The organism is Brachybacterium sp. (assembly GCF_052095815.1).
Taxonomy (GTDB): domain Bacteria; phylum Actinomycetota; class Actinomycetes; order Actinomycetales; family Dermabacteraceae; genus Brachybacterium.
The window spans coordinates 1-51,151 of record NZ_JBQDLF010000031.1 but is presented as its reverse complement, the minus strand read 5'-3'; the positions used below and the strand labels follow the sequence as shown (position 1 = coordinate 51,151).

Annotated in this window: 45 protein-coding genes; 25 read left to right on the top strand and 20 right to left on the bottom strand. The window is 69.8% G+C overall.

Features of this window, described 5'->3' with window-relative positions:
* Positions 1-364: carbohydrate ABC transporter permease (locus ACTH43_RS12600; RefSeq protein ID WP_441445244.1), on the bottom strand; the 364-nt coding region annotated here is incomplete at its 3' end.
* 71 nt (positions 365-435) lie between these two features.
* Positions 436-1,719 carry an ABC transporter substrate-binding protein gene (locus tag ACTH43_RS12595; RefSeq protein WP_441445243.1) on the bottom strand — a complete coding sequence of 428 codons (1,284 nt, stop codon included), beginning with the start codon at positions 1,717-1,719 and terminating at the stop codon, positions 436-438.
* A 199-nt stretch (positions 1,720-1,918) separates the two neighbouring features.
* On the opposite strand from ACTH43_RS12595, the gene ACTH43_RS12590 reads away from it, so the two are divergent.
* Entirely contained in the window at positions 1,919-2,956 is a 1,038-nt protein-coding gene (locus ACTH43_RS12590; RefSeq protein ID WP_441445242.1) for a LacI family DNA-binding transcriptional regulator, read from the top strand.
* 6 nt (positions 2,957-2,962) lie between these two features.
* Here ACTH43_RS12590 and ACTH43_RS12585 read toward each other — a convergent pair whose 3' ends face one another.
* Positions 2,963-3,808 (bottom strand): SDR family NAD(P)-dependent oxidoreductase, encoded by an 846-nt coding sequence (locus tag ACTH43_RS12585; protein ID WP_441445241.1) that lies wholly within the window; start codon positions 3,806-3,808, stop codon positions 2,963-2,965.
* A 164-nt stretch (positions 3,809-3,972) separates the two neighbouring features.
* On the opposite strand from ACTH43_RS12585, the gene ACTH43_RS12580 reads away from it, so the two are divergent.
* The 3 genes from ACTH43_RS12580 (at position 3,973) to ACTH43_RS12570 (ending at position 6,750) form a co-directional block, all read left to right on the top strand.
* On the top strand, positions 3,973-5,394 hold the full coding sequence (locus ACTH43_RS12580) for an SDR family NAD(P)-dependent oxidoreductase (protein WP_441445247.1): 1,422 nt from the start codon (positions 3,973-3,975) through the stop codon (positions 5,392-5,394).
* A 150-nt stretch (positions 5,395-5,544) separates the two neighbouring features.
* The gene (locus tag ACTH43_RS12575) at positions 5,545-6,531 is read left to right on the top strand and encodes a hypothetical protein (protein WP_441445240.1); all 987 of its coding nucleotides are present in this window, start codon (positions 5,545-5,547) and stop codon (positions 6,529-6,531) included.
* 81 nt (positions 6,532-6,612) lie between these two features.
* Positions 6,613-6,750, top strand: a complete 138-nt coding sequence (locus tag ACTH43_RS12570; protein ID WP_299305790.1) for a hypothetical protein — start codon at positions 6,613-6,615, stop codon at positions 6,748-6,750.
* A gap of 118 nt (positions 6,751-6,868) precedes the next feature.
* Here ACTH43_RS12570 and ACTH43_RS12565 read toward each other — a convergent pair whose 3' ends face one another.
* The 3 genes from ACTH43_RS12565 to ACTH43_RS12555 form a co-directional block, all read right to left on the bottom strand.
* Positions 6,869-7,657 (bottom strand): nucleotidyl transferase AbiEii/AbiGii toxin family protein, encoded by a 789-nt coding sequence (locus tag ACTH43_RS12565; protein WP_441445239.1) that lies wholly within the window; start codon positions 7,655-7,657, stop codon positions 6,869-6,871.
* A complete protein-coding gene (locus tag ACTH43_RS12560) occupies positions 7,654-8,661 on the bottom strand; it encodes a type IV toxin-antitoxin system AbiEi family antitoxin (RefSeq protein WP_299305792.1) in 1,008 nt (335 codons plus the stop codon). Before ACTH43_RS12560 ends, ACTH43_RS12565 begins: the two co-directional genes overlap by 4 nt.
* 82 nt (positions 8,662-8,743) lie before the next feature.
* Complete coding sequence (locus tag ACTH43_RS12555) at positions 8,744-10,477, bottom strand: helicase (RefSeq protein WP_441445238.1); 1,734 nt, start codon at positions 10,475-10,477, stop codon at positions 8,744-8,746.
* Positions 10,478-10,691: 214 nt separating this feature from the next.
* Between ACTH43_RS12555 and ACTH43_RS12550 the strand changes: the two genes are divergently transcribed.
* On the top strand, positions 10,692-12,080 hold the full coding sequence (locus tag ACTH43_RS12550; protein WP_441445237.1) for a cryptochrome/photolyase family protein: 1,389 nt from the start codon (positions 10,692-10,694) through the stop codon (positions 12,078-12,080).
* An 11-nt stretch (positions 12,081-12,091) separates the two neighbouring features.
* On the opposite strand, the gene ACTH43_RS12545 is transcribed toward ACTH43_RS12550, so the two are convergent.
* Complete coding sequence (locus ACTH43_RS12545) at positions 12,092-12,607, bottom strand: hypothetical protein (protein ID WP_441445236.1); 516 nt, start codon at positions 12,605-12,607, stop codon at positions 12,092-12,094.
* A 49-nt stretch (positions 12,608-12,656) separates the two neighbouring features.
* On the opposite strand from ACTH43_RS12545, the gene ACTH43_RS12540 reads away from it, so the two are divergent.
* From ACTH43_RS12540 to ACTH43_RS12530, 3 genes are all read left to right on the top strand, one after another.
* Positions 12,657-14,462, top strand: a complete 1,806-nt coding sequence (locus tag ACTH43_RS12540; protein ID WP_441445235.1) for a hypothetical protein — start codon at positions 12,657-12,659, stop codon at positions 14,460-14,462.
* Between the two features lie 120 nt (positions 14,463-14,582).
* Complete coding sequence (locus ACTH43_RS12535) at positions 14,583-14,846, top strand: type II toxin-antitoxin system Phd/YefM family antitoxin (protein WP_299305800.1); 264 nt, start codon at positions 14,583-14,585, stop codon at positions 14,844-14,846.
* Entirely contained in the window at positions 14,843-15,226 is a 384-nt protein-coding gene (locus tag ACTH43_RS12530; protein WP_441445234.1) for a type II toxin-antitoxin system VapC family toxin, read from the top strand. The genes ACTH43_RS12535 and ACTH43_RS12530 overlap by 4 nt, the downstream gene beginning before the upstream one ends.
* Positions 15,227-15,348: 122 nt before the next feature.
* On the opposite strand, the gene ACTH43_RS12525 is transcribed toward ACTH43_RS12530, so the two are convergent.
* Positions 15,349-16,521 (bottom strand): N(5)-(carboxyethyl)ornithine synthase, encoded by a 1,173-nt coding sequence (locus ACTH43_RS12525; RefSeq protein ID WP_441445233.1) that lies wholly within the window; start codon positions 16,519-16,521, stop codon positions 15,349-15,351.
* A gap of 450 nt (positions 16,522-16,971) precedes the next feature.
* Between ACTH43_RS12525 and ACTH43_RS12520 the strand changes: the two genes are divergently transcribed.
* From ACTH43_RS12520 to ACTH43_RS12500, 5 genes are all read left to right on the top strand, one after another.
* A complete protein-coding gene (locus ACTH43_RS12520) occupies positions 16,972-19,893 on the top strand; it encodes a GH32 C-terminal domain-containing protein (RefSeq protein ID WP_441445246.1) in 2,922 nt (973 codons plus the stop codon).
* 428 nt (positions 19,894-20,321) lie between these two features.
* Complete coding sequence (mmsA, locus tag ACTH43_RS12515; RefSeq protein WP_441445232.1) at positions 20,322-21,869, top strand: multiple monosaccharide ABC transporter ATP-binding protein; 1,548 nt, start codon at positions 20,322-20,324, stop codon at positions 21,867-21,869.
* A 27-nt stretch (positions 21,870-21,896) separates the two neighbouring features.
* The gene (locus tag ACTH43_RS12510) at positions 21,897-23,177 is read left to right on the top strand and encodes a sugar ABC transporter permease (RefSeq protein ID WP_441445231.1); all 1,281 of its coding nucleotides are present in this window, start codon (positions 21,897-21,899) and stop codon (positions 23,175-23,177) included.
* A gap of 146 nt (positions 23,178-23,323) precedes the next feature.
* Complete coding sequence (locus ACTH43_RS12505) at positions 23,324-24,421, top strand: substrate-binding domain-containing protein (protein WP_441445230.1); 1,098 nt, start codon at positions 23,324-23,326, stop codon at positions 24,419-24,421.
* A 75-nt stretch (positions 24,422-24,496) separates the two neighbouring features.
* A complete protein-coding gene (locus ACTH43_RS12500; RefSeq protein ID WP_441445229.1) occupies positions 24,497-25,510 on the top strand; it encodes a LacI family DNA-binding transcriptional regulator in 1,014 nt (337 codons plus the stop codon).
* A 38-nt stretch (positions 25,511-25,548) separates the two neighbouring features.
* Here ACTH43_RS12500 and ACTH43_RS12495 read toward each other — a convergent pair whose 3' ends face one another.
* On the bottom strand, positions 25,549-25,836 hold the full coding sequence (locus tag ACTH43_RS12495) for an MGMT family protein (RefSeq protein WP_441445228.1): 288 nt from the start codon (positions 25,834-25,836) through the stop codon (positions 25,549-25,551).
* A 121-nt stretch (positions 25,837-25,957) separates the two neighbouring features.
* On the opposite strand from ACTH43_RS12495, the gene dld reads away from it, so the two are divergent.
* The gene (gene dld / locus ACTH43_RS12490) at positions 25,958-27,667 is read left to right on the top strand and encodes a D-lactate dehydrogenase (protein WP_441445227.1); all 1,710 of its coding nucleotides are present in this window, start codon (positions 25,958-25,960) and stop codon (positions 27,665-27,667) included.
* Between the two features lie 88 nt (positions 27,668-27,755).
* Here dld and ACTH43_RS12485 read toward each other — a convergent pair whose 3' ends face one another.
* Entirely contained in the window at positions 27,756-28,043 is a 288-nt protein-coding gene (locus ACTH43_RS12485; RefSeq protein ID WP_441445226.1) for an MGMT family protein, read from the bottom strand.
* Between the two features lie 416 nt (positions 28,044-28,459).
* Here ACTH43_RS12485 and ACTH43_RS12480 point away from each other — a divergent pair, with 416 nt between their 5' ends.
* On the top strand, positions 28,460-28,630 hold the full coding sequence (locus ACTH43_RS12480) for a hypothetical protein (protein WP_441445225.1): 171 nt from the start codon (positions 28,460-28,462) through the stop codon (positions 28,628-28,630).
* A 186-nt stretch (positions 28,631-28,816) separates the two neighbouring features.
* Positions 28,817-32,212 (top strand): AAA family ATPase, encoded by a 3,396-nt coding sequence (locus tag ACTH43_RS12475; protein ID WP_441445224.1) that lies wholly within the window; start codon positions 28,817-28,819, stop codon positions 32,210-32,212.
* A gap of 131 nt (positions 32,213-32,343) precedes the next feature.
* On the opposite strand, the gene ACTH43_RS12470 is transcribed toward ACTH43_RS12475, so the two are convergent.
* The gene (locus ACTH43_RS12470) at positions 32,344-33,144 is read right to left on the bottom strand and encodes an SDR family NAD(P)-dependent oxidoreductase (RefSeq protein WP_441445223.1); all 801 of its coding nucleotides are present in this window, start codon (positions 33,142-33,144) and stop codon (positions 32,344-32,346) included.
* 99 nt (positions 33,145-33,243) lie between these two features.
* Here ACTH43_RS12470 and ACTH43_RS12465 point away from each other — a divergent pair, with 99 nt between their 5' ends.
* Entirely contained in the window at positions 33,244-33,825 is a 582-nt protein-coding gene (locus ACTH43_RS12465) for a TetR/AcrR family transcriptional regulator (RefSeq protein ID WP_441445222.1), read from the top strand.
* Between the two features lie 81 nt (positions 33,826-33,906).
* On the opposite strand, the gene ACTH43_RS12460 is transcribed toward ACTH43_RS12465, so the two are convergent.
* The 3 genes from ACTH43_RS12460 to ACTH43_RS12450 form a co-directional block, all read right to left on the bottom strand.
* Positions 33,907-34,953: a homocysteine S-methyltransferase family protein gene (locus tag ACTH43_RS12460; RefSeq protein WP_441445221.1), complete on the bottom strand. Its 1,047-nt coding sequence runs from the start codon at positions 34,951-34,953 to the stop codon at positions 33,907-33,909.
* A 169-nt stretch (positions 34,954-35,122) separates the two neighbouring features.
* On the bottom strand, positions 35,123-35,758 hold the full coding sequence (locus ACTH43_RS12455; RefSeq protein WP_441445220.1) for a maleylpyruvate isomerase family mycothiol-dependent enzyme: 636 nt from the start codon (positions 35,756-35,758) through the stop codon (positions 35,123-35,125).
* A gap of 2 nt (positions 35,759-35,760) precedes the next feature.
* Positions 35,761-36,228: a MarR family winged helix-turn-helix transcriptional regulator gene (locus ACTH43_RS12450; protein ID WP_441445219.1), complete on the bottom strand. Its 468-nt coding sequence runs from the start codon at positions 36,226-36,228 to the stop codon at positions 35,761-35,763.
* Positions 36,229-36,417: 189 nt separating this feature from the next.
* Between ACTH43_RS12450 and ACTH43_RS12445 the strand changes: the two genes are divergently transcribed.
* From ACTH43_RS12445 to ACTH43_RS12435, 3 genes are read left to right on the top strand one after another with little or no spacing between them, the layout of a single operon-like run.
* The gene (locus tag ACTH43_RS12445; RefSeq protein WP_441445218.1) at positions 36,418-38,832 is read left to right on the top strand and encodes a PEP/pyruvate-binding domain-containing protein; all 2,415 of its coding nucleotides are present in this window, start codon (positions 36,418-36,420) and stop codon (positions 38,830-38,832) included.
* Positions 38,829-39,263: a MerR family transcriptional regulator gene (locus ACTH43_RS12440; RefSeq protein ID WP_441445217.1), complete on the top strand. Its 435-nt coding sequence runs from the start codon at positions 38,829-38,831 to the stop codon at positions 39,261-39,263. Before ACTH43_RS12445 ends, ACTH43_RS12440 begins: the two co-directional genes overlap by 4 nt.
* Positions 39,205-39,666 (top strand): VOC family protein, encoded by a 462-nt coding sequence (locus tag ACTH43_RS12435; protein ID WP_441445216.1) that lies wholly within the window; start codon positions 39,205-39,207, stop codon positions 39,664-39,666. The genes ACTH43_RS12440 and ACTH43_RS12435 overlap by 59 nt, the downstream gene beginning before the upstream one ends.
* Positions 39,667-40,018: 352 nt before the next feature.
* Here the strand turns inward: ACTH43_RS12435 and ACTH43_RS12430 are convergent, their stop codons facing one another.
* The 4 genes from ACTH43_RS12430 to ACTH43_RS12415 are packed head-to-tail and all read right to left on the bottom strand — an operon-like array spanning position 40,019 to position 43,857.
* On the bottom strand, positions 40,019-40,969 hold the full coding sequence (locus ACTH43_RS12430) for a ribokinase (protein ID WP_441445215.1): 951 nt from the start codon (positions 40,967-40,969) through the stop codon (positions 40,019-40,021).
* Positions 40,966-42,021: a phosphotriesterase family protein gene (locus ACTH43_RS12425; RefSeq protein ID WP_441445214.1), complete on the bottom strand. Its 1,056-nt coding sequence runs from the start codon at positions 42,019-42,021 to the stop codon at positions 40,966-40,968. The genes ACTH43_RS12430 and ACTH43_RS12425 overlap by 4 nt, the downstream gene beginning before the upstream one ends.
* Positions 42,018-43,091 (bottom strand): DMT family transporter, encoded by a 1,074-nt coding sequence (locus tag ACTH43_RS12420; RefSeq protein ID WP_441445213.1) that lies wholly within the window; start codon positions 43,089-43,091, stop codon positions 42,018-42,020. The genes ACTH43_RS12425 and ACTH43_RS12420 overlap by 4 nt, the downstream gene beginning before the upstream one ends.
* A gap of 1 nt (position 43,092) precedes the next feature.
* Positions 43,093-43,857 (bottom strand): glutamine amidotransferase, encoded by a 765-nt coding sequence (locus tag ACTH43_RS12415; protein ID WP_441445212.1) that lies wholly within the window; start codon positions 43,855-43,857, stop codon positions 43,093-43,095.
* Positions 43,858-43,962: 105 nt separating this feature from the next.
* Between ACTH43_RS12415 and ACTH43_RS12410 the strand changes: the two genes are divergently transcribed.
* Complete coding sequence (locus ACTH43_RS12410) at positions 43,963-44,988, top strand: LacI family DNA-binding transcriptional regulator (protein WP_441445211.1); 1,026 nt, start codon at positions 43,963-43,965, stop codon at positions 44,986-44,988.
* Here ACTH43_RS12410 and ACTH43_RS12405 read toward each other — a convergent pair.
* On the bottom strand, positions 44,977-46,044 hold the full coding sequence (locus tag ACTH43_RS12405; protein WP_441445210.1) for a M20/M25/M40 family metallo-hydrolase: 1,068 nt from the start codon (positions 46,042-46,044) through the stop codon (positions 44,977-44,979). The genes ACTH43_RS12410 and ACTH43_RS12405 overlap by 12 nt on opposite strands.
* 84 nt (positions 46,045-46,128) lie before the next feature.
* Between ACTH43_RS12405 and ACTH43_RS12400 the strand changes: the two genes are divergently transcribed.
* The 4 genes from ACTH43_RS12400 to ACTH43_RS12385 all read left to right on the top strand — a co-directional run bounded on the left by ACTH43_RS12400 (position 46,129) and on the right by ACTH43_RS12385 (position 49,544).
* Positions 46,129-46,266, top strand: coding sequence for a hypothetical protein (locus tag ACTH43_RS12400; RefSeq protein WP_441445209.1), 138 nt, complete (start codon positions 46,129-46,131; stop codon positions 46,264-46,266).
* A 68-nt stretch (positions 46,267-46,334) separates the two neighbouring features.
* A complete protein-coding gene (locus ACTH43_RS12395) occupies positions 46,335-47,243 on the top strand; it encodes an SMP-30/gluconolactonase/LRE family protein (RefSeq protein ID WP_441445208.1) in 909 nt (302 codons plus the stop codon).
* Positions 47,244-47,326: 83 nt separating this feature from the next.
* Positions 47,327-47,824, top strand: a complete 498-nt coding sequence (locus tag ACTH43_RS12390) for an SRPBCC family protein (RefSeq protein ID WP_441445207.1) — start codon at positions 47,327-47,329, stop codon at positions 47,822-47,824.
* 28 nt (positions 47,825-47,852) lie between these two features.
* The gene (locus ACTH43_RS12385; RefSeq protein WP_441445245.1) at positions 47,853-49,544 is read left to right on the top strand and encodes an ABC-ATPase domain-containing protein; all 1,692 of its coding nucleotides are present in this window, start codon (positions 47,853-47,855) and stop codon (positions 49,542-49,544) included.
* A gap of 32 nt (positions 49,545-49,576) precedes the next feature.
* Here ACTH43_RS12385 and ACTH43_RS12380 read toward each other — a convergent pair.
* A partial coding sequence (locus ACTH43_RS12380; protein WP_441445206.1) for a helicase occupies positions 49,577-51,151 on the bottom strand: 1,575 nt, incomplete at its 5' end.

The window sequence follows — 51,151 nt, the reverse complement described above, 5'->3', positions numbered from 1 at the left end:
GGTATAAGACTGATCGATAGAAGCTCATCCCCCGCAGTGCGCGATTAAGGACGATGGCCAGGCCCAGCGCGAATGCGAGCCTCAGCGGCACCGAGACGAGCACGTAAGTCATCGTGACACCGACCGACTGCTGGAACTTCGTGTCCGATCCAAGGATGGTCACGTAGTTGTCCAGGCCCACCCAGCGCGCTGTGGTGAACAGGTCGTACTCGGTGAAGGAGAGGTAGGCCGAGGCCACCATGGGTCCGAGGACCAGGCCGAACAGGCCGATGAACCAGGGGGCCAGGAAGAGGTACCCCGCGACCGTCGCCGAGCGCCGTCGCTTGGTGCCTCGACGCTGCCCCTGCCTGACAGGTGGGCTCACCAGAGGCTCCTGCTCTGCAGGAGGGCCACTCTGTGGGGATGTCGGGGAGGCGAGCTTCGTCCTTCCCATACTCATTCGAAGCTGTCCGCAGTCGTGAAGAACTGCTCGACCGCCTCCGCGATCGGGGTCTCGCCGAAGGCGACGGCTTCGTTGAGGTCTCCGAGCAGGGAACGCAGCTCCGCGAAACCTGCGGGCCAGAGCCGGTTCAACGGTGTGGAGGTCTCGGCGACTTTGTCCATGAAGTCCATCGCCATCTGCTCCGGATCGGACAGCGTCCCTGCGAGCTGGTCGCGGGCTCCCTGCGACGGCGGCATGCCCAGGGAGACGCCGAGCGCTGAGATGGCGGTGTCGCTGTTGATCATGAAATTCACGATCTCGGCGGCCTTCTCGGCGTCCGCTGAGGTGGAGGAGAGCGACCACAGGCTGGCGGCGTTCATCCACAGGCTCGGCGACGCCTGAACATAGGGAGGTATGTGGAGCGTCAGGGGGCTGTCCACGAGGCGGGTGTAGGAGATGAAGTCCTGCGTCCATCCGAAGCTCATCGCTGCCCGCCCCGTCGCCATCGGGTTGCTGGCCATCTCGCCCTGCGCCTCGGCGGTGACGTCGGCGGGCGGGACGCCTCCGTTCTGACGGAGCTCCTCCCAGTACTCCAACCATTTGGTGAGGTCGTCAGCCGTGGCGTTCAGCGTGCCGTCATCGGCGTAGAACTGCCGGCCGTCGTCGCGGACCTTCAGGATGAATAGGATCAGGTCGCCGCCTCCGTCCTGCAGCCCCCAGACGTCGTCGCCCAAGGACTCCGAGGACTTGGTGGCCATCTCGGCCAGCTCCTCCCAGGCGTACTCGCCGTCGGGGACTTCCAGTCCTGCCTCGCCAGCGAGGCCCTGGTTGACCACCAGGCTCATCGCGTTGGAGGCGGCGACGACACCGTAGAGGGCGTCTTCCACCTGGCCGAACTCCTTCAGCCCCTCGTCGACGGCCTCGGCGTCCAGTGACTCCAGCGAGTTCAGGTCCGTCAGGGTGCCGCGCCCTGCGTAGTCAGGGATCTGGCTTCCGGCCTGCATGATGAAGTCAGGGGCGTTGCCGCCTGCGGTCTGGGTGGCGAGGCGGTCCCAGTACCCGTCCCACGCCTGCGGCTCCCGAGCGATCTCGGTGCCGGTCTCCTCGGTGAACGCGTCCAAGGCTGCGTTTACGGCGCCGTTCTCCGAATCTCCTCCCCACCAGGCTGCCCGAATCCCGCCAGATCTGCCGCCCTCTTCCGGTTCGAGTGCACACCCCCCGAGGGCGAACGACGCTCCTGCCAGTGCAACACCGGCGAGCACCGGACGGCGCGGGATGTGAAAAGTGGTTGCGGACATGACTTACCTCCGAATGGGCCGACAGCAGTGGCGGGCTCGAACGTGGTTCTCTGTCACTTCTAACGTTAAATTTTCACGTTACACGGCAGAGTAGATTGTCTGCACCGGGTCGTCAACATGTCTGCTGGACAGGCGGTCGGTGTATCCCGCGGGGCGAGTTCGCATCACCGGCGGTAGACGAGAGAAAAGAGGTAGACAGATGACCCAGGAGAACAAGCGCCGGCGACCGCCGACGGTGAAGGACGTCGCTCTCCGCGCTGGCGTGTCCTGGATGACGGTGTCCAACGTGGTGAACGGGAAACCGAGCGTCCGCCCCACAACGCGCGAGAAGGTCGAAGCGGCCATCAGCGAGCTCGGGTACCGCAAGAGCCGCGCAGGTCAGCAGCTGCGCTCCGGACGCACGAACATCCTTGCGCTGGCCGTCCCCGATCTGCGTACTCCGTACTTCGCGAGCCTTGCGCACGAGATCATCGACGTCGCCGAGACTCGCGGATACACGGTCCTGATCGCCGAGACCAAGAGCAATCCGGAGAGGGAGCGGCACGCGGCCCGAGGGTTCGACACTCAGCTCGCTGACGGAATCATCCTTCGACCGGACAGCCTCGACAGCGAGCGGGTGCTGGATTCCTCGGAGGCGATGCCCCTGGTCCTCCTCGGTGAGGGTACAAAGGAGGTCGAGCTGGACCATGTCACGCTCGACAACACCCGCTCCGGAAAGGAGGCGACGGAGCACCTCCTCTCCCTGGGGAGGCGTGCGCCTCTCTTCCTGGGAGCCCGAGAGGACAGGCAGTTTGGGCCCGGTTGGCACCGCTTCGTGGGATTCCGGTCAGCGCTCGCCGAAGCCGAACTCCCCTGCCGATCGGAGCAGCTGGTGGATGTGGTCTCGTACGGCCGCGCCGGCGGCGCCCACGTGGTTGAGGGCATCCTGGCCAGCGGCGTCGAGTTCGATTCCCTCGTCTGCGCGACCGATCTCATCGCCGTGGGTGCGATGCGGGCGCTCCGACGAGGCGGCCGAACCGTTCCGGATGACGTCGCAGTGCTCGGCTGGGACGGAATTCTGGAGGGTGAATTCTCGAATCCTGCCCTGACCACGGTGGCCGTCGATGTCTCTCACGTCGCCCGAGAGGCCGTGGAGATGGTCATCCGCCGCATCGAGAACCCCAACGCCTCCCCAGCTGTGGTCGAGGTGCCGCAGGAGCTGATCATCCGCGAGAGCACGGTGGGCGTTATACCGTAGGTGCGGCTAGGACAAACGCCGTGGCGGTCGCGCGTGCTGTGCGCAGTCCGCGCAGTGCCCCCGCGCCGTGAGCTTCGCCATCGGCCCGGTGGGCGCCAGCCTCGCAGCGGTGTAGATCGCCTTGTACCTCTTGCTCGACATCGACACTGCCTCGCCCTTCTCCACGTCGCGCAGCGACTCGGAGACCTCCCGAAGCGTCTCGAGCCACGGCCAGCCCGAAGTGCCCTCCTTGCCCTCGGGCAGGCCCAGGCGGGCATGGAAGTCGGCGTGGGTGCAGCCCGGGCACACTGCGGTGACGGTGACGCCGCGGGAGCGGTACTGGCTGCTGGCCCATCGGGAAAACGTCACCTGGCACGACTTTGCTGCCCTGTACGTGGAGCAGGGCATGGCGGCAGGGGCCGAGGCGATACTGAGGATCGTGCCGGAGCGTCGCGCGAGCAACCCCGGCAGTGCGGTGTGCATTAGCCGCAGCGGCACCTCGACGTGGAGCCGCGGGTGGCGTGCCTCGTCTTCAATGTAGTTCCTCTCGAACGCGGGCGGCAGCCCGAACCCGGCGCTGTCGCTCAGCGTCTGGATGGGCCGGGCCTCGTCCGTGAGCCGCTCGATGACGGCGGTGATGCCCGTGGGGGAGGAGAGACTTGCGCTGAGCACTTCGACCTCCGAGGCGTCGGCACCCGTCAGCTCGGCGGCGAGATGCTCGAGCCGGGCCGTTTCGCGGGCGACGAGAACCAGGTGCTCACCGTAGAGGGTGAGCTTTCGGATCCACTCGGTGCCGAGGCTGGATCTGACACCGGAGGTCAGGGACGCCGATTTCATGGGCGAGCCTAGAGCGAGCGCCATGGCGGCGGGCACGTGACCAATGCCCCGCCCGTCGGCCGGTGGCGGAGCCATAGACTCGATCGGTGCCCGAACTCTCTGATTCCTTTGCCTCCTCGACGCCCCGTCACCGCGAGAGCCAAGAACTGACCGCGGAGGACATCGCCACCGCCCTGCGCGTGCTCCGGCACGCCCCGGCCATGCCGGATGACGACGCGGATCTCGTCGCGATCAAACGCGCCTCCCGGAACTTCGAGAAGAAGCTCGCGAAGTCCCGTCGCGGAGAGAAGACCTGGGCGCAGCGCAAGGCGGACCGCGCCGTGATCGCCGCGACCGCCACCGGCTCCCCGCTGCGCATCGACGACGAGACCAAGGGGATTCCGCTGGTCTCGAGCGCGCAGGGCGCCTTCGCGGGAGAGCTGAACAAGTCCCGCGGCTGCTACATCTGCAAGAACGACTACACCCTGGTCGATGCGTTCTATCACTGGCTGTGCCCGGACTGCGCAGCGATGTCGCACGCCAAGCGGGACCAGCGCACGGACCTCACCGGCAAGCGGGCACTGCTCACCGGCGGCCGCTCCAAGATCGGCATGTACATCGCGCTGCGCCTGCTGCGCGACGGTGCGCACACCACCATCACCACCCGCTTCCCCAAGGATGCGGCGCGGCGCTTCGCCCAGATGGAGGATGCTGCGGACTGGATCGACCGGCTGAAGATCGTCGGGATCGACCTGCGCGACCCCACCCAGGTGATCGCGCTCGCCGACGATGTCGCCGCCGCGGGCCCGCTGGACATCCTCATCAACAACGCCGCGCAGACGGTGCGCCGCTCCCCGAGCGCCTACTCGGCGCTGGTCGAGGCGGAGGACGCCCCGCTGCCCACCGACCTCGCGCTGCCGGAGATGTCGGCGTTCGACCGCATCTCCCAGGCGCATCCCGCCGCGATCGCCGGGGTTCTGCAGAATGACGCGGTCCCGCAGCATGACGGGGAATCGCTCGAGCATGCTCGCGCCGCGCAGACCGCCGCCTCGATGACGGCGCTCGCGCTGCGCGCCGGCAAGGCGAGCCTGCAGGAGCACCTCGCGGGCACCGCGGTCGACGCCGGCGGCCTGCTCCCGGATATGCAGACCAACAACTCCTGGACGCAGACGGTGGACCAGGTCGACGCGCTCGAGATGCTCGAGGTGCAGCTCTGCAACGAGACGGCACCCTTCCTGCTGATCAGCAGGCTGCGCGCCTCGATGCGTGCCGCCGTGCAGGCCGGGGCGCGCCGCGCCTACATCGTGAACGTCTCGGCGATGGAGGGCCAGTTCTCCCGCCGCTACAAGGGTGCCGGCCATCCGCACACGAACATGGCCAAGGCCGCGCTGAACATGCTCACCCGCACCAGCGCGGGCGAGGCGTTCGAGACCGACCGGATCCTGATGACCGCCGTGGACACCGGCTGGATCACCGACGAGCGCCCCCACCAGGACAAGCTGCGCATCGCCGCCGAGGGCTGGCACGCCCCGTTGGATCTGGTGGACGGCGCAGCCCGCGTCTACGACCCGATCGTGCGCGGCGAGGCCGGCGAAGACATGTACGGCTGCTTCGTGAAGGATTACAAGCCCAGCCCCTGGTGACGCGGTCCGGCGACCTGCTGGTCGCGGTGGGTGCGGCCGGTGACCTGCCGGCCCGCGGTGCCACCGGCCTTCTCTCCTCCACAGCGGTCGGTTGTCCACAATGCGCATCGTGCTGTGGTGCGCGGGCGGGGAGTCCTCCAGGCTCTGGGCATGACTGCCGACGCCACCGAATTCTTTGAGTTCGATGTTCCCCCACGTCAGAGCCGCCCTCTCCACTGGTGTCTCGCCGACGCCCCCGCCCCGATGAGCGAGCCGACGGACGAGGAGGGTCGAGCGGAGATGCTCGCCGAGCTCGACCGACTGCCCTTCCTGTTGGCGATCGATCAGGTGGTGACCTTCGTCGGGGAAGGTCGGCGGCTCACCAAGCAGGGGGAGTTGTTCGCGGTGGACCGGCGCCAGCTGGAGAGAATCCAGCCAGCAGTCGACGATCACCGTTCCTGGGAGTGGTACAGCAACAGCCAGATCCTCCATGTGGCCTGGAGCGTTCTGCTCAGCAGTGGTCTCCTCGTCAAGCGCGAGGGGCACGTGGAACCTGCAATGGGGCATGCCGGAGACGAGGAGAGCGCTGAGGGTGCGGAAAATGCGCTGTGGAGGGCACGGAGCCTGCTCGCGGCAGCCCTGGAGTCGTCCGCGACCAGCGCCGGGTTCGCCGACTGGAACGAAGGGCTGGATGAGGACTGCCTGGACGCGCTGCTCGTGGCGAGTGGCCCTGAAGGGTTGATGCTGCCCACAATCCCGCCTGACGGCGAGCTGATCCACTGCGGCGAGGTCGTGCAGTTCATGCTCCAGCTGCTGCGTCATCCCTACATCCGAGAGGTGCCGATCGACCGCAGGACAGGGCATCCGCTGGCTCGTGGACTGGGTGCGCTCGAGCGGCTCTCACGCACCATGGGACGGCTCCGCGACAGCGGGCTGCTCCTCCGGGAGGAAGAGCGAACGGATCGGGAGGGGGCCTTGGAGGGAGCTGACGATAGGTGGGCGGAGTACGGGCAGTATCCGGAGGACAGCTACCTCACGCCGATGGTGCACTATCGCGCTCCGGTGGCGATGCGTGGCGCGATCGCGATGGTGCGGGACCGACGCTCTGCGGCCCTCGCTGACCAGGATCGGGCAATCTCGCCCAAGACCGCGCGATGACCTGAGAGAGTCGCCTGTGTAGGGTCGGCGGCCACGAGTCAATGAGGGCGGCACCACTCCACCACAGGGAACGGAGCACCGATGAGACGACGCGACAAACGACATCGGTTCATCAGGGGTGACCTTCTGTCCGGGTTGCTGGAGTTGAGCGATGCGCTCGGGCTGGTGCTGAATGTGGTGGTGCGCATTCCGGTGCTGCTGGTGAAGCTCCTGCTCTGAGAGGGAATGGATCGCCCACGGTCATCGGCGGTTGACGTCTTCGACGACGTCGTGACGTCGTACAGCTGGCGACCGAAAGCGTAGAAAGTGCTGTCAGGCAGGCACGCCCCGTGGATGCTCAGCGCTTGAGCCCGGCTGCGAATCCTTTCGTGTACCCGTCGATCAGATCGGCGGCGAGTTCGCTCCGCATGTGCCGCAGCAACACCGGTCGCAGCTGGGCATCGAGGAGCGTATCGAGTACCGCTGTTCCGTCGATGGGGGCGAATGCCTCCGCGGCACGACGCGCATAGTGGTAGCTGGCTGCGGCGATGATGTCGTCATCGGTGGCGTCGAGCGCCGTGTGGTCTTCCCATACCTCGTCGACGAACGGGTCCTCGGAGAGTGCCGCGAGGATGACTTGCAGGTCGAGCCCATCCTTGGGATTGTCATGATGCCGGTCCCTCCACGCGAGCACTTTGAGCGCGGTCTGCGCGGGAGCGCTGGCGACACGGAGCTCAGTGCCATGGGGCATCCGGACCAGGGTCGACGTGGCGTGCGCCTCCTGTAGTCCGTTGACATCCAGGAGATGGTCATCAGCGAAGTGAACGCTGCGGCCTTGCTCGATCCCCCCGAAGGGAACGACATCGACCTCGACTCCGAGCACCTCGAACTTGTGTTGTGAGTTCCCCTTCCGCGTCAGGCGATCCGTCAGGCCGGCGAACTGTTCACTGACACGGACTGCGACTGCGATATCGATGTCTTCAGTCGCGCGGATCGGTTGGTTGTGCTGAAGGGCATGGATGACGAGATCGCGAGCTGCGGCGCCGACGACGAGGAACTCGAGTTCCAAGCCGTGACAGATGCCTGCCAGCTCGGTGAGGACCTCTTCGGCCACTGGTACGTCAGTGCGTCCTGTGAGGTCGATCATCGCGTGTCACCGAACAGCTGTGCACGTATCTCATCGAGCCGGGGATCGTCCTCGAGCAGCAGGTCCGCCCTGAGCAGCGGTCTGGGAGCGACGCCATCCTCTCCGTTCGGCGGAATGTTCCAGAAGGTCGGGCGGATCCGTACCGGGCCGTCCTGTGCTCTGCGCAGGCGCCCCTGGCGGATGAGGTCCCGTCGGGCTTCGGGAGGAAGATGAATGAGGGCCTGTGATGGCCGGATCGGTGCGCCGAGGCGTGCTGCGGCCAGTTCCGAGCCGAGCAGCGCTCCGTCGGGGAGCTTCTCCTTCAGGAGGTCCGAGGGGTTCTTCCAGACGTCGCTCGTGAACCGTTCCTCGGGCCACGTGCTGGGTTGCAAGGCCGTATAGGCCGCGACCCACTCGTCTTCGAGCGCGGCGGGGCGCAACACCTGGTAGTTCTTGTCGAGCATCGGGGGCGTGCGCTCGCGCAGAGCCCGAACGACACGGTTCACGGTGCCGATCGATGCCCCTGATGACGCTGCCAACTCGCGCTGCAGTACTCGATGCTCCTGCTGGTTCGCGACGAGTACGGCGAAGGTGACAGGCAGACCCGCGCGCGAGAAGGGAGCTGCGGTGGGTGCCCTTCGTTCTTCGGCGTCGCTCTTGCCTGCGATCTCGATGAGAAGTCCCGGTGACCTCAGCGACGCGTTGCCCGCCGAATCCGCGTATCCACCCCAGCCTCGTGAGGCGAGTGCCTGTGCGCGTGCGGGAGTGATACGGCTGGTCAGCAGGACCGTCTGCTCGTCATGAGGCAGCAGGGTGAGCCCGGCAGGGCTGACAGTCGCGCTGGCCACGGCCGGGAACTTGTGCACGCCGGTTCCGTCGTCGAGCAGGAGAGTGCCGGTGCAGATCCGGTCCTCAAGATTCTCCTCGTACCGCCAGTCTGGTCTGATGCCCAGCTCGGCGAGGTGGTGAAGCACGTCCTTGATGACGGCGCCCGTGGCACTCCTCGGAAGTTCAATCGAGTCCATGTGTTCAACATACTGGAATTCTAAGGAAAATTGAACATCGCCGGGCTCCTCCGGACGGCGGGGGAGCGGTCATCCTCGTCGTTCAGTCCGCATCGCCGGTCAGGCTTGCCGCTGGCAGCCAGTCCGCCCCGAGCAGCTGCGCCACGTCGGTGAGACTCGCGGTGTCGCCGCCCACGGTGTCGGAGGCGGCGGCGATCCGTTCCACCATCACCTTGCTGACCTGCTCCTCGACGGTGCTCTCGGCGTAGGCGATGTGCCAGGGGGAGACCTGGTGGTCGCGGTGGGTGCGGCCGGTGACCTGTCGGCCCGCGATGCCGGAGAAGCGGGCCTGGTGGAACACCCCGACCCGCGGCTCGGTGCTCGCCTGGTGGCCGCCTTCGAGAGTCTCGCCGGCGTGCAGGCTGATCGAAGCGACCGTGGTGAACACGCAGACCTTCGCCTGCCCGGTCTGGAAGCGGAGCCGCTCGGCTTCGGCGTCGAACCGGCCCTGACCATAGATCGTGGCGACCTCGAGGCCGGAGTCCCGCAGCCGCTCGGCGATCGGATCGGCGGCGGTGCCGACGAACTCGACCGAGCACGCCACCTGCCTCTCGGCCTCGACCTGCTGGGAGATCCACGCGACGGTGGAGTCCACGCGGATCAGTCCGGCCTTCTGCCGGAAGCGCAGCAGCGCCGCGCGCCCTTTGGCCGTGTTCCTACCGCGCCGGGCGATGTCCATCTCGCGGCAGAACTCTCCCCACTCCGCTTCATACGCGTCCCGTTCTGTGGGCGTGAGCGTCACCGGCATTCCGGAGATCGGCACCGGCCCCCACGGCGCCGCACGGTGCAGCATGGCAGGTGGTTGTGCGTCCTTGAGCCAGCCGCGCACCAGCGCGAGATCCGCGGCCCGGCGGGCAGGGTCGGTGGTCCAGGACGCGCCGTAGCGGCCCTTGTCCACGCCGACCCCGTGGCGCTCGAGCGCGGTGTTGAAGGTGGCGGCGGGCTGGGTCGCCGTGAGCCACTCCTTCATCGGCTCGTCATGCGCCTGGGCGTAGGCCGGCGCGAGATAGGGCAGCTCGAGCGGCGTGTGGCCGGGCGTCGCGGTCGTCGTGATCACGAACGGCGCCTGCTCGTGCGGCTGCCGGTGGCCGGCGATCTGTGCCCAGAGCTTCCACCGCTTCGTGGTGGTGCGGCGCAGCGCGTGGGCTTCATCGGCGATGATCACGTCCCAGTCGTAGCCCGTGACCTTTTCCAGGCGGTCCCAGGTGATCACGACCCATTCCAGGCCGCTGTCGCCGAGCGCGGTGATGGTGCGGCACCAGTGCCCGATGGTGATCGCGGCGGGCCTGTCGGCGACCACGAGCACGCGCTGCGCTCCGCGGAGGTCGCCCACTGCACTGGCTCCGAGCACGGCGGAGATCGTCTTGCCGACGCCCGGTTCGTCGGCCAGCAGGAACTGTCGCCCACCGGCTGCGGCGCGTGCCGCGATCGCGTCGGCCGCCTCGTACTGGTTCTGGCGGGGCTCGAGGTCCTCGGCCGGCTCGGGGTTCGGCGTCGGATCCTCGGGGTTCAGGGTGTTCTCGAGGAATCGCCCGAGGGTGTGCGGAGCGGGAGCATAGGGCGCGAGGTGCGCGGGCAGCGTGCGCCCCGTGTACAGGTGCATCTTGACGGCGGGATGCCAGGCGGCGCCCTCGACCTGGGTGCCGTAGGGGACGTCCAGCACCCAGGTGCGCTCGCCGGGGCCGACGAACGGCAGCTCCCGCATCACCTGGCGGGTGCCCTTCCTCCGGGAGGAGCCGCCTCGCCGACGGGTGCTGGAGCGTCGACGGGTAGCCATTCCGCGAGGGTATCGAGCACGCGCAGCGGATCGGGGGACGGCTCGCCCGCGCCCGGTGTGACGCAGTAGAGCGAGACCTCGCCCGTGTGCACGGTAAGAGCTTGCTTAGCTAGGCTACGTACGTGCGTGAGGTCGTCCGGGACCGGCCGCCGCACGCCACAGGGGCCGGGCCCCACGGGCCGGGGCCCGCCACCGCCAACGAGAGCAGGGACAGATGACCAGCATCTGGTGGATCCGGGATGACCTCCGCCTTCACGACAATCCGGCCCTCCATGCCGCCGCGGCCGATGGTGAGGTCCTCGCGGTGCACATCGACGAGGAGATCAGCGGCGTGCGCCCGCTGGGCGGCGCGGCGCGCTGGTGGCTGCACCACTCGCTGAGCGCCCTGGCCGCGGCCCTGCGCGAGCACGGGGTGCCGCTGGTCCTGCTCCGCGGGGATCCCGAAGAGCAGATCCCGGCATTGGTCGAGGAGGTGCACGCGACCGCGGTGCTCTGGAACCGCCGCTATCACGAACCCAAGCGGGCCATGGATGCGCGGCTGAAGGCGTCTCTGCGCAGGCGGGATGTCCGCGTGGAGAGCTTCGACGGCTACCTGCTGCACGAGCCATGGACGATCACCACCCAGAGCGGCGGACCGTACAAGGTCTACTCCCCGTTCGCCCGCGTATGCCGGGAGAGCAGGCCGCCGCGTGAACCGCACGGCCTGCCCGATCATCTCGCCGGCCCCCAGGAGCAGGTCCGTGCCGGCGGCCACGAGGTGCGCAGCTGGTTGCGCACGGAGACCTTCGAGCAGGAGCTGTCCGGTCGCGGATGGCTCCCGACGGCGCCCGACTGGGCCGGCGGGCTGCGCGAGAACTGGACCCCCGGCGAGGCGGGAGCTCGGGAGCGGCTCGCGCAGCTCGGGGACCTGCTGACCGACTACGCCGAGGATCGGGAGCGGCCGGGCACCGCGGGCACCTCGAGCCTCTCGCCGCACCTCCGCTTCGGCGAGGTCTCTCCTCACGAGGTCTGGCACCACAGCCTGTCCGCGGGGCGCGGAACGGGCCCGGAGACTTTCCGCTCCGAGCTGCTGTGGCGCGAGTTCGCCTGGCACCGGCTCTTCCACCTGCCCGACCTCGCGACCCAGAACGTCCGGCCCCAGTTCGACGCTTTCGAGTGGCGCGAGGACGATGACGCTCTGCGGGCCTGGCAGCAGGGGCGCACCGGCATCGACCTGGTCGACGCGGGGATGCGGGAGCTGTGGGCGATCGGCTGGATGCACAACCGGGTGCGGCTGGTCGTCGCCTCCTTCCTCACCAAGAATCTGCGCCTGCACTGGCGGCTCGGCGAGGAATGGTTCTGGGACACCCTCGTCGACGCCGACGACGCCTCGAACCCGTTCAACTGGCAATGGGTCGCCGGCACGGGCGACGACGCCGCCCCGTACTTCCGCGTCTTCAACCCCGAGCGCCAGCAGGAGCGGTTCGACCCCCAGGGCGAGTACGTGCGCCGGTGGGTGCCCGAGGTGGACGACGAGTCCGCGGAACGGGTGGCGCCGATCGTCGATCTGAAGGCCTCGCGACGGGAAGCGCTCGCGGCCTACGCCGCCCTCAAGGGGCAATGAGGAGGCTCACCTCACCCGTCCGCGCGCAGCCCCACCCCGAACCCGTCCGCCGGATCCGCCACGGCCACAGCCAGCGTCGTATCGGACTGCCCGTAGTACGCGAACCACTTCCCGCGGAACTTCACGAGTCCTTCGACGAAGGTGACATTGGAGATCAGCCCGTGGGTGTCCTCGTAGGTCTGGGGGCGCAGCCAGGGCTCTTGCAGTCTGGCCATGACCGTGGTGGGCGCGGCGGGGTCGATGAGGATCTGGCCGCAGCGGTAGTCGACGTCCACGGTGCCGTCCTCGTGGACCTCGCGGGTGGCGCCGTTGGTGAGCATCAGCAGCAGGCCGTCGTCGGTGAGGACGGGGGAGGTGCCGATCTCCACCAGCGCCTCGTCGAAGGTGCCGGGGGTGGGGAGGTACATCGGAGAGTCGTCCGTGGTACCGGGGGTCCAGTGGATCAGATCGTCGCTGGTGGCCCAGTAGATCCCGCCCTCGCCGAAGTACATCCACCACGTCCCGTCGATCTGCTGCGGCACGATCACCGCCGGTCACACCACCTACCAGGCCGAGGAGAGGCCGCGCGCCACCGCCGTGTGGACCTACGCCGACCGCGCAGAGGACGGCACCTTCACCCGCATCGGCGGCGGAGATCTCGACGCCGCCACCGGCCACTGGTCCCAGGGCGCCTACAACGCCGACGACATCTCCCGCACCGCCATCGTGTTCCTGCGCGCCCACTCCGCATTCAGGGACAACGCCGATCTGGCGACCGCCCGGGAGCTGCTGCGCACCCTCACCTACCTCCAGGTCACCTCCGGGCAGAACGCCGGCAACGTGGTGCTGTGGATGCAGCCCGACGGCGCCCTGAACTGCAGCGCGATCCCCATCGAGCTGCCCGACCCCTCGGATTCCGACGAGTCCTACTGGCTGGCCCGCACCGTCTGGGCGCTCGGAGAGAGCATCGCCGTGTTCGCCGCGGTCGACCCTGACTTCACCGCGTTCCTGGTCGAGCGTCTGCACCTGGCGCTGACCGCGCTCGAGCGCGCCTCGCTGGGCAGATACGGGCAGTGGGATTCGGCCGACGGGGTCCCCGTGCCCGGCTGGGTGATCGCCGGTGGTGCCGACGCGACCGGCGAGGCCGTGCTCGGGCTCGCCGCAGCCCTCACGGTGCGACCCGACGACGAGCGCGTCGCCCAGGCCCTGGACCGCTACGCCGAGGGTATTGAGGCGATGCCCTCCGGCGCCGTGGGCGTCTGGCCCTTCGGTGCGATCATGCCGTGGACCGGCTCGCAGAGCCTCTGGCACGCCTGGGGCGGCCTCGCCCCGGCCGCGCTCGCCGTCGCCTCCGCGGTCACGGGCCGCGGGCTCGATGCTGCGGTGGCCGACGTGGGCGTGTTCACCCCGCAGCTGCTCACCTCCGGCGGCCCGTACAACGCCTGGTCACCCGTACCCGGGGAGTCGCAGATCGCCTACGGCGTCCAGAGCCGCATCGAGTCCCTGCTGCGCACGGCCGATGTCACCGGTGGCGAGGGCCTGCGGGAGCTGGCCGCACTCGTCGCCGGCTGGTTCTTCGGCGCGAACCCGGCGGGAGAGCCCGTCTACGATCCGGCCACCGGCGTGACCGTCGACGGGATCGAGCCCGACGGGCGCCTCAACCGCAACTCCGGCGCGGAGTCCACGATCCACGCCCTGCTGGCGATGATCGCGCTGGACCAGGACCGGGACCTCGCGCGGACCGCGCGGAGCCTCAACGGCACGCCCGAGGTGCACGGCATGCAGTGGCTCCCGGCCGAGTCGGCGCAGCTCAGCGGCGACGCCGCGGTCGTGACGCCGGAGAGCGCGTGGACGGGGGAGTCGAACTGGCGCGGATCCTCTGTGCTCGCCGGTGACGGCGGCACAGTGCGCTTCACGCTGGATGCCGAGGCGCTCGCCGCAGTCTCCGCCGGAAGCGCGACGGCGCATCCGCTGATCCACCGGCTCGCCGAGGACGCGGGTGTGGCGCACTGGAGTGCGATCGACGCGGCCGGAGCACGGACAGTGCTGGGCACGCTCGAGCTGGGCGGTGCCGGGGATCCGGGCGTGACCGAGTGGGACGGGGTGCTCAGGCCCGTGCGGCTCGACGTCCCGATCCCGGCGGGCGCTGTGGCCATCGAGGTCATCGCCGAGGGGAGGCTCGAGCTCGACGAGCTGATGCTGCTGCCGGCGGTGACCACAGTGGAGCTCGCGGTGGAGCGGGGAGATTCGCTGACGCTTCACGTGGTGTCGGCTGATGCGAAGCTGGCGCTCGTGCCGGGGCAGACGGGCAGTGCGTACCGGGCCGACGGAATGCGAGTGGGCCCTGCGAACCGCGGGGGCAGGAGCGTACCGGCAGGAGCCTTCGCGATCACCCGGCGGTGAGCGCGGCGACCGGCTGCACTTCCTCTTTCACAGTGCTGCGACCCTGGGGAGAGGAAGCCCGCGCCCTCGTCGTCCACATCGCATCTGTACTAGAACTAGTATTAGGCGTACCGTGGTCCCATGGCTGACGTGACGCGCACCGAGCTGAACCAGCAGACCGCCCGGGTCCTCGCGCGAGTGCAGGAGGGGGAGGAGGTCACCGTGACGGACCGTGGCCGCCAGATCGCCCGCATCACCAGGGTCGAGTCTGATCGGCGCTCCCGGCGCCTCGCCAGCGGTGCGCTGCGGCCCGCCACCGAGAGCGGGATACCGACGGTCGCCTCACCTATCCACGGCTGGAGCACCGAGCAGATGATCGAGGACATGCGCGGGGACCGCGCATGATCTACCTCGACACCTCGGCGGCCTACAAGCTCCTCAGCCGAGAACCGGGGGTGGTCGAGGTCGAGGCCCTCTTCGCGGGAACGACGGAGCTGCTCTCCTCGCGGCTGCTCGAGGTCGAGCTGCACGCGACAGTGGATCGCCGTGGCGGTTCTCATGCCGATGTCGACGCGATCCTCGCCCGGACCGGCCTCGACGCGGTCGACGACGAGGTGATCGACCACGCCCTCTCGCTCGGCTCAGGTCTGCGCGCCATGGACGCACTGCACCTCTCCACGGCCCTGCTCTACGGGGACGCGATGATCGGATTCGCGACCTTCGACCGTGAGCTCGCGCAGGCGGCGCAGCGGCTCGGGCTCGAGGTCGTGGCAGGGAGCAGGTGAAACAGGGTGCTCGGGCCGGGAGCGGGGCAAGGTGCACGGTGGACCCTGCCGCACGTCGGCTGAGAGGCGGGTCGGCCGCGGGTCCTCGCTGAGCGCTGCGCGACGACGCGATGCCCCGCCGCTCAGCGGTGGGGGTACTCGCTCTCGCGGCCCTGGAACTCGACGATCGCAGGATTCCTGATCACGCCGTCCTGGATCTCGATCGCATGATCGATGACGGACTCGGCGGCCCAGGCCGCGGGCCCTGCCATGACGGTCTCGACGAAGGGGAGCAGCGCGGAGCTGTTCTCCCAGCTCGCGGAGTTCCACAGGTACGAGGGGCTGTGGTCCACCGCGTAGTAGTGGATGTTGTTGTCCAGCTCGATCATCGGCGCCTTGAAGGTGGTGGGGCGCGCCCAGGCGAACCCCATCCCCTCATCGCAGGAGACGTCCACGATCAGGCTCCCGGGCCGGAACTTCGGCAGATCGCTCTCGCGCAGGTAGAGCAGCGGGGCGTTGGGATCCTGCAGGGTGCAGTTGACCACCACGTCGCTCTCGGCGAGGAACGGGGCCAGGGGCACCACCCCGTCGTCGGTGATGACCTCGCTCAGGTACGGGCCCTCCTCGTGACCGAACTGGACGATGTCCACCGAGTGGATCGGGGAGCCGACCGCCGCGACCGCACGATTGGTCAGCACCCGCACCTGGGAGATGCCGTGGGCGCTCAGCGCCGTGATCGCGCCCCGCGCCGTGGCGCCGAAGCCGATCACCGTGGCGGTGAGACGCCGTCCGTAGTTCCCCGTCGTGCCCCGCAGCTGCAGGGCGTGCAGCACCGAGCAGTAGCCCGCCAGCTCGTTGTTCGCGTGGAACACGTGCAGCGTGAAGGAGCCGTCGGGGCCCCAGTGGTTCATCGCCTCGAACGCGATCAGCGTGAGGCGCTTGTCGATCGCCAGCTGCGTGAGCTCACGGTCCTGCACGCAGTGCGGCCAGCCCCAGAGGATCTGTCCCTCGCGCATCGCGCGGATGTCCTCGTGCTGCGGCTTCGGCAGCACCAGCACGTCGGCCGCGGCGAACACCTCCTCGCGGGTGCCGACGCGACCCACCAGCGCAGCGATCTTCGCGTCGGACATCCCGAAGGGGAGCCCGTATCCCTCCTCGACCAGGATGCGGCGCCGCAGGTGCTCGGGAATGCGGTCCAGATGCGCGGGATGCACCGGCACCCGGCGCTCGTCCGGCTTGCGCGAGGCCCCGATCAGTCCGAGGGTGAGCGGGGCATCGGTGACCGATCCGCCATGGCCATTCTGGGAAGGCTGCACGTGTGTCCGTTTCCGGGCGCCTGGTGGCCCCTGGTTCACGACGATAGAGCATGGCTCCTCGGCTGCTTCGAGCAGGGGGGTCTCGCGCGGTCAGGCATCGCAGTTGTCCGGTCCGACCTGCGCAGGTGCCGTCAGGGGCACGCTGTCGCCCGACGCTGCAGTGCCAGCTCGGATCCGGCAGGCGTCGTGCCGTGACGTGGTGGACACCGGGCAGAACGTTCAGTAGGGTGCAGTCGGCACCAAATAGACAACGTTGTCAGAGCGTCCGTCACGACTGCGTCGTCCACGGCACCTGGACGCTACGACGCCATCCCGGCTACTCCCGATGGAGGGAACCGACTCATGCTCCACACCACAGCTCCGCCTCGCGCCCTGCGCCTCCTGTGCGCTGGCGCCGCTGCCACCTTGATCCTCGGGCTGGGCGCGGCGCCCAGCTTCTCCTAGGGCACGATCGGCTCCGAGCCGAACCGTCCGGGCTACCACTACACGCCCGAGCGGAACTGGATGAACGACCCCAACGGGATGGTGTTCCACGACGGTCTCTACCACCTGTATTACCAGTACAACCCCGAGGGGAGCGTTTGGGGGAATATGTCGTGGGGGCATGCGACCAGCCCCGATCTCATGACCTGGACCGAGCAGACCCTCGCGATCGGGCAGAGCTTCGATGATGACGGGAACAGCATCGAGGACATCTTCTCGGGGTCCGTGGTCGTGGATCACGGCAACACCAGCGGGCTCGGCACGGGCGACGAGGACCCGCTGATCGCGCTGTACACCAGTGCATATACGGGCAGCCATCCTGAGCATGCCGGGAAGCAGGCGCAGTCTCTCGCGTTCTCCACGGATGGAGGGTTCACCTGGGAGAAGTACGAGGGGAATCCCGTCGCTGATCGCGACTCGGGCAACTTCCGCGACCCGAAGGTGTTCTGGTACGAGGGGGCGACTCCGGCAGAGTCCCACTGGGTCATGGTGGCGGTCGAGGCGACCGACTACCAGGTCGTCGTCTACACCTCGGATGATCTCCTGAACTGGGAGTTCGCCTCCGACTTCGGGCCCGCCAATGCGGTCGGCGGCATCTGGGAGTGCCCGGACCTCTTCGAGCTCCCGGTGGACGGGAACCCCGAGGAGACCCGCTGGGTCATGATCGTGAACCTCAACCCCGGCTCCGTCGCCGGGGGCAGCGGCGGCCAGTACTTCGTGGGCGACTTCGATGGCACCACCTTCACTGCAGAGAACATCGTGGATGACATCCCTGCCCCGGACGGCGAGGTCCTCTGGGACTTCGAGAACGGGGACTTCTCCGGATGGGACGTTGCGAACGAAGAGGGTCAGGCCGAGAGCGGCCCCTTCGGGAGTGCGCCAGCAGAGGGGCCCGTCAGCGGCCAGCAGTCCGTGAACGGTGTCGAGGGTGGAGGCTTCGTCAACTCGTTCCACGGCGGCGACGGGCCGGTCGGCGCGATGGAATCCGAGCCGTTCACCATCGAGCGCGAACATCTCGGCTTCCTCGTCGGCGGAGGGAACAATCCGCATCGGGAGGGCACTCGGCCTGATAACGACCCGCCGGCGGGCACCGCGCTCTGGAACGGCTTCGAGGAGGCCGACGGCGCAGTCACCCTCGCGGACATGGGCTGGACCGGCAGCGGCGACCTCGCCGCCACAGGCAGCCCGTCCACCGCGGGCGGCGAGTACGCCCTCGGCGACAAGCGCATCAACACCTGGGAGGGCGGCCCCAAGGGCGACGACAACCTCGGGACGCTGACCTCTCCCGAATTCACGATCGACGGTGACTACCTGAACATGCTGGTGGGCGGGGGAGCGCGTACGGAGGCGTCCGACGAGACCCTCGAGGTGCAGCTCATGGTCGACGGCGAGGTGGTGCGGAGTCAGACCGGGCCCGAGGATGGCGCGCTGAACTGGCGCCACTGGGACCTCTCCGAGCTGCAGGGCCGCACCGCTCAGCTGCGCGTGGTCGACGAGGCCACGGGAGGCTGGGGCCACCTGACCCTCGACCACGTCGTCATGGGCGACGAGGCCGCACTGCCCCGGGGTGACGAGACCACGGTGAACCTCGTCGTCGACGGCGAGGTGGTCCGCACCGCCACCGGTTCCGACAGCGAGAACCTGGACTGGCACAACTGGGAGGTGGGTGAGTTCGAGGGCCAGCAGGCCTCGCTCCGCATCGTCGACAACAGCAGCGGCGGGTGGGGGCACATCCTCGTCGATCACTTCGTCGCCACGGACGCGCCGATCGCCTCCTCGTTGGAGAACTATCAGTGGATGGACTGGGGCAGCGACTACTACGCGACCGTCTCCTACTCCGATGCCCCTGACGGCAAGCGAATCACTCAGGGCTGGATGAACAACTGGCTCTACGCCGGTGACGTCCCCGTCTCTCCCTGGGTCTCCGCGATGACCTTGCCGCGTGAGGTGGGGCTGAGCCGCACCGACCACGGCATCGAGCTGGTTCATGCTCCGGTCCAGCAGGCCGAGGACTCGCTCGTGGAGGAATCGCGCCAGAGCGTCGCCGATGTCGCCGTGGCAGAGGGGACCGCTCCGCTCAGCGCCGACGGCGAGACGATCAGCGGGGACATGCTCCGCATCGATCTGCGTCTCGATCCGGGCTCGGCGACTCGCGCGGGGGTCGTGGTGAGTGCGTCCGACGGATTCACCGCCGATCCGGCCGCCAGCGCCGACGACGCGCAGGGAACCCTCGTGGGCTACGACGCCGAGCGCGGGAAGGCCTTCGTGGACCGGTCGCGCTCGGGCGAGGTCGACTTCCACAGCGCGTTCCCCGGCCAGGTCGAGGCGCCGGTCACGCTCGAGGACGACGGCACGGTCTCCTTCAGCATCTGGCTGGACCGCTCCTCCGTCGAGGTGTTCGCGCAGGACGGCACCAGGACGATGACCGAGCTGATCTTCCCCGGCGCGGACTCTCAGCAGGTGCTCGCCTTCGCCGAGGGCGGCGACGCGAAGATCGTCGACGCGACGGTGGCCCCGGTGGCGCAGACCATGTTCGGGGCAGGGGCGACCGACCCGACTGATCCCTCGGAGCCCACCGAGCCTGTGGAGCCCACCGACCCCGCAGCGCCGACGGCCCCAGCGGAGCCCACCGAGCCCACCGGGCCCGCGGAGCCCACCGAGCCGGTAGAGCCCACCGGGCCCTCCGACCACCCGGTGCCGCACGACGGTCCCGGCACGGGAGAGCCGTCCCAGGGCGGCGCTGCGTCGAGCTCCGAACCCCCGCAGGCGGGGGGAAGCCTGGCCTTGACCGGCGTCAACGCCGTCACTGGGGCGGTGGCGGCGCTCGCGCTGGTCGTCGCCGGCGCGGCGGCGGTGCTCATCGGAAGGTTCCGGCGCCGCGGGCTCTGACGAGAATGCTGTGCCCCGGGGCTGCATGACGGCCCCGGGGCTGCATAACGGCCCCGGGGCCTGGCCCGCCGGACGGCCCCGGGGCCTGACCCGCCTGCCGGCCCCGGGGCACGGCCCGCAGGTCGCTCATGGAGCTCGCAGGCCGCTCAGGGGGCGCAGAAGGAACGCCCGCAGGGGCACGAAAGTCCCGCCCGCCGGGGGCGCGGGGCCCGCCCGTCGGCCCCTGGATGCAGCCCGCGCGTCCCCGACCAGCGGGGCTGTGCGCGTTATGGGATCGTGATGTGCACGTGGCGTCCGGACCGGCCTGCTGGTCCTACACTGACAACGTTGTCTTTCCGGAGGGAGTCCGGAGGGAGGCAGCCGCGTTCCGCCGTCATCGGACGGCACGCCGCCGTACGGCGGCACTCAATGAGGAGTCGGAGGTAACGATGGGCGAAGCGCACGCAATCCTCGAGATGCGAAACATGACCAAGCTATTCCCGGGAGTCCGGGCGCTCGACGACGTGACGATGTCCGTGCGCCGGGGCGACATCCACGCGATCTGCGGGGAGAACGGCGCCGGGAAATCCACCCTCATGAAGGTGCTCTCCGGGGTGTACCCCCACGGCACCTACAGCGGGCAGATCATCTTCGAGGGCGAGGAGATGGCCTTCAAGGACATCAAGTCCTCGGAGGGCGCCGGCATCGTCATCATCCACCAGGAGCTCGCCCTCATCCCCGAGCTCTCCGTCACCGAGAACATCTTCCTCGGCAACGAGATCGTCGCCGGCGGGCTCATCGACCGGCGCGAGGCCCGGCGGCGCTGCCGCGACCTGCTCGCTCGCGTGGGCCTCGAGGTCGACCCGGACATGGCGGTGAAGTACCTGGGCGTGGGCCAGCAGCAGCTGGTCGAGATCGCCAAGGCGCTGTCGAAGAACGTCAAGCTGCTGATCCTCGACGAGCCCACCTCCGCGCTGAACGAGGACGATTCGGAGAACCTGCTCCTGCTGATGAAGGGTCTCAAGGGCCGCGGAATCACCTCGATCATGATCTCCCACAAGCTCAACGAGATCGCCGCGGTCTCCGACGCCGTCACCGTGATCCGCGACGGCCGCACCGTCGAGACCTACGCGGTCGAGGCGGGCCACGTCGACGAGGACCGCATCATCCGCGCGATGGTCGGCCGCTCGCTGGACAACCGCTACCCGGAGCACGAGCCCAACCTCGGCGGCGAGACCGTCATCGAGGTGAAGGGCTGGACCGTCGAGCACCCGAACGTGCCCGGCAAGCTCGTCTGCGATGACGAGAGCTTCGTCGCGCGCCGCGGGGAGATCGTGGGATTCGCCGGGCTCATGGGGGCTGGCCGCACCGAGCTCGCACGCTCCCTGTTCGGTCGCTCCTACGGCATCCACCGCTCCGGCCAGATCTACCTCCACGGCGAACCCGTCGAGCTGCACACCGTGCGCCAGGCCATCCGGCACCGCCTCGCCTACGTCTCCGAGGACCGCAAGCTGCTCGGGCTGAACCTCCTGGACAACATCAAGCAGACGATCGTCTCCGCGAACCTGCCGGCCGTGGTGCGGCGCGGGCTGATCGACGGCTCGAAGGAGCGGGCGGTCGCGGAGCGGTACCGCACGTCGCTCCGCATCAAGACCCCCGGCATCGACGTCGGCGTCGCCACCCTCTCGGGCGGCAACCAGCAGAAGGTCGTCCTGGCCAAGTGGCTCTTCCCCGAGCCTGACGTGCTGATCCTCGACGAGCCCACCCGCGGCATCGACGTGGGAGCGAAGTTCGAGATCTACAAGCTCATCCAGGACCTCGCCGACCAGGGCAAGACGATCATCGTCATCTCGTCCGAGCTGCCCGAGGTGCTGGGGATCTGCGATCGGATCTACACGATCTGCGAAGGGCGCATCACCGGTGAGGTGGATCGCGCCGACGCCGACCAGGAAACGCTCATGCGCATGATGACCACCACCGTCGGCTCCGCCGCCTGACCGACGCAGTAACGAGAGAGCACACTCATGAATGTTGTGAAGCAGATTTTCGGGACGGATTTCCGTCAGTTCACGATGGTCTTCGCCCTCGTGGCACTTCTCCTCGGGTTCCACATCGCCTCCGGCGGCAACATGCTGACGCCGGGGAACATGCAGAACCTCATCGCCGGCAACGCCTACGTGCTGATCCTGGCGATCGGCATGGTGATGGTCATCGTCATCGGCCACATCGACCTCTCCGTCGGCTCCGTGGCCGGCTTCGTCGGGATGTGCGTGGCGCTGTCCGCCCGCGACCTGAGCTTCCCCTGGTGGGCGGCGCTGCTCGCCGGCCTGGTCGTGGGCATCGCGATCGGCGCCTGGCACGGCTTCTGGCTCGCGAAGGTGGGCATCCCCGGATTCATCACCACCCTCGCGGGGATGATGATCTTCCGCGGCGGCGTGATCTGGATCAGCGGCTCCGTCAGCGTTCCTGTGCCGCCGGAGCTGAACGTGCTCGGCGCGGGTTACCTGCCCGAGTGGGGACCGGCCTTCACCAACCTCAACAACTCGACGCTGCTGCTGGGCATCCTCGCGATCGCCCTCTATGCCTGGAGCGAGATCAGCACCTTCCGCCAGCGCGTCGCCGACGGTGAGACCGGCCTGAACTTCACTGCCGTGATCATCCGCCTGGTGCTCGTCGGCGCGGTCCTCGGCTACGTCACGTACCTGTTCGGCAGCGGCCGTCCCGGCACCTCCTTCCCGGTGCCCGGGCTGATCCTGGTGGTCCTCGTGATCGTCTACCACGTCATCACCCAGCGCACCACGTTCGGTCGCCACATCTACGCCGTGGGCGGCAACAAGCAGGCCGCCGCGCTCTCCGGCGTGAGCGTCGCCAAGGTGCACTTCTTCGTCATGATGAACATGTCGTTCCTCGCGGCGCTCGCGGGCATCCTCTTCGTCGCCCGTGCGACCTCCGCCGGACCCACCGACGGCAACATGTGGGAGCTCGACGCGATCGCGGCCGTGTTCATCGGCGGGGCCGCGGTCTCCGGCGGGATCGGCACCGTGGCGGCGACCATGATCGGCGGGCTCGTCATGGCCACCTTGAACTCGGGACTGTTCCTGATGGGCGTGGGCCAGGACAAGACGCAGGTGATCAAGGGCCTCGTGCTCCTCGCCGCCGTCGCGTTCGACGTCTACAACAAGCAGCAGGGCCGCCCCTCGATCACCGGCCGGCTCTTCGGCGACCGGAAGACGTCGGAGAGCACCACCGACTCGACGCAGATCGCGCCGACCGCGCCGACCGCGCCGGGAACTGCCAAGAACTGACCCTTCGGCACCCGGGCACGCTCCAGCACCCGGGCACGCTCCCACAGTCGGGATCCTGCCCGCGGCGCCCGCCACTGAACCCACCTGACCCACTCAACCCACCCTGGAGCCCGATGGCGGGCCTCCACATCACCTGAGGAGAAATCATGAAGAGAAGGACTTTCACGCTCGGCGGCGCAGCCGCGGCCGGTGCACTGCTCCTGGCAGCCTGCGGCGAGGGCCGCGGCGGCGGCGAGACGGCCGGCGGTGAAGAAGCCGGCAGCGGCTTCCCCGCCGATGCCACCATCGGTGTGTCCCTGCCGTGGCTCGGGACGCAGAACTGGGCCGAGGCCCAGGCCATGTTCGAGGAGCAGCTCAAGAGCGCCGGCTTCACCCCGCTGATCCAGGCGGCGGACAACAAGGTGCCGCAGCAGCAGCAGCAGATCGAGGCGATGGTCCAGCAGGGCGCGAAGGCGATCGTCGTCGGCCCCATCGACGGCACCCAGCTGGGCAGCGCGCTGAAGGCGGCGAAGGACGCCGGCGTGCGGATCATCGGCTACGACCGTCTGATCGAGAACACCGACGCCGTCGACGGTGTGGTGCAGTTCGGCAGCATCCGCACCGGTGAGCTGCAGGGCCAGTCCCTCCTCGACGGCCTCGCCGAGCGCAAGGGCGAAGGCCCGTACAACATCGAGCTGTTCGGCGGCGGTCCCGCCGATCCGAATGCCCCGAACTTCTTCGAGGGCGCGATGTCGGTCCTCCAGCCGAAGATCGACGACGGCACGCTCGTGGTCGTCTCCGGGCAGACGGACTTCCAGCAGGTCGCGACCCAGGACTGGGACAACGGCAAGGCCCAGACCCGCATGGACTCGCTGCTCGCCGCGAACTACTCGGACAAGCCCGTCGACGGCGTGCTCTCCCCGAACGACGGCATCGCCCGCGCGATCATCACCTCGTGCAAGGGCGCCGGCCAGGACATCCCCGTGGTCGACGGCCTCGACGCCGAGACGGAGTCGATCAAGTCGATCTGGGCCGGCGAGCAGTACTCGACCGTGCACAAGCCGACGAAGGACCTCGTGGCCAAGACCGTCGAGATCATCGCCGCTTTCCAGAAGGGTGAGGAGGCGCCGGCGGCCGAGGAGTCGGAGAACAACGGCGTGATCGACGTGCCGATCTATGCACTGGATCCGATCGTCGTGACCGAGGCGAACGCGGAAGAGATCTTCGCAGACGATCCCGACCGTCTCGCGCTCCTCGAAGGCTGAGACAGGACACGCTGGTGGCCCCGGGACTCGCAGCCTCGGGGCCACCACCCCTTGCTGCGGATCGGAAGAGACGGCATGACGAAGAAGCGCGCCACCATGAAGGACGTCGCGGCACGTGCCGGGGTGGGCTTCAAGACCGTCTCCCGGGTGGTCAACGACGAAGCCGGGGTCTCCGACCAGACGGCGGCGAAGGTCCGCAGAGCCGCCGCTGAACTGAACTACCGGCGCGATATGACTGCCGGGAACCTCCGCCGTGCCGCGGGGCGCACGGACAGCATCGGCCTCCTCGTCGCGAGCGTCGACAACGAGTTCGACGCGAAGCTGCACCGCGCCGTCGAGGACGCCGCCCAGGAGCGCCGCGTCAGCGTGTTCTCCTCGAGCACCGACGAGGACGCCGATCGTGAGCGCCAGCGCGCCGTCACGCTCCTGGCACGGAGGGTCGACGGGCTCGTGCTCATGCCCTCGAGCGGCGACCTCTCCTACCTGCGGCACGAGCTCGACCTCGGCACACCGGTGATCGCCGTGGACCGCCCGCCGAAGGGCATCTCCATCGACACGCTCATGGTCGACAACGAGATCGGAGCCCGCGATTCCGTCACGCACCTGATCGAGCACGGGCACCGGCGGGTCGTGGTCCTGGCGCATCTGGCGACCCTGGTGACGTCCGCGCAGCGGATCGCCGGTGCGCGCAGCGCCTGGGCCGACGCCGGCCTCCCTGCGGACTCCCTGCAGGTGGTCGACGGGATATCCACCGCTGAGGACACAGCCCGCATCCTGGATGCCCTGCTGGAGGGGGATGACCCGCCGACTGCGGTGTTCGCCGCGCGCAACGCGATCGCTGTCGGCGTGGTGCGGGCGCTCCAGCGCCGCGGCCAGCAGCACGAGATCGCGCTGATCGGCTTCGACGACTTCGAGCACGCGGATCTGCTGGATCCCGCGGTGACCGTCGTCCGCCAGGATCCGGCTCGGCTCGGTGAGCTTGCGACGGAGCGGCTGTTCGCACGCCTGGACGACCATTCCCTCCCGGTGGAGCAGCTGGTCGTCAAGACCCACCTGATCCGGAGACGGTCCTGCGGTTGCGACGCCTGAGCATGGGCGACTCGACTACGGCCTGAGCCGGATCAGGATCAGTTCGAGCGCGGAACGCGCAGCCTGCGCAGATCCACCTTGTCGCCCACGAATGGGACGTGCTCCTGCGCCAGCAGCGAAGGAGCCGTGCCGTCGTGACACGCGGCGGGTGTTCCGTCGGCGCGGACGACTCTCCACCAGGGGATCTCCTCGGAGATGCGGGCGACGATCTGTCCCACCTGGCGGGGGTGCAGGCCGGTCTCCACGGCGATGTCCCCGTAGGTCATCACGCGTCCGGGCGGGATCTCGACCGCGGTCGCACGGACCGCATCCTCGGAGCTCTGCATGGTGCCGTCCTTCCAGGGAGGATCCAGCGGGGTGAGGCAGCACGGTGGCTGCCCTGCACCGCACGATAGTCGGCCGCGAGTAGCATCGGGATGCTGACCCGAGGCAAAGGAGCATCCGCACATGCACGCACCGCAGAACCACCGATCGGCGGGGGCCGTCGAGGCCTTCACCGAGATCATGGGACGGAAGCACGTGCTCACCTCAGCGCGTGCCACGGCCCGCTACACCACCGGGGATCGCTTCGGCGCGGGCGAAGTGCTCGCCGTGCTGCGACCGGGGTCGCTGGTGGACATGTGGCGCGCCCTGCAGGTGTGCGTCGACCATGACCTGATCGTCATCACCCAGGCCGCGAACACCGGACTCACCGGGGGCTCCGGTCCCGGTGACCAGGACTACGACCGCGACATCGTCATCCTCTCCACGCTGCGGATCGACCAGATCCACCTGCTCCACGACGCCCGCGAGGCGATCTGCCTGGCCGGCTCCACCCTCTTCGCCCTCGAGGAGATGCTCGCCCCGCACGGCCGCGAACCCCACTCGGTGATCGGCTCGAGCTCGATCGGGGCGAGCGTCGTGGGCGGCATCGCGAACAACTCCGGCGGCAGTCAGATCCGCAAGGGCCCCGCCTACACCGAGCAGGCGATCTTCGCGCGGGTCGACGAGCACGGGCAGATCCAGCTCGTGAACCACCTGGGCATCGACCTCGGCACCGATCCCACGCACATCCTCGACCGGCTGCAGCGCGGCGAGTGGGAGGCTGCCGACGTCACGCCGCCCCCGCCCGACTCCACCGGCACCGCCTACGCCGAGCACGTGCGCCAGCTCGCGGACACCCCGGCCCGCTTCAACGCGGATCCGACGTTCCTCCACGAGGCCTCCGGCAACGCCGGCAAGCTCATGGTGTTCGCCGTGCGCACCCGTACCTTCCCGCTCGAGAAGGACAAGGCGACCTTCTACATCGGCACCGACGATCCCGCGTACCTCGAGGCTCTGCGCCGCGCCTTCCTCGCCGCGGACGGTCCGCTGCCGATCTCGGGGGAGTACATGAGCGCGCACGCCTTCAATCTGGCCGTGACCTATGGGAAGGACACGTACGTCTCCCTCAAGCACGCCGGCTCCCGCACCCTGGTGCGCATGTTCGCCCTGAAGGGCTGGGCGAACGGCGTGTTCGCGAAGGTGCCGGGCCTGGGGTCGTCGGTCGCCGATGCGATCTCCCAGAAGCTCTTCTCGCTGGTGCCGGAGAAGATCCCGGCGCGGCTCGTCCAGTACCGCGACCGCTTCGAGCATCATCTGCTGCTGGTGGTCAGCGGCAACCAGAAGGCGGCGACCGAGCAGCTGCTCACCGAGTTCTTCGCCGCTCCCGAGCATGAGGGCGGGTTCTTCGAGTGCGACGCCGGCGAGGCCGAGAGCGCCACGCTGATCCGCTTCGGCGTGGCCAGCGCCGCCAGTCGCTTCTTCGTCATGCACCGCGCGGAGGCCTCGGCCATGGTCACCTTCGACGTCGCGCTGCGCCGGGATGACCAGGACTGGCTCGAGGTGCTGCCCCCGGAGATCGCGGATCAGCTGCTCGAGAGCGTCTACTTCGGGCACTTCTTCTGCCACGTGCTGCACCAGGACCACGTGGCCAGGAAGGGCGTGGACCCGGTGGCGCTGAAGAAGACGATGACGGCGCTGCTCGAGAGCCGCGGCGCCGCCGTGCCGGCCGAGCACAACTTCGGGCGCATCTACCCGGCGCCCGAACCGATGATCGAGCACTTCCAGCAGCTCGACCCGCTGAACATGTTCAACGCCGGGGTGGGGGAGTCGTCGCCGCGGAAGCGGTGGGCGTGAGGGTGGCGACCGGCCGGTGAGCGTTCAACACAGGGTGAGCTTGATCCAGCGGGTTCAGCCAGCACGACGCTGCGCCGCCGGATCAGGACTAGTTCGAGCGCGGAGTGCGCAGTCTGCGCAGGTCCACCTTGTCGCCCACGAACGGGACGTGCTCCTGCGCCAGCAGCGAAGGAGCTGTGCCGCCGTGACACGCGGCGGGTGTTCCGTCGGCGCGGACGACGCGCCACCAGGGGATCTCCTCGGCGATTCGGGCGACGATCTGTCCCACCTGGCGTGGGTGCAGGCCGGTCTCCACGGCGATGTCTCCGTAGGTCATCACGTTGCCGGATGGGATCTCGGCCGCGGTCGCACGGACCGCATCCTCGGGACTCTGCATGGCGTCGTCCTTCCAGGGCGGATTCAGCGGACGAGGCAGCACCAGGACTGCCCTGCCCCGCACGATAGTCGGCCGCAGTGACGGGCCTCGCCTGGCCCCAAAGATCGACGACGCATTCGAGGCGTTCAGCAAGGCGGTCTTCGAGGAAGGCGCCCTCCCGGGGAAGACGAAACAGCTCATCGCGGTGGCCGTCGCCCACGAGCCTATGCGCACTCCACGCTCGCCCTGGACGCGTTGGCCGGGCACGAGCACCCGGAGTGATCTGGACTCCGGGTATCGGAGATGAGCGGAGGGAGGCGGCTGGAGGTGCCTGAGCCCAGACCCCGTGGGGTGTTCGCGGGCCTCGCGACCCTGGATGTCATCCATCGGGTGGACTCGCAGCCCGGCCCATCACCGAGGAGCTTGCGGGCGTCGGCGTGGTGGTCAGCGACATCGGCCCGGAGCTGCGCGAGAAGCCCGGTGCCCACGCCGGCGGCGCGGCGGAGGCCATCCTGCGAGGTGACGTCGAGGATCTGCTCGACAAGCCCACGCTGGTCACCCGCATGGCCCTGATCCCGGCCGGGTCGAAGGAGCAGGGCCAGCTGTGACCGGGAGAGCGTGCGGGCGCGGCGACCCCGTTGGCTTGCGATCCGATCAGACCCCGCCACGCGTCGACATCCGGCTCTAGGGTGGCCCTCGGAGGGACCGCCTTGACCCGTCGGTGACGCGATGCCGGCGTCGACGGGAAGTGGTGCGACCCCGTGCCGGAAACGACCAGGGGGAGGACGTCGACGATGGCGACGATCAAGGTGAAGTCGGGGATGTTCGGGAAGACCCTGGGCGAGGCGCTGCACCTCGCGAAGCCGGGGGACAAGATCCAGCTCGCCCCGGGGGAGTACGTGATCGAGACGATCCCGATCTACCACCTGACCTTCCAGGGCGTCGGCAGCGACCCGTCGGAGGTGGTGCTCCAGACCCGTGTCGATGTCACCGGGAACGCGGCGTTCCGCGACCTCACCCTGCGCGCGCCGCACTTCTCGAACGCCGTGCACATGCCGAAGCCGGGTGCGCGGGCCACGCTCGATCGCTGCATCATCGTCGGCGATCCGGCCGGCAAGTACCCGGCGCTCTACTGCAAGAGCGGCCTGCTCAGCCTGCGAGAGTGCGAGGTGCGCGGCGCTCCCGGAGCGCAGACCATCACCCTGCAGACGGGGTCCACGTTCACGGCGGAGCAGTCCACGCTCGGGCACGTCTGGGCCACCGCCAGCACTGCGACGCTCTCCCACACGGCGGCCAGCTCGATCATCGCGTCGAGCCGCTCCCGGATCGATGCGGACGTTCTCAAGGTGGCGCCCGGGCCGGGCAAGCGCTCCCTGGTGCTCGAGGGCGAGACGGTGTGCCGGATCGGCAGGCTCGACGCACCTCGTGGGGAGTGGGAGGCGCTGTGCGAGGAGAGCTCGCTGGAGATCGGCGAGGCGATCCTGCCGGCAGGGGAGGAGTACCTCGTCATCGCCAAGGGCGCCGGGCTCGTGCGCAGCGACAGCCCCTCGGTGCGGATCCATGACCCCGATGCCCCTCCCGTCCCCAAGGAGGTCCACTGGCCGCTTTCGGCCGCCCGAGCCTTCATGCGGGAGATCCAGCCGAAGGTCAAGGCCGGCGACACGATCGTGCTCGATCCGGGCGAGTACTACCTCGACGATGTCGGCGCCATGCTGTCGATCCGCATGCATCTGCGCGGCAGCGGCTCCGACCGGACGGTGCTGCACGGCTGCCTCGCCACCTACGAGGATGCCGAGGCCTCGATCTCCGGCCTCACGCTGCGGGCCCGTGCGACCTCGAACGCGGTCCAGGCCGCGCAGGGGAGCACCCTCACCCTCGAGGATGTCCTCCTCGAACCCTCCGACGGGACCGAACTGGCTGCCGTCTACCTGGGCAGGGGTGCCTCCGCCACGTTCACCGGCTGCACCGTGGCGGCGGCGTCCGATCAGCAGCGCGGGGTGGTCGACGTCGACGGCGCGGATCTCGTGGCCGATGACAGCGCGCTCGGTTGGTTGCGCGTCGTCGGCGGTGGCACCGCGCGGCTCACGAACTGCGATGCCCTGATGGTCCTGGCCGGCAGCGGTGCGGATGTCACCGGCGACGTGACGCTCCACGACAACGAGGACGAGAAGCGCCAGGTGGTCGCGCTCGGCGGCGCCACCGTCCATCTGGGGAGGGTCGATGCCGAGTTCGAGCAGCTCGAGATGTACTCCAGCGCCGCCGAGCTGCGCATCGACGAGCTCCGCACACCGCCGGGAGCGAGCACCTATGTGGTGCGCGAGGACGGCGGGGAGGCCACGGTCACCGGCCGCGGTGTCGAATACCTCGATGACGAACCCGCCGCCGCGGCCCCGCAGGGCAGCGTCACCACGGCCGCGCCCCAGGCCGCGGCCTCCGTCGAGACGGCGGAGGCCGCCGCGGGGGAGGGGGCGCTCGAACCTGCCGGGCCGGCACCCGCCTCCGTCGGCGCGGGGGACCCCGTCCCGGCCGACGCCGACAGCGGCGAGACCGACGCGGCGCCGCCGGACGCGCTCGCCGAGATCCTGGCACTCACCGGCCTGGAGACGGTGAAGGAGCAGATTCAGGGCTTCACCCAGATGGTCCGGTTCAACCAGATCCGGGCGCAGAGCGGACTGCGCACCACGGGGATGAGCATGCACTCCCTGTTCCTGGGCAATCCGGGGACCGGGAAGACCACCGTCGCCCGCTTGCTGGGCCGGGTGCTGCACGAGTCAGGGGCGATCAGCTCCGACACTTTCGTGGAGGTGGGGCGGCGTGACCTGGTCAGCGACCGGATCGGCGCCTCGGCGAAGAAGACGGTGGACGTGCTCGAATCCGCCCGCGGCGGCGTGCTGTTCATCGACGAGGCCTACTCGCTGTACCAGGAGAAGAACAACGAGTTCGCCCAGGAGGCGGTCGATGCGCTGATCACCTTCATGGAGAACAATCGCGACGGCGTGGTGGTGATTTTCGCTGGATATGCGGATCGGATGCAGGACTTCCTGCGGATGAACCCCGGCCTGCAGTCCCGTGTCCCCAACCGGTTCGACTTCGAGGACTACTCGCCGCGGCAGATCGCGGAGATCGGGTACCGCGACCTGCTCTCCAACGACTACGTGGTCGATGAGGAGCGTTACCGCCGCACCGTCACCGCGCTCTACGGGCGCAGCACCGATCGCAGCAACGGTCGCTGGGTGCGGAACCTCAACGAGAGCCTGGTCAAGGAGATGGTGCGCCGCGTGATGGCCGCGCCGAGCTCCGCGGTGGAGGACCTCACTCACATCCGCGACGAGGACCTCGCCGCGATCGGTGGCGGCAGCAGCGAGCACAAGGAGCGCACCGTGGAGGCGCTGCTGGAGGAGCTCGACCAGATGGTGGGCCTCGCCCCGGTGAAGACCTGGGTGCGCAGCCTCGTCAACCGGGTCGCGCTGGACCGGCAGCGCCTCGAGCTCGACGGCGACACCCAGCGGCCCAGCTACCACATGGTGTTCTCCGGCAACCCGGGCACCGGCAAGACGACGGTCGCCCGGCTCATCGCGCAGCTGTTCCACAACCTCGGGGTCCTCTCCACCCCGCAAGTCAAGGTGGTGGAGCGCAGCAGCCTGGTGGGCTCGTGGATCGGGCACACCGAGCAGCGCACCGCCGCCGCCGTGGACGAGGCGATGGGCGGGGTGCTGTTCGTGGACGAGGCGTACCAGCTCACCGTCGAGGCCACACCGAACGACTTCGGCAAGCTCGCCGTCGAGACCCTCATGACCCGGCTGGAGAGCGACCGCGACCGATTCGTGGCGATCTTCGCCGGATACACCGAGCCGATGGACGAGTTCCTCGCCGCGAACCCGGGACTGCGCTCACGCATCCCGCTGGTCATCGAGTTCCCCGACTTCTCCCCGCAGGAGGTGGCGCGCATCGTCTCGGCGACCCTCGCCCCGCGCTGGGAGTTCGACGGCGATCTGCTCGAGGAGGCCGCGGCCGAGGCGTACCAAAACCTTCCCGAGCACGATCGCTCCAACGGCCGCTGGGCCCGGAACTTCGCCGAGAGGATCGAGGCGCTGCACAGCGACCACGTCGCCGCGCGCGGCCTGACAGGGGAGGCGGTGCGGCGGATCGATCCCGAGGTGATCCGGACGGCTGCGGGGCGGGGGCAGTAGTCACCGCGGTCCACTGAGCTTCACGGGTGCCAAAGTGGAGGGATTCGGTCGATCTACGACGAGCACCCACAGGCGCTCGCCCGGGCCGACGAGCCGCAGCGGCGCCGATCATCTCGGGTCCGCGCCACAGCTCAGTCGGAGGCAGCAGTGAGCCGGTGCGTCATCACGGCGAGGGTGCGCCGGCTCAGGACGCGACCGGCAAGGGCGGCGAGACGGTTCTGGCGGCCATCGATCGTGCTCGGCCCGGGTGAGCGGTGCTCGAGATGCGCCATGGCGGTCGCGACCAAATCCTCGGCCGTGCGCATCGAGGCGCCCGCCGTCGCGTCGTCCGTGCCGACGACGGCGTTGAACTCCGTGCTGGTGGCGCCGGGGGAGAGCGCGAAGACGGTCGCTCCGGTGTGGCGGGTCTCCGCCCACAACGCCTCTGTCCAGCTCAGCACGAAAGCCTTCGCCCCGCCGTAGACGGCCATGCGAGGCGTCGGCGCGTAGGCGGCCATGCTGGCGACGTTGATGAGGAACCCCTCCGCCGCGATGATGTCGGGCAGGAAAGCGCGGCTGAGCTGCACCGGAGCGGTGATGTCCACCGCGATCATCTCGTTTAGGCGCGCGGGGTCGTCGTGGAGGAACTCGCCGAAGCTGCCGAATCCGGCGTTGTTGATCAGCGAGGTGACCGCGACTCCGGCGGCATCGAGCGCGCTGCGGAGCTCGGTCACTGCGTCGGGGGAGGCGAGGTCCAGCGGCACGACCGTGACAGCTGCGCCGTGCTCCGCCCGCAGCGTGCCGGCGAGCTGTTCGAGGCGGTCGCGTCGTCGCGCGATGAGGACCAGACCCGCGCCGCGCCCGGCGAGGGCATGCGCGAAGGCGGCGCCGATCCCCGAGCTCGCCCCGGTGACGGCGACGGTGTGGTTCTGCAGGTTCCGGTGCGACGGCATCGTGCCTCCTCCGGCGACAGCGGGTGCGCGAACGATATGAGGCACGCTATGTCTAGGTGGCACTGAGTGTCAACGGGGCACGGAGGATACGATGCGGGCATGAAGGACGACAGATTGTGGACGCGGGCGCGGCGAGCCGCCCATGCCGAGATCGCGCGGACGGCGATGGGGCTGTTCCTGCAGCAGGGGTTCGAGAACACCACGATCGATCAGATCGTTGCCGCCGCAGGCATCTCGAGACGCTCCTTCTTCCGGTACTTCGGGACGAAGGAAGATGTGGTTCTGGGGGACCTCGCCGGGGAAGGCGCGAAGGTGCAGGAGGCACTCGAGGCGGTCCCTCTGGACGTGCCGCCCTGGGAGGCGATCGAGGAGGCTTTCTGGCGGGTCGCCGAGCAGGCTCCGGGCGATGAGGCCATGAGGAAGGAAGCGGAGATGCTGTACGGGACGCCGTCGCTCCGTGCCCGCAGCATCGAGAAGCACCTCCAGTGGCAGGAGCTCATGGTGCCGAACATCCAGCGCCGGCTCGAGGCGGGCGGCGGCGACGCACGGCCGCCCGCTGCTGACGCCATCGTCGCCAGTGCCATCGCCTGTCTTGACGTCGCGGGGCAGGCGTGGATCCGGGAGCCCGGGAGCGATCTGCGCGAGCTCTACCGTCGGGCCGCGCGAGCAGCGGGGGCGTAGGACCCGCCCGGCGGCGCCGGCAGCAGGGCGGGCCCGCCGAGAGCCCGACGGCGGGCCCCGACGCGCACACGCCGCCCCCGGTCAGGCTCGCCCGCCGAGCCCCACCACGTGCTCGGGCAGGCGCTCGTTGCTGCCGTACATGAAATGGTTCGCCATGTTCTCGGAGAACCGGCTGGCTTCCGGGGTGCGGCCCACGGCCTCGGCGACTTCGCGGATGTGGATCGGGGCGGCGCCGCAGCACACGCCCAGGTAGTTCACGCCCAGTGCGTAGGCCTCCTCGGCGAAGGCCCGGATCTCGTAGCGATTGGCGAGCAGGGGGTCCAGGGCCGTGGGGAAGGTGCGTCCGTGCGGGGAGGGCACGGTCGCTGCGGCGTCCGAGAGGTTGAAGAACGTCGGCTCCGCCTCCGTCGTCCGGTAGGGGATCGGCAGCGCGCCCACGTGACAGGAGACCGCCTCGCGGATCTGCCGCAGCCACGGCATCAGGGTCGCCGGGCCCCGGAAGCAGTTCAGCCCGACGACGTCGGCCCCGCCCTGCTCCAGGCGTTGGGCGGTCTCGACGATCCCTGCCCCGTCGGCCATCTCCTGGAATGCCATCGGCGCGAGCGTGAGCACCACGGGCAGTCCGGAGGCCTTCGCCACCTCGAGAGCCGCGAGCGCCTCGCCGGCGTAGTAGAAGGTCTCGCCGATGATGAGGTCCGCGCCCTCCTCGACGGCCCAGCCGACCATCTCCTCGAACATGCCGCGTACCTCGGACTGCCGGGCGGGGTCCGCCGGGTCCCAGATGTTCGAGTTCGAGATGTTGCCGGCCATCAGGTTCCCGGGCACCGCGTCGGCGACCTCACGGGCGATGCGCAGCGCGGAGCGGTTCAGCGGCTCCAGCAGCTCCTCCTTGCCGATCACTCGCATCTTCTCGCGGTGGCCGTTGTAGGTGAACGCCTCGACGATGTCGGAGCCGGCGCGCTGGAAGTCCACGTGCAGGGACCGCAGGGCCTCCGGATGCTCGAGGGCTACCTCGGGGACGAATTCTCCGGCGGTCAGGTAGCCGCGGCGCTCGAGCTCGAACAGGAAGCCCTCCGCGCAGATGACGGGGCCGGCGTCGAGGCGCTCGGTGAGGAGGTTCTGGGGCATGGTCGTACTCCGTGGTCGGTCGGGCAGGCGGGCCGTTCCGGTTGAGAGTAGTCCGGCGCCGCGATGGTGTCTCGTGCATGGCGGCGTGTGAACGGGGCGCCGGTGAGCTCGCCCCGGAGGGCGCACCGAGCAGGCTCTCACGCTCTCGTCGATCTGATCGTCCCGGGTCTCACCGGCCTCGGAGCACCTCGACGCCGGGCCCGGAGAGGTCGGACAGCGCGGATCGACGTCCGGCCAATGCCATGCACAGGGCCTCGGCGGTTCCGCTCACCAGCGGCCCCTGACCATGGCGCGAGCCCGTGTCCGTTGCGACGAAGGCGAGCCCCGCGCCGCGGCCGGGGCGGACCAGCGCCGGAGGGGCACCGGGCGCGGTCAGCTGACCGAGCAGGTGTGCCCAGTCCTCCGAGGGGACGTCCGCCTCGAGGTCCAGGGGGCGGGAGATGTCCCGCAGGTGGATGCAGGTCTCCGCGAAGGGGCCCCAGGGGCCCACGCGGGGCGGATCGACCTGATCCTCGGCGTGCTGACGCAGCGTGCGGACCAGGGTCGAGGTGTCCAGCCGGGCCAGTCGACGCGCGAAGTGGTCGATGGTGGCGTCCGTGCTGCCCCGGTAGCGCAGGGAGACGGCGAAGAACCGGGGGAAGCCGACGAAGGCGTGCTGCAGCAGGTGCGCCGCGACGTGGCGCACGGTCCAGCCATCGCACAGGGAGTCCCGGTTCCATTGGTCCTCGCTCAGCCCGTCCAGGACGTCGGCGAGGTGCAGACGGTTCCTGGTGGTGGCGATGAATATGTCCTGTCTGGAGCGCACGGTCACTCCTGTCCGCGCCGAGTTCCGGAGCGGGCCAGGGCCCGGATGTCACGATCGAGGGTCGCGAGCACGGTGAGCGCCGTGCGCAGCTCGGACTCGCTGCAGTCGGGGGCCAGCGTGGACATGGCGGCGCGCTCGGCATCCCGGGCGCGTGCGAGCGCGCGCCTGCCCGGCTCCGTCAGCTCGATCAGGACGGAGCGCCGGTGGTGTGGATTGGTGGTGCTGACCGCATGCCCTCGTGCGATCAGCTCGTCCGCATGGCGCTGCACCGCCTGGCGGGGAAGATCCATGGCCGCGCCGATCGCGGGCACGGTCTCCGGGCCTCGCCGTGACAGCTCGAGCGCCACCGCGCGCATCCCTACCGTCCAGCCCTCCTCCCGAACCCGGGACTCGACCACCCGGGAGGAGTTCAGCACTACGGGACGGACCAGGCCCAGGACCTGGTCGACGAGCTCTCCACGATCCATCATGACAACAATGTTGTCACATGGGGAAGGAGTCGTCCAGCATGCACCGGCCGTCGGCCCGCGCGGAGGCCGAGCAGGCCGAGGAGGACGCCGAAGCGTACGATCGGCGTCGTCAGGCAGAGGCCCGCGCCGTGACGATGCGCGCCGAGGCCGAGGCCCTGACGCATGGAACGCGTGGAGAGAGGTGCTGCGATGACGGTGATCCCGCTGACCGAGCTGGACCCGGCGGATCTCGAGCGGATCGGGGGGAAGGCCGCCGGGCTGGCCGTGCTGATCGCCGCCGGGGAGCGGGTCCCCGCAGGGTTCTGCCTGACCACCGACGCCTTCGGGGCCGGTCGCATCCCGCGCGAGGAGGTCGAGGCGGCCTATGCCGCGCTGGGGGAGGACGTGCCCGTGGCCGTCCGCTCCAGCGCCACCGCGGAGGACCTCCCCGGGGCCAGCTTCGCCGGTCAGCAGGACACGCTCCTGGACGTCACGGGCCTGGAGGACCTGCTCGCCGCGATCGAGACCTGCTGGGCGTCGCTCGACTCGGAGCGGGCCCTCGCCTACCGCGCGGCGCACGGCATCGACGGCTCGCGGATGGCCGTCGTGGTCCAGACCATGATCGCGCCGCGGGCCGCGGGCGTCCTGTTCACCGCGAACCCGCTCACCGGCACCCGCGGCGAGATGGTCGTGGACGCCGCTGCGGGGTCGGGGACGGCGGTGGTCGACGGCACCGTCGACGCCGACCACTACGTGCTGGGCGAGGTGATCGGGCCGCACGCGGAGGGCTGCCTGGACCGTGCCCAGCTCACCGAGCTGCGGAGCGTCGGCCGCCGTATCCAGGAGCACGTCGGAGCGCCGCAGGACATCGAATGGGCCTACGACGCCGACGGCGTCCTCTGGCTGCTGCAGTCCCGGGGCATCACCAGCCTGTTCCCCCTGCCGGAGTCCGAGGACGGACAGCTGCGCGTGTACATGGAGGCCGGGCACATGCAGGGCATGCAGCGGCCCACGACGCCGATGGGTGCCTCCGTGATGCTCCGGATCACCCGGCAGTGGCTCGACCTGTTCGGGGCGACCGCTCTGGAGGTCCCGGCGCTGCTCCGCTTCATCGGCGGACGGATGTTCCTCGACCTCACCCCCTTCGTGCGCAGCCCCGGCATCCGCCGGCAGCTGCCCGAGATGATGGCGACCTACGGCCCCCGCGTGGTCCCCGTCATCGAGCAGATCGTCCAGGATCCACGGCTGACCGCCCAGCGCCTGCGGATTCCGCTGGGCGCCGTCGCGCGGACGGTGATCCGCAGCGCACCGCCGATCGCGCGGGGTGTGGTCGCCGTCCTGCGCAGGCCTGAGGCCGAACGTCGCGAGATCCTCGCCTCCGCCGGCGCGGTGCGCGAGGCGTGCGAGGCGCCGACGGACGCCTCGACGGTGGCCGAGCACCTCGACGTCGCCGAGCGCGTCCACCTGCAGGTGCTGGACGGGCCGGTGCTCCGCTCGCTGAACCCGCTGTGGGTCGCGATGGGCTGCCAGAGCCTCGCCACCGGGCTGCTGCACGGCCTCGCCACGGAGAGCGAGGTCTCCGAGGTGGTGCGCGGCGCCCCGCACAACGTCACCACCGAGATGGACCTGGAGCTGTGGCGGATCGCGGCCGAGGCCGCGGAGCACCGCGAGCTGCTCACCGGGACCCCGGTCGCGCAGCTGGTCCATATGCTCCGCGAGGGCACGCTGCCCGATATCGGCCTGGAGCGGTTCCTGGCCGAGTACGGCCACCGGGGCGCGGCCGAGATCGATGTGGGCGTGCCGCGCTGGGGCGAGGACCCCGCGCCCGTGTTCGACGCGCTCGCGAACTACCTGCGCCTGACCGACCCCGTCCAGGCCCCCGACGTCCGCTTCCGGCGCGCCGCCGAGGAGGGAGAGGCCGCGATCACGCAGCTGGTACAGCGGGTCCGGGACCGTCGCAGACCCCTCGCGCCGCTGGTCGGCCTCCTCCTGCGCCGTACCCGCCAGCTCATCGGCCTGCGCGAGTTCCCGAAGTTTCTCTGGCTGTTCGCGCTCGGTCAGGTGCGGCGGCACCTGCTCGCCGCCGGGGCGCTCCTCGCCGCGCAGGGGCAGCTCGAGGACGCCGAGGACATCATGTTCCTCGAGCTGGACGAGGCGCGCGCCGCCGCCCGCGACGGCACGGACCAGCGGGAGCTGGTCGCGCAGCGACGCGCCACCCACGAGCGGGAGCTGCGGCGCCGTCACGTGCCGGTGGTGCTCCTCTCCGACGGCACCGACGTCGAGGCCACCCTCCCCGTGCTCGAGCACGCTGACGGTCTCCGCGGAGCGGGCGCCGCCCCGGGCCGGGCGACCGGGCGCGCCCGGGTGATCACGGATCCCCGCGGGGCGCGCATCGAACCCGGCGAGATCCTGGTCGCCCCCACCACCGATCCCGGCTGGACCCCGCTGTTCCTCACGGCCGCGGGGCTCGTCACCGAGACCGGTGCGGCCATGGCCCACGGTCCCACCGTCGCCCGCGAGTACGGCATCCCCGCCGTGATCTGCGTGAAGGGCGCGACCACGCAGATCCGCACCGGGCAGCTGATCACGATCGACGGCGCGAGCGGGAGGGTGAGCATCGAGTGAGGATCGGAGAGCTCTCCGCGCGCACCGGGGCCAGTCCCCGTTCGCTGCGCTACTACGAGCAGCAGGGGCTGCTGGCGCCCGAACGCACCCCGTCCGGTCAGCGCGTGTACACCCCTGCCCACGAGGCCGCCGTGCGGCAGATCCAGGAGCTGTTCGCCGCCGGATTCTGCAGCGCCGTGATCCAGGAGCTGCTGCCCGCGATGAGCGCTCCCGCGGTGGACGGCGCCCTGCTCGGGGACGCGCTCGCCGCAGCGGAGCGCCGCCTGCGCGGCGAGAGGCAGGCGATCGATCGGGAGCTGAGGGAGCTCGGACTGCTGCGGCACCGCCTGGGACTTGCCCCTGACACGCATGTCAGCGTCGAGGATGGGCACCATGACGACGAACACTCCCAGCCAGCTGCGACTGATCATCGAGACCGACGACTTCGATGAAGCGCTGCGGTTCTACCGCGACGTGCTCGGCATGCCCGAGCAGCCCGCCTTCGCCACCGAGGGCGAGGACCGGGTGGCGATCCTGCACGCCGGGACCGCCACCCTCGAACTCGCGAGCCCCGCGCACGCTCGGGCGATCGACGAGGTCGAGAACGCGACGAGCACGCAGGGCCCGACTCTCCGCATCGCCCTCGAGGTCCCGGACACCGCGCAGGCCGTCGCCACCTCCGAGGAGCACGGCGCCGCGCTCCTGGCGCCGCCCACCCGCACCCCGTTCCGCACGCTCAACGCGAGGGTGCAGGGCCCGTCCGGGTGGCAGGTGACGTTCTTCCAGGAGCTCGAGACGCTTGAGGAGCGCACGGCGCGCGAAGGATTCGCGACCGACGACGAGCGACCGCGGTGAGCGCGACCGAGGTGAGCGGTGGGTCCACCTCGGCCGACGAGCAGCACCCGACGCCGCTCACGAACGTACAGCTCGCGCACGTTGAGCGGGAGCACTGCAGCCCAGGGGCAGTCCCGGGTGAAGATCCCCGAGGAGACGAGGACGAGCGCCGTATGCAAAGCCGGGCATACACGCGATGGACGGAGATTCCCGGTTCGTGCGTGGCGATGCGTCACCGACAGCAGTGCCCGTACCCATGGTCGCCGCCGGCGGCCGCTTGGCCCGCCACGGTCGTCACCCGCAAGACCCTGATCCCGGTGCGGTCGACGGAGCAGAGTCGGCTGTGAGGGGCTGACGCAGCAGCTGCTGCTGCTCAGGGGAGCTCGTCGCCCGCCCAGGGGTACGACGGCTGGGCGCCGTGCCGCGTCACGGCGGACGCCCCGACGCGTACGGCCAGCAGGCATGATTCGTGGAGGCTCTCCCCGCGGGCGATGCCCGTCGCGAGCGCGCCGACGAATGCGTCGCCCGCGCCGGTCGTGTCCACTGCGCTCACCGCCGGGGAGGGGAACACGGTGAGCTCGTCGCCGATGCTGACGATCGCTCCCTGGGCGCCCCGCGTCATGACCACCGATCGCACACCGGCCCTGCGCAGTGCGAGGGCGGTGGCTTCGTCATCGCCCGGTTCCTCTGCGGCACTGATGATCGACAGGGCCATGCGTCCCTCGTGTTCGTTGACGACCAGGGGGTCCGCCGCCAGGAGGGTCTCGCGGCCGACGGGGATCACGGGTGCCAGGTTGAGTAGGAACCGGGTGTCCAGTGACGTGCAGAGTGCGGCGAGCTCCTCCACGGCGGCCACCGGGATCTCGCCCTGGGCGACGACGATCGCGGCCTGGTCGATAGCATCCCGCAGTGCGCGGATGCCCTCAGCGGTCCACGAGCCGTTGGCCCCCGGCACCACCACGATGCTGTTCTCTCCGGAGGCGTCGACGGTCACGACCGCGAGTCCGGTCTCCTCACCGTCGATCTGCGAAGACATCGCCAGCTCGGTTCCCGCGCCGCGCAGCAGGTCCAGGGCGAGATCCGACTCGGGCCCGGTCCCGGAGCGCCCGGCGAAGGCGACCGGGGCACCGAGCCGGGCTGCGGCGCAGGCCTGGTTCGCTCCCTTCCCTCCCGGAGAGCGACGCACGGCGTGGCCGGCGATGGTCTCCCCGGGGGACGGGTGCCGGGATACGTCGAGGACGAGGTCGATGTTCACCGAGCCGACGACCAGCACGTGCTGTGCGGACAGGGTGCGCTTGCCGGTCGATCCGTCCAGTCCGTTCATGGCGTTCCGCCTCCTCCGAGGTAGCGCTGGGGATTGTCGGTGACCAGCTGCGCGGCGACGTCGCGATCGATCCCGCGGGCCTCGAGCAGGGACAGGAAGACAGTAGGCACGAGCACGAACCCGTTGCCTCCCGCTTGGTTCCACATCTGCTTGAGGAACAGATCATGACTGAGGAGGATCTGGCCTGCATAGCCCCGGTCGACGAGTCGGGCGACGGCGTCGGCCGTGTCGGTCATGGCCGGTGACGCGCCCTCGCCGGGGAACGTGATGTCCAGTCCGATCATGTCGAACTCGAGCCATACCCCTCGCTCGAGCAGCCGCAGCTGGTAATCGAGGTCCGCGCCGGAGGGGTCGCTGTGCGCGAGCGAGACCTTCGCCGGATCCGCGCCCATCTCCTTGAGCGCGATGTCGAGCACCTCGCCACCGCGGCGCTGCCATCCGGGCATGTGGATGTTCATCGCCGTGCCGCCGCTCTCGCACTGTGCGAGCGCGGCGGCCCGAAGGCCCGTGCGCTCACCCTCGGTGAATTCCGGGGAGACGCCCACCTCGCCGATCATGCCCGCACGAATGCGCTCCTCGCCGACCCCGCCGCTCAGCTCGTGAAGAATCTCCTCGGCCAGATGGTCGACGTCGGCGGCGAGTCGCGAGCCCTCGAACTTCTCGAGGTAGGGGGCCGTCGACATGACGACGTGCAGTCCTGTGATCTGGGAGAGGCGGACGAGGTCCGTGGGGGAGCGGCCGATGCCGGCCGAACCGGTCGCATCGACGATCGTGCCGCCGCCCACCTCCTGGAACGCCGTGGCCTCCCGGGCCACGCTGTCGAACTCTTTGGGCGCGATGTTGTCCCGGCTGCAGTACGGATCTTGCTTGAGGGCCCACTGCAGCGATGGTGTGACGGCCCGGTCCGGTAGGACGTGGCTGAACCCGAAGTTCGGTGCGACCAGGCAGGTGCTCAGATCGTTGAACAGGTGTTCGTGTGGGAGCACGATACCGAGTTCGGCGGCGTCCACCGGGCCGGCCACAGTCTGCACGGTATTGATGGCGGGCCTCATGGGCGCTCGTCCCGGGCGGTGGACGCGACGTCGGCGACGTCGGCCTGGACATCGATGGCACCTTGGGCATCGACGGGGCGCATGGCTTCGTGCCCGCGCACCATCCTTGATGGGATCATCGCGATGCCCGAGGCGCACAGGGCGACGAGTGCGCCGACAACGGTGACGAGGTGCACCGTCCCCATGCCGGGGAGCAGCGAGTCGATCAGGATCGAACCGACGAGCTGACCGGCGGTCGAGGCGAGGGCCAGCAGGAGGAGTCCGAGGCGGCGGACCAGGAGCGCCATCAGCGCGATCGATGCGAGCCCGAGAGGGCCGCCGAGGTACATCCACCAGGTGTCGGGCAGGGAGAACGTGGCGTGGCCGACGGCCAGTCGGAGCAGGAAAGCTCCGGTGAGGAACACGAAGCCGATGAGGAAGTTCCAGGTGATGGAGACCAGCATCGAGCCGGCGAGCTTGCCGATGTTCGAGTTGCCTGCAGGCTGCCACCCGGCGAGGAGCCCGCCGGCGAAGGGGAGCAGCACGAGGGCCATGGCGTGGGGGACCTCGAAGCTGGGGGAGACGACCAGGACGGTCGCGACCACGGCGAGCAGCGCGCCGAGAATGCGGAACACGCTCAGCGCCTGCTTGAACTGCACGCCGATTCCGAGCCGGTCGCAGACGACACCCGAGATGACCATGCCGGAGATCAGTGCCGTCTGGAAGGTGGCCACTCCGAGAGCGCCGACGGAGATGCCCTCGGAGAGCACGATCACGGCGCCGCACAGTCCGGCGAAGAAGTTCGGCCAGGGGATCGTGCCACGGCGCAGGTGTCCGGGGAGGCCGAGGAAGGCCGCCCGCGTTCCGGAGCGGGGCAGGATGATGAGGAACATCAGCACCAGGCCGCTACCGAACGACACGATCGAGGCGAGATGGCCGTCCCCGAGGTCGGTGCCGAGGCGGCCGTTGACGGCCGACTGCATCGGCCCCAGCATGCCAGCGAGGATCGTGAACAGGACGAAGATGCCGACGGAGGCGGTCTTCGCGACGGGAGGTCGGTCATGGACGACGCTGTCCTGAGTGGTGGTCATGTCACGCCTCCTCATCCAGAGTCTCGGCGGCGAGCCAGCTGATCGCCTGGCAGAACAGGGAAGCGTAGCCGTCCCACGCCATGAACTCCTCCGGAGCCCAGTGGGGCGAGACGTCCGAAGCGAAGGCGAGGGTCCGGCCGGTGCCGACCGTGCGCACCGTGAGGAGCGGCTCGCCATTGACCTCCGCGAGGACGTCGGCGTCGGACTTGGCGATGAGCTGCTGATAGCCCAGCAGGATCGGCCACTCGGCATCGAGGCCGGAGGTGACGGGGTGCTCGGAACCGGTGAGATGGCCCTGAACGCCCTGCGGTGACTCCACGCGGTCGTCCCAGCGGTGCATGTCCACCGGGAGGACCTCTTCGATCGCCGTTCCGGCGTAGTTCGCCTTCGCGCCGAAGCCCTGGAAGGAGAGGTAGCCGCCGGCCATCATCAGTCCTCCGCCGTCGCGGACCCAGTCGCGCAGCAGATGCAGGCGGTTCGGTGCGGGGCGCCCCTGAGCGAAGACCTGCGGCGGAAGCAGCAGCGTGTTGGAGCCGACGTCGGAGAGCAGCACCACGTCGTACGCGTCGAGCTCCTCTCGCGTGAGCGGAAATTGCTCGGCGACGTCGTGCGAGCGCAGGTGGGTGACCTCGTGGCCACCGTCGCGCAGCACCTCGAGCAGGCGTGCGCAGCCGATCTCCACCTGGGTGTGGGGGAAGGGGTCGTAGCCCTTGTGGTCGATGGTCGCACTGACCCACGACTCTCCCGCCAGAAGCACCTTGGCCATCTGTGTTCCTCCTCGAACTAGAGGGTTGCGCAACGCCTGCGCAACGATTGTCACGGATGACGATAGGGGTGCGCGACCGAGAAGGCAAGCCTTTCGCGCGTACCCTTGCGGTGCATCGCCATCGAAAGGGGCCACATGTCGATCACCGCTGTTGCGAGGGAGGCTGGAGTCTCGACCTCGACGGTCTCGCGCTACCTCAAGGGGGAGCTCCAGCTCAGAGCGGACACAGAAGAGCGGATCCGTGCGGCGATGAGCGCGCGGGGGTATTCCGCGCCGCGCCGAGAGATCGGCATGCTCGCCCTCATCATTCCTGAGCTCGCCAACCCCTACTTCGCGCAGCTCACCCAGGCGCTGACCGATGCTGCCCACCATCGCGGGCTCGAGGTCTCGGTGTTCGTCTCGGACGGACTGGAGAGCAGGGAGCGAGCCATCGTTGCGCAGAGCGCGCGCACCGGTGGCGGGAGCTGTGACGCTGCGGTGCTGGTCTCGATGACCGGCAGCGCGGCCGTGCTCGACGGCGTTCCCGACGAATTCCCCTTCGTGGTCCTCGACGAGAAGATCGACGGCGAGCTTGCGGAGCAGCGCCCGTTCGTCGGCGCGGACAATTTCGAGGGCGCCTATCAGGCGACCACGTTCCTGATCAGTCGGGGCCATCGGCGCATCGGCCACGTGGCGGGCCCGGGTCGGCTCCTCTCCGCGCGCGATCGGCTCCGCGGCTACCTGCAGGCTTTGCGCGATTCTGGTCTTTCCACTGATCCTGCGCTCGTCCTCGAGGGGCCGTACTCCGGCTCCTTCGGCGCGAGCGCGCTGTCGCAGGTCCAGCGGTTGCCCGAACCTCCGACCGCGGTGTTCGCGGGGAGCGACGTGGTGGCGATCGGCATCGCATCGGCCGCACCGATGCACGGGGTCCGCATCCCGGAGGACCTTTCGCTCATCGGGTTCGACGGCATCGAGCAGGGTGCTTGGGTCTCGCCGCGGCTCTCCACGGTGGTCCAGCCGCTCCAGGACCTCGCACGCAACGCCCTGGACATGGTGGAGGCCGCGATGGACGGCGCCGACCCGGTCCGGCGGCTCCTGCCCATGGAGCTGCGCATCGCCGAGTCCGTCGTCGGAGCGCCGTCAGGACACTGACCGGAGAACCCGCTCGAACAGCTCCGAAGCGGCCGTCAGCTGCGTGAGATCGAGCTGTTCATCGACGGCATGCATCTGTCCGGGGTCTCCGGGCCCCCACACGACGATCGGTACGTCGGGACGCAGCACCGAGAGCACGGACCCGTCGGTGAAGTACGGGACCGGGTCGGGGTCGGTCGCGGACGGCAGTGTCCGGACGAAGTCTGCCCCCGGGTCGGTGCTGAGCGGGGCGAGGTCGAGGATCGTCTCGACCTCGTCGATGCCGTCGGCGTCGCGCCAGTGACGGCTGAGCGAGGATGCCTCACCGATGGTGCGCTGGTCGATCGTCGCGACGGCCTCGGCCGGCACGATGTTCGTCGCCTCGCCGCCGTGGAACGTGCCGATGGATACCGTCTCCGCACCCAGCACCGGGTGCCGCCGAACCGGGGCGGTGGGCAGGGCCTTGCGGAGGGCCTGGGAGAGGCGGAGCACCGCATTCACGCCTCGACCCGGCGTGGAGCCATGGGCGGCCCTGCCGCGGGAGGTGAGGCGGAGCCAGGAGGCCCCGCGATGGCTGCAGCACACGCGCAGGTTTGTGGCCTCGGGGATGATGATGCCGGCCAGGTCCAGGTCGGCAAGTGCCTCTCCGGTGCGCTGCGCACCGAGGGATCCGATCTCCTCGTCCGCAGTGAGGAGCAGGTGTCCGCCGGCCCCTCGTGCCGCGGCCCGGGCGAGCGCCGCGGTCGCCGCCGCGAGGCCGCCCTTCATGTCCACCGCCCCGCGCCCGTGGAGGATCCCGCCCTCGATCTCACCGCCGAAGGGGTCGCGGGCCCACTGCCGGATGTCCCCGACGGGCACGGTGTCGGTGTGACAGGCGAAGAGAGGGGCCGGAACCTTCCCGGGCACGGAGAGGAGCGTCCACGGGCGGTCCATTCCGCCCGAGCGGATCAGGGCGTCCGGGACCTCGGAGAGCAGGGCATCGGAAACGGTTCCCTGCACGGCGCGCATCCCGTCGGCGTCGGTCGAGACGCTGGGGAGGTGGATGAGGTCGGAGGAGAGGGCGATCGGGTCGAGCACTGGCGGCCTCCTGAGCAGTCGGGGCGGTAGGACAAGTCGATTCTTGCGCGTCACGGCGAGGTCGCGGAACGTACCGTGGGCGGCATGAGCACCCCACCCATGATGTGCGGACGCGCACGTCTCCGTCTGCACCGCACGTCGATGGTCGTCGGCTTCGTCCTGCTCGGCATCGACGGAGTGCTCCTCCTGCTGCCCGTCCTCTTCGCGCAGAGCGCGAGCTGAGCGAGTCCGCCCGGGAAGGCGGCGGCAGCCGCACGACGTCCGATCCCGTTCCTGCGAAAGGTTCGACCATGGCGCTTGATGATCTGCTCGCCCCGAACGCCCTCCTGGAGAAGGTCGCCTCCGGATTCAGCTGGTGCGAGGGCCCGGCCTGGATCCCGGCCCGAGGAGTGCTGCGCTTCAGCGACATCCCCGGCAACCGAGTGCTCGAGTTCTCCGAGTCCGATGGCACCACCGTCGAGGTCAGCACCGACGCCGAGTTCACCAACGGCCGCACGCTCGCCGCGGACGGCGCGATGATCGAGTGCTCCCACGGTCGGCGCGCCGTGCAGATCGACCGCGGCGCCTCCGTGGCCGGCGCACCGTATGCCCCGGAGATCCTCGTGGACCACTTCGGCCAGGCGCGGCTGAACTCTCCCAATGACGTGGTCGAGAAGTCCGACGGGACGATCTGGTTCACCGACCCCTCCTACGGGATCAAGCGCCCTGTCGAGGGGCATGCGGGCCAGGAGGAGTACGGCGATAGGTACGTGTTCCGCTGGGATCCGGCCGACGGGTCGTTGACTCCCGTCGTCATCGACATCGAGGCGCCGAACGGGCTGGCCTTCTCCCCGGACGAGAGCATCCTGTACGTCTCCGATTCCTCGCTCGCCCCGGCCGACGAGAACCACCCGCATCCCGACCGGCCCCGCGGCCACTCGATCCACGCCTACGACGTGGTCGAGGGCCGGCACGCGAAGAACGGCCGCCCCCTGGTGGAGGTGAGCCCCGGGCTGCCGGACGGATTCCGCGTCGATGGTGAGGGGAACCTGTGGAGCTCCTCGCTGAGCGGGATCCAGGTGTTCACCCCGGCGGGGGAGAGACTCGGCGAGATCCCGGTCCCCGAGAAGGTCGCCAACTGCTGCTTCGGCGGAGCGGACGGCCGCACGCTGTACATCTGCGCGAGCACGAGCATCTATCGGGTGCGCACAGCGGTGTGACAGCGGCCGGATCGTCGCGCCCTCGCGGCCGCCCCGGTGCTCGGGACGCGACCCGGCCCCGTCCCGTATGACACGCTGGCGCGATGTCCCGCCCCCTGCAGGTCTCCGACAGCATCGAGATCGCTGCCGAGCCGATGACCCTCTACCGCGAGATCGCCGATCCTTCCCGGATGGGGCGCTGGAGCCCGGAGAACCTGGGCACGGCCGAGCCGGGCCGCGGGCCCCTCGCGGTCGGGGACGAGTTCGTGGGCCGCAACCGTCGGGGCCCCGGCCGCTGGTCCACCGCCTGCACCGTGATCGCGGCGGATCCCGGCGAGAGGTTCGCCTTCCGGGTCCATCGGATCGGCCTGCGCACGCCCCTGCTGCGTGGGGCGATCGCGACCTGGACCTACACCCTCGAGCCGGTCGGGAAGGGGCGCACCCGGGTCACGGAGACCTGGCAGGATGACCGCACGGGGTGGTCGGATGCCTGGGCGGCGCGCTTCGACAAGCTGGTCACCCGCGGTCGCACCTTCCACGAGTTCCAGGCGGGCAACATCCGCCGCACCCTCGCCCGGCTGCAGGCCGACCTCGAACGCTGAGCACCCGAGCGGAAGGAGCATGCCGCAGATGCACGAGGGCACCGACACCCTGACCAGGATCCTCACGTCGATCGACGGCCGCGGATACGGGTCCTACAAACAGCTCAAGGGCAGCTACGACCTCGGCGCGTGCCGCCTCATCATCGACCACGTGCAGGTGGATCCCTTCGCCCCGCCCTCCCTGATGCGCCTGGTCATCGATCGCGACACCGCCGACCTCCCGGACGATCTCCTGACCGACCGCCCGGGATGCGTCGCGACGACTGACTACCTGGCCCGCGCCGTCGCGACCGCTGTGGGCACGGTCGGCGAAGGCGTCAGCATCGGGACCCCGCAGCAGGAGATCCTCGAACGCACCAGCGTGGCGATCACGGCCGAGGGGGTCGAAGCGCGCCTCGCCGTCCAGCTCCCCGCCGCCGGTCGGCGGATCCGGGGTCGCCAGGCGACTCGGCTGCTCACCGAGGACCTGCCGAGGATCGCCGAGGTGGCTCTGCGCCATGCGAGCCTCGACGCCGAGGCCCTGCGAGCGCACGTCACCCTCCACCGGGACCAGGAGGCATTGCGGGAGCAGCTGAGCGGCCGCGGTCTGGTGGCCTTCGTGGGCGAGGGTGCGATCCTCCCGCGGCGATCCGGGGACTCCGACCGGCCCCTCGAGCAGGGCGCCGTCCCGTTCCGCAGCCCCGAGTCGTTGCACGCCTCCTTCGACCTGCCCAGCGGTCGCCGGGTGAGCGGGATGGGCGTTTCCGAGGGGATCACCGTCATCGTCGGCGGCGGCTACCACGGCAAGTCGACGGTGCTGCGGGCGCTCGAGCGGGGCGTCTACGCGCATCGGGAGGGTGATGGCCGCGAGTGGGTGATCACCCGCGACGATGTCGCCTCCGTCCGTGCCGAGGACGGTCGCGCCGTGGCCGGGGTCGATATCTCGCCGTTCATCTCGGGCCTGCCCTCGGGCACGGACACCACGCGCTTCGCGACCACCAACGCCTCGGGGTCGACCTCTCAGGCTGCCTCCCTCGTCGAAGCGGTGGATGCCGGCGCCTCTGCACTGCTGATCGACGAGGACACCTCGGCCACCAACTTCATGATCCGCGATGACCGCATGCGAGCCCTGATCCCGGCCCAGCACGAACCCATCACTCCGTTCGTGGAGCGGATCCGCCCGCTGCACACCGAGCGCGGGGTCTCCACCGTGCTGGTCGCGGGCGGGTCCGGGGCGTTCTTCGACGTCGCAGATCATGTGATCGCGCTGCAGGAGTATGTGCCGCGCGACGTCACCGCACGTGCCCGCGAGCTCGCCGACCCCACCGGGCAGCCCGAGACCGCCGTCTTCGGACCGACGCGAGCCCGGATCCCAGCCGCGGGTTCTCTGCGGCCGACGGGCAAGACCAAGCCCGCCTCAGCCCGCGGACACGACACCATCCGCTTCGGGCGCGAGCACATCGACCTGGCGGCCGTCTCGCAGCTGGTCGATGCCGCGCAGACCACCGCGATCGCCCACGCCCTGGACCGCCTGGCCGAGCTGCTGGAGCGCCCCGGGCCGGACGGCTCCCGCCCCACGCTCGATGCGGCGATCACCGCGCTGTGCGACCGCCTCGACGCCGAAGGCCTGGAGAGCCTGTCGCCGCACCGAGGGCACCCGGGCCACCTCGCCCGGCCGCGACCCCTCGAGGTCCACGCCGCGGTGAACCGGTTCAGAGGGTTGAGGCTCGTCGAGGACTGAAGGGCGCGAGCACCGTGGCCGGAGCGTGCCGCTCAGGCGCCGCTCTCGGTCAGGCTCGCCGCCGGCAGCCAGTTCGCCCCGAGCAGCTGGGCCACGTCGGTGAGGCCGGCGGTATCGCCGCCCACGGTGTCGGAGGCGGCAGCGATCCGTTCCACCATCACCTTGCTGACCTGCTCCTCGACGGTGCCCTGGGCATAGGCGATGTGCCAGGGGGAGACCTGGTGGTCGCGGTGGGTGCGGCCCGTGACCTGCCGGCCCGCGATGCCGGAGAAGCGGGCCTGGTGGAACAGGCCCATGCGCGGCTCGGTGCTCGCCTGGCGACCGTTCTCGAGGGTCTCGCCGGCGTGCAGACTGATCGAGGCGACCGTGGTGAACACGCACACCTTCGCCTCCCCGGTCTGGAACCGCAGGCGCTCCGCCTCGACGTCGAAGCGGTCCCGCCCGAAGATCGTCGCGACCTGCAGGCCCGAGTCCTGCAGCCGCTCGACGATCGGCTCCGCGGCGGTGCCCACGAACTCGACCGAGCACGCCACCTGCCGCTCGGCCTCGACCTGCTGGGCGATCCACGCCACGGTCGAATCCACCCGGATCAGCCCGGCCTTCTGCCGGAACCGCAGCAGCGCCGCGCGCCCCTTGGCGGTGTTCCGACCGCGGCGGGCGATATCCATCTCGCGGCAGAACTCGCCCCATTCGGCGTCATAGGCCGCCCGCTCGGCGGGGGTGAGCGACACCGGCATCCCGGAAATCGGCACCGGACCCCACGGTGCCGCGCGATGCAGCATCGCAGGTGGCTGCGCCTCCTCGAGCCAGCCCCGCACCAGCGCCAGATCCTCCGCCCGACGGGTCGCGTCGGTGGTCCAGGTGGCGCCGTAGCGACCCTTCTCCACCCCGATCCCGTGGCGCTGAAGGGCGGTGGCGAAGTCGGCGCCGGGCTGCTTCACGGAGGTCCACTGCGTCATCGGCTCGTCGTACCGCTGGGCGTAGGCGGGGGCGAGATAGGGCAGCTCGAGCGGGGTGTGCCCGGGCGTGGCGGTGGTTGCGATGACGAACGGCGCCTTCTGGTGCGGTGAGCTGTGCGCGGAGAGCTTCGCCCAGAGCTTCCACCGCTTGGTGCTCGTGCGCCGCAGGGCGTGGGCCTCGTCGGCGATGATCACCTCCCAGTCGTAGTCCTTCACCTTCTCCAGACGGTCCCAGGTGATCACCACCCATTCGAGCCCGTCATCGCCGAGCGCGGTGATGGTGCGGCACCAGTGCCCGATCGTGATCGCGGCGGGCCGGTCGGCGACCACTAGCACCCGCTGCGCACCGCGGAGGTCGCCCACCGCGCTCGCGCCGAGCACGGCGGAGATCGTCTTGCCCACGCCCGGCTCGTCCGCCAGCAGGAACTGCCGCCCGCCGGCCGCAGCGCGCTCGGCGATCGCGTCGGCCGCCTCGTACTGGAGGCGGCGCGGTTCGAGATCCTCGGCCGGCTCGGGGACGGGCGCGGGGTCACTCGGGTTGAGCTGGTTCTCGAGGAAGCGGCCCAAGGTGTGGGGGCCGGGGGCGTAGGGCTGGAGGTGCTCGGGGAGATGGCGGCCCACATGCAGGTGCATCTTCACGGCCGGATG

Excerpts from the sequence above, each read along its gene's own strand:
- ACTH43_RS12595 (WP_441445243.1), bottom strand. The coding sequence starts at position 1,719 with ATGTCCGCAACCACTTTTCACATCCCGCGCCGTCCGGTGCTCGCCGGT.
- ACTH43_RS12590 (WP_441445242.1), top strand. The coding sequence starts at position 1,919 with ATGACCCAGGAGAACAAGCGCCGGCGACCGCCGACGGTGAAGGACGTC.
- ACTH43_RS12580 (WP_441445247.1), top strand. The coding sequence starts at position 3,973 with ATGCCGGATGACGACGCGGATCTCGTCGCGATCAAACGCGCCTCCCGG.
- ACTH43_RS12575 (WP_441445240.1), top strand. The coding sequence starts at position 5,545 with ATGACTGCCGACGCCACCGAATTCTTTGAGTTCGATGTTCCCCCACGT.
- ACTH43_RS12570 (WP_299305790.1), top strand. The coding sequence starts at position 6,613 with ATGAGACGACGCGACAAACGACATCGGTTCATCAGGGGTGACCTTCTG.
- ACTH43_RS12565 (WP_441445239.1), bottom strand. The coding sequence starts at position 7,657 with ATGATCGACCTCACAGGACGCACTGACGTACCAGTGGCCGAAGAGGTC.
- ACTH43_RS12560 (WP_299305792.1), bottom strand. The coding sequence starts at position 8,661 with ATGGACTCGATTGAACTTCCGAGGAGTGCCACGGGCGCCGTCATCAAG.
- ACTH43_RS12555 (WP_441445238.1), bottom strand. The coding sequence starts at position 10,477 with ATGGCTACCCGTCGACGCTCCAGCACCCGTCGGCGAGGCGGCTCCTCC.
- ACTH43_RS12550 (WP_441445237.1), top strand. The coding sequence starts at position 10,692 with ATGACCAGCATCTGGTGGATCCGGGATGACCTCCGCCTTCACGACAAT.
- ACTH43_RS12535 (WP_299305800.1), top strand. The coding sequence starts at position 14,583 with ATGGCTGACGTGACGCGCACCGAGCTGAACCAGCAGACCGCCCGGGTC.
- ACTH43_RS12530 (WP_441445234.1), top strand. The coding sequence starts at position 14,843 with ATGATCTACCTCGACACCTCGGCGGCCTACAAGCTCCTCAGCCGAGAA.
- mmsA (WP_441445232.1), top strand. The coding sequence starts at position 20,322 with ATGGGCGAAGCGCACGCAATCCTCGAGATGCGAAACATGACCAAGCTA.
- ACTH43_RS12510 (WP_441445231.1), top strand. The coding sequence starts at position 21,897 with ATGAATGTTGTGAAGCAGATTTTCGGGACGGATTTCCGTCAGTTCACG.
- ACTH43_RS12505 (WP_441445230.1), top strand. The coding sequence starts at position 23,324 with ATGAAGAGAAGGACTTTCACGCTCGGCGGCGCAGCCGCGGCCGGTGCA.
- ACTH43_RS12500 (WP_441445229.1), top strand. The coding sequence starts at position 24,497 with ATGACGAAGAAGCGCGCCACCATGAAGGACGTCGCGGCACGTGCCGGG.
- ACTH43_RS12495 (WP_441445228.1), bottom strand. The coding sequence starts at position 25,836 with ATGCAGAGCTCCGAGGATGCGGTCCGTGCGACCGCGGTCGAGATCCCG.
- dld (WP_441445227.1), top strand. The coding sequence starts at position 25,958 with ATGCACGCACCGCAGAACCACCGATCGGCGGGGGCCGTCGAGGCCTTC.
- ACTH43_RS12485 (WP_441445226.1), bottom strand. The coding sequence starts at position 28,043 with ATGCAGAGTCCCGAGGATGCGGTCCGTGCGACCGCGGCCGAGATCCCA.
- ACTH43_RS12475 (WP_441445224.1), top strand. The coding sequence starts at position 28,817 with ATGGCGACGATCAAGGTGAAGTCGGGGATGTTCGGGAAGACCCTGGGC.
- ACTH43_RS12470 (WP_441445223.1), bottom strand. The coding sequence starts at position 33,144 with ATGCCGTCGCACCGGAACCTGCAGAACCACACCGTCGCCGTCACCGGG.
- ACTH43_RS12465 (WP_441445222.1), top strand. The coding sequence starts at position 33,244 with ATGAAGGACGACAGATTGTGGACGCGGGCGCGGCGAGCCGCCCATGCC.
- ACTH43_RS12460 (WP_441445221.1), bottom strand. The coding sequence starts at position 34,953 with ATGCCCCAGAACCTCCTCACCGAGCGCCTCGACGCCGGCCCCGTCATC.
- ACTH43_RS12450 (WP_441445219.1), bottom strand. The coding sequence starts at position 36,228 with ATGATGGATCGTGGAGAGCTCGTCGACCAGGTCCTGGGCCTGGTCCGT.
- ACTH43_RS12445 (WP_441445218.1), top strand. The coding sequence starts at position 36,418 with ATGACGGTGATCCCGCTGACCGAGCTGGACCCGGCGGATCTCGAGCGG.
- ACTH43_RS12435 (WP_441445216.1), top strand. The coding sequence starts at position 39,205 with ATGACGACGAACACTCCCAGCCAGCTGCGACTGATCATCGAGACCGAC.
- ACTH43_RS12430 (WP_441445215.1), bottom strand. The coding sequence starts at position 40,969 with ATGAACGGACTGGACGGATCGACCGGCAAGCGCACCCTGTCCGCACAG.
- ACTH43_RS12425 (WP_441445214.1), bottom strand. The coding sequence starts at position 42,021 with ATGAGGCCCGCCATCAATACCGTGCAGACTGTGGCCGGCCCGGTGGAC.
- ACTH43_RS12420 (WP_441445213.1), bottom strand. The coding sequence starts at position 43,091 with ATGACCACCACTCAGGACAGCGTCGTCCATGACCGACCTCCCGTCGCG.
- ACTH43_RS12415 (WP_441445212.1), bottom strand. The coding sequence starts at position 43,857 with ATGGCCAAGGTGCTTCTGGCGGGAGAGTCGTGGGTCAGTGCGACCATC.
- ACTH43_RS12400 (WP_441445209.1), top strand. The coding sequence starts at position 46,129 with ATGAGCACCCCACCCATGATGTGCGGACGCGCACGTCTCCGTCTGCAC.
- ACTH43_RS12395 (WP_441445208.1), top strand. The coding sequence starts at position 46,335 with ATGGCGCTTGATGATCTGCTCGCCCCGAACGCCCTCCTGGAGAAGGTC.
- ACTH43_RS12390 (WP_441445207.1), top strand. The coding sequence starts at position 47,327 with ATGTCCCGCCCCCTGCAGGTCTCCGACAGCATCGAGATCGCTGCCGAG.
- ACTH43_RS12385 (WP_441445245.1), top strand. The coding sequence starts at position 47,853 with ATGCACGAGGGCACCGACACCCTGACCAGGATCCTCACGTCGATCGAC.